47 protein-coding genes, 1 tRNA gene, 2 pseudogenes and 1 riboswitch are annotated in these 45,521 nt (G+C 70.3%); of the genes and pseudogenes, 39 read left to right on the top strand and 11 right to left on the bottom strand.

The window, feature by feature from the left end; translation table 11 throughout:
• Positions 1-216: 216 nt before the first annotated feature.
• A pseudogene (locus tag L0H79_RS02575) lies at positions 217-1,520 on the top strand (IS4 family transposase).
• 230 nt (positions 1,521-1,750) lie between these two features.
• Positions 1,751-2,233: pseudogene (locus L0H79_RS02570) on the top strand (recombinase family protein); the annotation flags it as partial.
• A gap of 14 nt (positions 2,234-2,247) precedes the next feature.
• On the opposite strand, the gene L0H79_RS02565 reads toward L0H79_RS02570, so the two are convergent.
• The 3 genes from L0H79_RS02565 to L0H79_RS02555 form a co-directional block, all read right to left on the bottom strand.
• Positions 2,248-3,528: a transposase gene (locus L0H79_RS02565; RefSeq protein ID WP_301482974.1), complete on the bottom strand. Its 1,281-nt coding sequence runs from the start codon at positions 3,526-3,528 to the stop codon at positions 2,248-2,250.
• Positions 3,529-3,851: 323 nt separating this feature from the next.
• Positions 3,852-5,375 carry a DUF349 domain-containing protein gene (locus L0H79_RS02560; protein WP_301482973.1) on the bottom strand — a complete coding sequence of 508 codons (1,524 nt, stop codon included), beginning with the start codon at positions 5,373-5,375 and terminating at the stop codon, positions 3,852-3,854.
• On the bottom strand, positions 5,372-6,199 hold the full coding sequence (locus L0H79_RS02555) for a peptidylprolyl isomerase (RefSeq protein WP_301482972.1): 828 nt from the start codon (positions 6,197-6,199) through the stop codon (positions 5,372-5,374). Before L0H79_RS02555 ends, L0H79_RS02560 begins: the two co-directional genes overlap by 4 nt.
• Positions 6,200-6,351: 152 nt before the next feature.
• Here L0H79_RS02555 and L0H79_RS02550 point away from each other — a divergent pair, with 152 nt between their 5' ends.
• From L0H79_RS02550 to L0H79_RS02480, 15 genes are all read left to right on the top strand, one after another.
• Positions 6,352-6,705 (top strand): VOC family protein, encoded by a 354-nt coding sequence (locus tag L0H79_RS02550; RefSeq protein ID WP_301482971.1) that lies wholly within the window; start codon positions 6,352-6,354, stop codon positions 6,703-6,705.
• A gap of 2 nt (positions 6,706-6,707) precedes the next feature.
• The gene (locus L0H79_RS02545; protein WP_301482970.1) at positions 6,708-7,409 is read left to right on the top strand and encodes an MBL fold metallo-hydrolase; all 702 of its coding nucleotides are present in this window, start codon (positions 6,708-6,710) and stop codon (positions 7,407-7,409) included.
• A complete protein-coding gene (gene hisS / locus L0H79_RS02540) occupies positions 7,406-8,740 on the top strand; it encodes a histidine--tRNA ligase (protein ID WP_301482969.1) in 1,335 nt (444 codons plus the stop codon). The genes L0H79_RS02545 and hisS overlap by 4 nt, the downstream gene beginning before the upstream one ends.
• Before the next feature lie 24 nt (positions 8,741-8,764).
• Positions 8,765-9,880, top strand: a complete 1,116-nt coding sequence (gene ald / locus L0H79_RS02535; RefSeq protein WP_301482968.1) for an alanine dehydrogenase — start codon at positions 8,765-8,767, stop codon at positions 9,878-9,880.
• A gap of 38 nt (positions 9,881-9,918) precedes the next feature.
• The gene (xerD, locus tag L0H79_RS02530; RefSeq protein ID WP_301482978.1) at positions 9,919-10,818 is read left to right on the top strand and encodes a site-specific tyrosine recombinase XerD; all 900 of its coding nucleotides are present in this window, start codon (positions 9,919-9,921) and stop codon (positions 10,816-10,818) included.
• A gap of 61 nt (positions 10,819-10,879) precedes the next feature.
• Complete coding sequence (locus tag L0H79_RS02525) at positions 10,880-11,818, top strand: ParA family protein (protein ID WP_367652424.1); 939 nt, start codon at positions 10,880-10,882, stop codon at positions 11,816-11,818.
• Positions 11,819-11,822: 4 nt separating this feature from the next.
• Positions 11,823-12,839, top strand: a complete 1,017-nt coding sequence (locus L0H79_RS02520) for a ScpA family protein (RefSeq protein ID WP_301482967.1) — start codon at positions 11,823-11,825, stop codon at positions 12,837-12,839.
• Positions 12,836-13,453 carry an SMC-Scp complex subunit ScpB gene (scpB, locus tag L0H79_RS02515; protein WP_301482966.1) on the top strand — a complete coding sequence of 206 codons (618 nt, stop codon included), beginning with the start codon at positions 12,836-12,838 and terminating at the stop codon, positions 13,451-13,453. Before L0H79_RS02520 ends, scpB begins: the two co-directional genes overlap by 4 nt.
• Positions 13,450-14,382, top strand: coding sequence for a pseudouridine synthase (locus tag L0H79_RS02510; protein ID WP_301482965.1), 933 nt, complete (start codon positions 13,450-13,452; stop codon positions 14,380-14,382). The genes scpB and L0H79_RS02510 overlap by 4 nt, the downstream gene beginning before the upstream one ends.
• Before the next feature lie 31 nt (positions 14,383-14,413).
• Positions 14,414-15,490: a prephenate dehydrogenase gene (locus L0H79_RS02505; protein WP_301482964.1), complete on the top strand. Its 1,077-nt coding sequence runs from the start codon at positions 14,414-14,416 to the stop codon at positions 15,488-15,490.
• A gap of 39 nt (positions 15,491-15,529) precedes the next feature.
• A complete protein-coding gene (gene cmk, locus L0H79_RS02500; protein ID WP_301482963.1) occupies positions 15,530-16,237 on the top strand; it encodes a (d)CMP kinase in 708 nt (235 codons plus the stop codon).
• Positions 16,234-16,944 (top strand): 1-acyl-sn-glycerol-3-phosphate acyltransferase, encoded by a 711-nt coding sequence (locus tag L0H79_RS02495; RefSeq protein WP_301482962.1) that lies wholly within the window; start codon positions 16,234-16,236, stop codon positions 16,942-16,944. The genes cmk and L0H79_RS02495 overlap by 4 nt, the downstream gene beginning before the upstream one ends.
• 17 nt (positions 16,945-16,961) lie before the next feature.
• Positions 16,962-18,434, top strand: coding sequence for a ribosome biogenesis GTPase Der (gene der, locus L0H79_RS02490; protein ID WP_301482976.1), 1,473 nt, complete (start codon positions 16,962-16,964; stop codon positions 18,432-18,434).
• 121 nt (positions 18,435-18,555) lie between these two features.
• Positions 18,556-18,629 (top strand) — tRNA-Pro (locus L0H79_RS02485).
• 196 nt (positions 18,630-18,825) lie between these two features.
• On the top strand, positions 18,826-19,218 hold the full coding sequence (locus tag L0H79_RS02480) for an META domain-containing protein (RefSeq protein ID WP_301482961.1): 393 nt from the start codon (positions 18,826-18,828) through the stop codon (positions 19,216-19,218).
• Positions 19,219-19,232: 14 nt separating this feature from the next.
• Here the strand turns inward: L0H79_RS02480 and L0H79_RS02475 are convergent, their stop codons facing one another.
• Positions 19,233-20,318 (bottom strand): hypothetical protein, encoded by a 1,086-nt coding sequence (locus tag L0H79_RS02475; RefSeq protein WP_301482960.1) that lies wholly within the window; start codon positions 20,316-20,318, stop codon positions 19,233-19,235.
• A 284-nt stretch (positions 20,319-20,602) separates the two neighbouring features.
• Between L0H79_RS02475 and L0H79_RS02470 the strand changes: the two genes are divergently transcribed.
• From L0H79_RS02470 to L0H79_RS02420, 11 genes are all read left to right on the top strand, one after another.
• The gene (locus L0H79_RS02470; RefSeq protein ID WP_301482959.1) at positions 20,603-21,223 is read left to right on the top strand and encodes a CDP-alcohol phosphatidyltransferase family protein; all 621 of its coding nucleotides are present in this window, start codon (positions 20,603-20,605) and stop codon (positions 21,221-21,223) included.
• A complete protein-coding gene (locus tag L0H79_RS02465) occupies positions 21,220-22,122 on the top strand; it encodes a DUF881 domain-containing protein (RefSeq protein WP_301482958.1) in 903 nt (300 codons plus the stop codon). The genes L0H79_RS02470 and L0H79_RS02465 overlap by 4 nt, the downstream gene beginning before the upstream one ends.
• A gap of 33 nt (positions 22,123-22,155) precedes the next feature.
• Positions 22,156-22,488 (top strand): small basic family protein, encoded by a 333-nt coding sequence (locus tag L0H79_RS02460; RefSeq protein ID WP_301482957.1) that lies wholly within the window; start codon positions 22,156-22,158, stop codon positions 22,486-22,488.
• Between the two features lie 2 nt (positions 22,489-22,490).
• On the top strand, positions 22,491-23,279 hold the full coding sequence (locus L0H79_RS02455; protein WP_301482956.1) for a DUF881 domain-containing protein: 789 nt from the start codon (positions 22,491-22,493) through the stop codon (positions 23,277-23,279).
• A gap of 105 nt (positions 23,280-23,384) precedes the next feature.
• Positions 23,385-23,774: a glycine cleavage system protein GcvH gene (gcvH, locus tag L0H79_RS02450; protein WP_301482955.1), complete on the top strand. Its 390-nt coding sequence runs from the start codon at positions 23,385-23,387 to the stop codon at positions 23,772-23,774.
• Between the two features lie 157 nt (positions 23,775-23,931).
• Entirely contained in the window at positions 23,932-24,327 is a 396-nt protein-coding gene (locus tag L0H79_RS02445; protein ID WP_301482975.1) for an FHA domain-containing protein, read from the top strand.
• Positions 24,328-24,333: 6 nt separating this feature from the next.
• Positions 24,334-25,014 (top strand): MerR family transcriptional regulator, encoded by a 681-nt coding sequence (locus L0H79_RS02440; protein WP_301482954.1) that lies wholly within the window; start codon positions 24,334-24,336, stop codon positions 25,012-25,014.
• Positions 25,015-25,047: 33 nt separating this feature from the next.
• Complete coding sequence (locus L0H79_RS02435) at positions 25,048-25,542, top strand: bifunctional nuclease family protein (RefSeq protein WP_301482953.1); 495 nt, start codon at positions 25,048-25,050, stop codon at positions 25,540-25,542.
• A 200-nt stretch (positions 25,543-25,742) separates the two neighbouring features.
• Positions 25,743-26,318: a MerR family transcriptional regulator gene (locus L0H79_RS02430; protein WP_301482952.1), complete on the top strand. Its 576-nt coding sequence runs from the start codon at positions 25,743-25,745 to the stop codon at positions 26,316-26,318.
• A 38-nt stretch (positions 26,319-26,356) separates the two neighbouring features.
• Positions 26,357-26,454, top strand: a riboswitch (glycine riboswitch).
• A 71-nt stretch (positions 26,455-26,525) separates the two neighbouring features.
• On the top strand, positions 26,526-29,420 hold the full coding sequence (gcvP, locus tag L0H79_RS02425; protein ID WP_301482951.1) for an aminomethyl-transferring glycine dehydrogenase: 2,895 nt from the start codon (positions 26,526-26,528) through the stop codon (positions 29,418-29,420).
• A gap of 71 nt (positions 29,421-29,491) precedes the next feature.
• Positions 29,492-30,982: a glutamate--cysteine ligase gene (locus L0H79_RS02420; RefSeq protein ID WP_301482950.1), complete on the top strand. Its 1,491-nt coding sequence runs from the start codon at positions 29,492-29,494 to the stop codon at positions 30,980-30,982.
• Between the two features lie 66 nt (positions 30,983-31,048).
• Here the strand turns inward: L0H79_RS02420 and L0H79_RS02415 are convergent, their stop codons facing one another.
• Together L0H79_RS02415 and L0H79_RS02410 are read right to left on the bottom strand one after the other, a co-directional pair.
• Positions 31,049-31,678 (bottom strand): histidine phosphatase family protein, encoded by a 630-nt coding sequence (locus tag L0H79_RS02415; protein WP_301482949.1) that lies wholly within the window; start codon positions 31,676-31,678, stop codon positions 31,049-31,051.
• A 5-nt stretch (positions 31,679-31,683) separates the two neighbouring features.
• Positions 31,684-32,460, bottom strand: a complete 777-nt coding sequence (locus L0H79_RS02410) for an RNA methyltransferase (RefSeq protein WP_301482948.1) — start codon at positions 32,458-32,460, stop codon at positions 31,684-31,686.
• Positions 32,461-32,607: 147 nt separating this feature from the next.
• On the opposite strand from L0H79_RS02410, the gene L0H79_RS02405 reads away from it, so the two are divergent.
• Both L0H79_RS02405 and L0H79_RS02400 read left to right on the top strand, forming a co-directional pair.
• On the top strand, positions 32,608-33,789 hold the full coding sequence (locus L0H79_RS02405; RefSeq protein WP_301482947.1) for a CE1758 family FMN-dependent luciferase-like monooxygenase: 1,182 nt from the start codon (positions 32,608-32,610) through the stop codon (positions 33,787-33,789).
• Positions 33,786-34,430 carry an FMN reductase gene (locus L0H79_RS02400; RefSeq protein ID WP_301482946.1) on the top strand — a complete coding sequence of 215 codons (645 nt, stop codon included), beginning with the start codon at positions 33,786-33,788 and terminating at the stop codon, positions 34,428-34,430. The genes L0H79_RS02405 and L0H79_RS02400 overlap by 4 nt, the downstream gene beginning before the upstream one ends.
• 56 nt (positions 34,431-34,486) lie before the next feature.
• Here the strand turns inward: L0H79_RS02400 and lhgO are convergent, their stop codons facing one another.
• Positions 34,487-35,689 carry an L-2-hydroxyglutarate oxidase gene (gene lhgO, locus L0H79_RS02395; protein ID WP_301482945.1) on the bottom strand — a complete coding sequence of 401 codons (1,203 nt, stop codon included), beginning with the start codon at positions 35,687-35,689 and terminating at the stop codon, positions 34,487-34,489.
• 163 nt (positions 35,690-35,852) lie between these two features.
• Here lhgO and L0H79_RS02390 point away from each other — a divergent pair, with 163 nt between their 5' ends.
• Complete coding sequence (locus L0H79_RS02390; RefSeq protein WP_301482944.1) at positions 35,853-36,236, top strand: DUF2695 domain-containing protein; 384 nt, start codon at positions 35,853-35,855, stop codon at positions 36,234-36,236.
• A 51-nt stretch (positions 36,237-36,287) separates the two neighbouring features.
• Positions 36,288-36,908: an L-threonylcarbamoyladenylate synthase gene (locus L0H79_RS02385; protein ID WP_301482943.1), complete on the top strand. Its 621-nt coding sequence runs from the start codon at positions 36,288-36,290 to the stop codon at positions 36,906-36,908.
• 12 nt (positions 36,909-36,920) lie between these two features.
• On the opposite strand, the gene L0H79_RS02380 is transcribed toward L0H79_RS02385, so the two are convergent.
• Entirely contained in the window at positions 36,921-37,760 is an 840-nt protein-coding gene (locus L0H79_RS02380; protein ID WP_301482942.1) for an aldo/keto reductase, read from the bottom strand.
• Positions 37,761-37,764: 4 nt separating this feature from the next.
• Positions 37,765-38,922 carry a DUF2332 domain-containing protein gene (locus L0H79_RS02375; RefSeq protein WP_301482941.1) on the bottom strand — a complete coding sequence of 386 codons (1,158 nt, stop codon included), beginning with the start codon at positions 38,920-38,922 and terminating at the stop codon, positions 37,765-37,767.
• A 118-nt stretch (positions 38,923-39,040) separates the two neighbouring features.
• On the opposite strand from L0H79_RS02375, the gene L0H79_RS02370 reads away from it, so the two are divergent.
• From L0H79_RS02370 to L0H79_RS02350, 5 genes are all read left to right on the top strand, one after another.
• A complete protein-coding gene (locus L0H79_RS02370; protein WP_301482940.1) occupies positions 39,041-40,330 on the top strand; it encodes an amidohydrolase family protein in 1,290 nt (429 codons plus the stop codon).
• Between the two features lie 278 nt (positions 40,331-40,608).
• On the top strand, positions 40,609-41,229 hold the full coding sequence (locus L0H79_RS02365; protein WP_301482939.1) for an acetate uptake transporter: 621 nt from the start codon (positions 40,609-40,611) through the stop codon (positions 41,227-41,229).
• A 166-nt stretch (positions 41,230-41,395) separates the two neighbouring features.
• Entirely contained in the window at positions 41,396-43,357 is a 1,962-nt protein-coding gene (gene acs / locus L0H79_RS02360; RefSeq protein ID WP_301482938.1) for an acetate--CoA ligase, read from the top strand.
• A gap of 117 nt (positions 43,358-43,474) precedes the next feature.
• Positions 43,475-43,720, top strand: a complete 246-nt coding sequence (locus L0H79_RS02355) for a YlcI/YnfO family protein (protein ID WP_301482937.1) — start codon at positions 43,475-43,477, stop codon at positions 43,718-43,720.
• On the top strand, positions 43,720-44,022 hold the full coding sequence (locus tag L0H79_RS02350; RefSeq protein WP_301482936.1) for a type II toxin-antitoxin system PemK/MazF family toxin: 303 nt from the start codon (positions 43,720-43,722) through the stop codon (positions 44,020-44,022). Before L0H79_RS02355 ends, L0H79_RS02350 begins: the two co-directional genes overlap by 1 nt.
• 34 nt (positions 44,023-44,056) lie before the next feature.
• Here L0H79_RS02350 and L0H79_RS02345 read toward each other — a convergent pair whose 3' ends face one another.
• Both L0H79_RS02345 and L0H79_RS02340 read right to left on the bottom strand, forming a co-directional pair.
• Complete coding sequence (locus L0H79_RS02345; protein ID WP_301482935.1) at positions 44,057-44,452, bottom strand: type II toxin-antitoxin system VapC family toxin; 396 nt, start codon at positions 44,450-44,452, stop codon at positions 44,057-44,059.
• Positions 44,452-44,706 (bottom strand): type II toxin-antitoxin system Phd/YefM family antitoxin, encoded by a 255-nt coding sequence (locus tag L0H79_RS02340; protein ID WP_301482934.1) that lies wholly within the window; start codon positions 44,704-44,706, stop codon positions 44,452-44,454. The genes L0H79_RS02345 and L0H79_RS02340 overlap by 1 nt, the downstream gene beginning before the upstream one ends.
• Positions 44,707-44,920: 214 nt before the next feature.
• On the opposite strand from L0H79_RS02340, the gene L0H79_RS02335 reads away from it, so the two are divergent.
• Positions 44,921-45,112: a hypothetical protein gene (locus tag L0H79_RS02335; RefSeq protein WP_301482933.1), complete on the top strand. Its 192-nt coding sequence runs from the start codon at positions 44,921-44,923 to the stop codon at positions 45,110-45,112.
• Positions 45,113-45,286: 174 nt separating this feature from the next.
• The coding region (locus tag L0H79_RS02330; RefSeq protein WP_301482932.1) for a hypothetical protein at positions 45,287-45,521 on the top strand (235 nt) is incomplete at its 3' end.

The following is a 45,521-nucleotide window of genomic DNA, read 5'->3' as shown; positions in this document are numbered from 1 at the left end:
TCACCGGCGGCCACAAATCATGCCCTCACCCGGAACCCCGGCTGAATGTTTACGGGTACATCAGGGGTGAGTAGTTTCGATCAGAACGTCGATCGGCAGCTCGACGGCGTCGTGCTGGACCGCGTGTATACCCAATGCCACGTAGCCTAATTTTGTCGGTGGGTGTGCGGCGTGTCGTGGCGGGTGTGACGGGTGGGTCTGCTGGGATGGCCGGTCATGGGTTCAGCAGCGGTAGTGGCGCGTCCGGATCAGGTGAGCTTGGGGGTGCTGGTCGAGGCGGTCGGGCGGGACGCGGTCGATGAGGCGGTCGGCGGTGTGCGGGAAGAAGGAGCGCCGCTCGGACGGCAAGCTGCCCGCGCACGTGATCACCTATCTGACGCTCGCGTTGTGCCTGTTCCCGGAGGATGACCACGAGGAGGTCGCGGCGAAGGTGACCGGGTCGCTGGACCGGTTCGGCTGCTGGGACGCGGCCTGGAGCGTACCGACCGCCGGCGCGATCACCCAGGCGCGGAAACGTTTGGGCCGGAAGGTGTTTCCCGAGTTGTTCGAGCGCACCTGCGGTCCGGTCGGCGGGGAGGCTGGGCCGGGCGCGGGCGAGGCGGCGTTGGGCACGGCGCGTGGGTCGTTCCTGCGCGGGTGGCGGCTGCTGGCGATCGACGGGTTCGAGGTGGACGTGCCCGACTCGAAGCAGAACGCGGCCGAGTTCGGGTATGCCGGGTCCGGGGCGAACCGGTCTGCGTTCCCCAAGGCGCGGGTGGTTGCCCTCGCCGAGTGCGGCACCCACGCGTTCGTCGCCGCCGAGGTCGACGCGTACTCGGTCGGGGAGAAGAGCCTCGCACAGCGGATCTACCCGCGGCTGCGCCCCGACGAGCTGCTCACCGCGGACCGGGGCTTCTACTCATGGGCCGCGTGGGACACCGCCGCGGCGACCGGTGCCGCCCTGTTGTGGCGCGCCCCGACCCAGCTGGCCCTGCCTGCCATCGAGGTCCTGACCGACGGCACCTACCTGTCCGTGGTCATGGACTCGAGCATCCGCGGTGCCCGCCGTCAGAAGATCCTGGCCGCGGCCCGCGCCGGGCACGACCTGGCCGAGCATCCCGACGCCCGCGGCAGCAACGGGCTGCCGGTGGCGCGGCTGGTGCGGGTGATCGAGTACGACGTGCCGGACCGGGCCGGGAACGGCACCGGCGAGCTGGTCGTGCTCCTCACGTCGATCATCGACCCGGCCGCAGGCCGGGCCGGACGATCTGGCCGGGGCGTATCACCAGCGATGGGAGGAAGAGACCGCCAACGACCAGCTCAAGACGCATCTGCGGGGCCCGGGCAAGGTGCTGCGTTCGCGGCTGCCGGACCTGGTGTACCAGGAGATCTGGGCCCATCTGATCGTGCACCACGCGATCTGTGCGCTGATCGCGCGGGCCTTGGCCGCCGCGGACCTGGACCCGGACCGGATCTCCTTCACCAAGGCCGTGCGCCTGATCCGCCGTACCGCTACCGGGACGGCGGACATTCCCCCCTGAGGACTGGCACGCGGCACTACCCGGCCACCTGAGGAGGATCGCGCGGGCGCGCATCCCGAAACGCCGGCAGCGCACGTGTCCGCGCGCTGTCAAACGCGCCCGGCACAACAGCTACCGCGTCAAGCGACCCGACGAGCCGGCCAGCACCCGCCACGACCGGCCGCCCACTATCAACCTGCACGCCGTCCACCCACGCGCGTCATGACCCGGATTACGCTACGTGGCATTGCGTGTATACCGACAAGGCCTCCGGCAAGGACGTTGCTCCCCCGCAGCTGGAGGTGTTGCTGGGGTTCGTCCGCGACGGGGACACCGTGGTGGTGCACAGTCTGGATCGGCTGGCCCGCAACCTGGACGACCTGCGGCGCATCGTCCACGCTCTGACCGCCCGCGGGGTACGGGTGGAGTTCGTGAAGGAGCAGCTGACCTTTACCGGTGAGGATTCGCCGATGGCGAACCTGCTGCTGTCGGTGATGGGGGCCTTCGCCGAGTTCGAACGTGCCCTGATCCGGGAGCGGCAGCGCGAAGGCATCGCGCTGGCCAAGCGACGCGGCGCCTACCGCGGCCGCAAGCCCTCCTTGACCGCTGGGCAGGTCGCGGACCTGAAGGCGCGCGCCGATGCTGGCGAGGCGAAGGCAGCGCTGGCGCGGGAGTTCGGGATCAGCCGCGAGACGGTGTACCAGTACCTGCGTGCGGCCGCTTCCACCGGCTGACGAGAGCGCAGCGGTCACTGCGGCGGGGCTGCGGGATCGGTGAGGGTGAGCCGTTTGGACATATCAAGGTTCACCTCGCCGTAGGGCAGCACGTGGTTCCAGAAGAGCGGGGTGAGTCCGCGACGATCGGCGTCGCCGAGCCGTTCGAACCAGGCTGGCTCCACGAGGACGTCTTGCAGCATCAGCGTCTTCACGTACACCAGCGCGGCTTGCAGGATGCGCAGGCAGGCGACGAACATCTCCTGTTCGTCGCGGTGGTTGCCGGCGATGGTGCCGCCGGCCCGGTGAGAGGACTCGACGACGTTGAGTCCTTCCTCGATCTCGCGCTGCAACTCCCGCAGCCGCAAGTACCGGCACACGAAGATGGTCTTCTGGGCGCGGCCGATCTCCAGCATCGCCGCGTAGGTCGGGTGCGAGGCGCTGCGGGTAAACCGGCGCAGGATCGCCTCGGTCGTGGGGGTTCCGGTGCGGATCGCGGTGGCGTAGCGCATCGTCATGTCGTACTGCTCGGCGATCAGGTCCCAGCGGATCGGCCTGGTCAGCGCAGCGGCAAGGTTCGGGTAGGCGTCGCGGCCACCTGAGGCATCGACGTAGAGCTTGATCCGGTTGATCTGCTTGATCCGGGGCAGCAGGTCGAAGCCCAGCAGTCGGGTGATGCCGAAGCCGATCTCGGACTGCCCGTGAGAGTCGACGTAGGTGCCCTCCAGGCGCATGGTGGTGCTGTGCCGCATCGCTCCTTCGACCATCGCGGCAACCTCCGATGCGGTGCAGGAGATCAGCTGCGAGTGCACCACCATCGACTTACGCTCCACATGCCAGTAGATCAACACACCGCGGCCGCCGTAGCGGGAGTGCCACTCGGTGAAGATGTTCTGGTCCCAGGCCCGCACGTGAGTGGAGTCCGAGGCGACCGCAGTCGAACCGACACCCCACAGGACGGCCCGCCGCGCCGCGAAGGTCGCGTCGGCGATGCGGATCGCGACCGCCCGCGCGGCGTCCAGGCTCAAGTAGCGGCGGCGGACGTAACGGATCTCGTCTTCGCTGTGCCCGTGCCCGCCCGCGGCGACGGCGCGGATGCCGGTATTGGTGCCGTAGGCGTAGATCGCCAGCAGCAGTCGCTCGGCCAGCACCGACGCGGGAATGCTGCCGCCGCCGCTGACCGAGGTGACCACCTCCAGACAGCCGGTGCGCAGCACCCTCTCCTTGAGGATGTCCACCAGCGCCACGGTGCCCCAGCGGCGGCGCACCTCGGCCTTGAGCTGGCGCAGGTTACGCGGCTCGTGCTGCGCCGGCACCGGCGTCAGCTTGATCGCTCCGGCTCGCCGCTCGCTGATCGCGAGCCACGGCAGCTGTGGCAGTGCTTCGTTCAACCTGCCCAGCTCGTCGGTCAGCTCCCCGCGCAGCCCCGCGATGAACTCGGCCGGGTCCAGCGGTTTCCGCAGCTCGCGGTAGTGCTCGGCCCGGTGTTCCTCGAAGTCGGCCGGCAGGTCCGCGTCCGGGTTGCGCCACCGATCGGCCCCCACGACCTTGGCTCAGCCGCCGAACCTTCTGGGCGGCCGAGCCGAACCGGCGCTCCGGGCCTCCCTCGCTGGCGCTCGGTCGATCCTCACACCTTGGCTCAGCCGCCATACTCATTGGCTGCGCTCTTTGCCTGCTCGAGCCACGCACGCCGGGCATCGAGCGACTCCTGGGCCTTGCGGATCCTGGCCTCGTTGCCCGAGGACTGGGCCTTGGCGAGGTCGGACTCGAGGTCGGAGACCGCCCGCTCGAGCTGGTCGACCATGCCCTGCGCCCGCGCCGCGACCTCCGGGTTCGACGACTTCCAGCGTTTCTCGTCGGCGTCGCGGACCGCCTGCTCGACCCGGCGCAGGGCCTTCTCGATGCGGTCCATGTCGGCGCGGGGCACCTTGCCCGCGGCGTCCCACCGGTCCTGGATCGAGCGCAACGCCACCTTGGACTGCTCGAGGTCGGTCACCGGCACGAGCCCCTCGGCCTCGCTGAGCAGGCCCTCCTTCACGCCGAGGTTCCCCCGGAACTGCTCCTCCTCGGCCGCCACGACCGCGTCCTTGGCCCCGAAGAACGCGTCCTGGGCCGCCTTGAAGCGGGCCCACAGCTTGTCGTCGTCGGACCTGCTCGCCCGTCCCGCGTGACGCCACTCGTCCATGAGCCGCTTGAAGGCGCCGGCCGTCGCCGACCAGTCGGTGCTCGTCGAGAGGCGCTCGGCCTCCTCGATGAGCCGCTCTTTGGCCGCCTTCGCCTCCCCGTGCACCGCGTCGAGGCCGGCGAAGTGCGTGCGCCGGGCCTTGTCGAAGCGGTTGCGGGCGGTGCTGAAGCGCTGCCACAGCGCCGTCTCGGCGTCGCGGTCGAGACGGGTCGAGGCGCGCTGGTGCTGCTTCCACTCGTCGAGCAGCTCGCGCATCCGCGCGCCGCTCTGCTTCCACTGGATCTTGTTCTCCGGCTGGTCGGCGATGGTCTCGGCCGCCGCGACGATCGCCTCCCGCTCGGTCGTCGCCTGCACCTTGGCCGCAGCACGGGCCTCCTGCTCGAGGTTGCGCTTCTGGGCGACGCCGGACTGGATCTCGTCGAGCTTGGCGTGCAGCGCATCGAGGTCACCGACGACGGCGGCGGCCTCGACCTGCTCGATGAGCTTCTTGAGGGCGTCGTTGACATCCTTGGACGGCACCTCGGGCTGGGCGAGCCGCTGCTCGAGCAGGACCGCGGACGCGTACAGCTCGTCGTACTTGCGCGCGAAGTACGTCAGCGCCTCCTCGGGGCTTGCGCCCGGGAAGCTGCCGACCTCGCGCTCGCCCTCCTTCGTCCGTACGTGCACGATCCCGTTCTCGTCGACGCGGCCGAAGGCAGCTGCCGCCGAGTGGTCCTCGTTCGCGGCCGGGGGCACCGGCCGGGGGCCTGGGCGCGCCATCGACGCGGGCGTCGGGATGGCGCTCGGCTTCGGTATGCCGCTGGGCTTGGGGACCGGGGGAACGCTGGCCTGCGGTTCAGGCGCGGACTGCGTGGTGTCGACGTCCGTGGCCTGCGGTTCAGGCGCGGACTGCGTGGTGTCGACGTCCGTGGTCACCGGCTCAGGCGCGGACTCCGTCTCCTGCTCGGGCTGCTCGGACTGGTTCGTCGTGTCAGTCATGCCTTCTTCTCCGTCACCTTGACGCTGAGGATGCTGATGGGGGAGACCGGGGTGCCGTCGTTCTGGTTGGGGGGCAGGGCCTTGTGCGAGGCGATCTTCTTGACGATGTCGAGCCCGTCGGTCACCGTGCCGAAGATCGTGTAACCGCCGCCCTTGGTCGGCAGCGTCGTCTTCTTGTACGTGATGAAGAACTGGCCGCCGTTGCTGTTCGGGTCGGAGGTGCGGGCCATCGCCAGCGTACCGGCCGGGTAGACGCCGTCCTTCGGGGCGTTCTCGACGCCGAAGCCGTAGCCGGGATCCCCTGAGCCAGTGCCGGTGGGGTCGCCGCACTGCAGGACGAAGATGCCCGCGCTCGTCACGCGGTGGCAGGGACTCGGAGCCCAGTAGCCCCGCTCGGCCAGGAAGACGAACGACGCGACGGTCTGCGGCGCCTTGGTCCCGTCCAGCTCGAACGTGAGGTCGCCGCAGGTCGTCGTGACGGTCGCGACGAACGTCCGGCCTGCCGCGGTCTTCTTGTCCGGCACCGTCGCGAAGGTCTTCGGGGTCGTCTGCAGGGTCGGTGGCTGCTCACACCCGGCGGCGAGCCGCTGCCCCTCCTCGAGGGCGGCAGTCGTCGCCGCGGCCGGTGTCGGTGCCGCCGCGGGAGCCGCATCCGAGTCGGGCAGGAAGTGCGGGATGGCGATGGCCGCGGCCACGACGAGGATCACCGCGAGGATGGCGCCGAAGAGCCGCTTGTCCTTGGCGCTCTCGCTGATTACCTGCTGGGTGCCACGCCGTGCCTCCTTGCGGCGCCGCGCGCGGGCGTGCTCCTGCTGTTTCGTCACGTTCCTCTCCTTGGCGGGACCACCGACGTGCCGGGCTTCGGACATTTTAGAGACACAGCCCTGCCCGGTGCGGGCCGCAGGGTCACGACTGGACGACACAACCCCCGGGCCGCGGGGGAACTAGCATGGCCGCTGGCGAAAGGAAGTCAGCTGTGGCCGAGCATGATGTGCGGATGATCGTCCTGTCGACGGACGACCTGGACGAGTCGATCAAGTTCTACTCCGAGACTCTCGGGATGCCCCTGAAGTTCCGCGACGGCTCACATTTCGCGGCCCTCGACGGCGGGTCGGTGACCCTGGCCCTCGCGACCAGGGTGGACCACCCGATCCATGGCCGGGTCGTGGTCGGCATCAAGACCAGCGACGTCGACGCGGCAGCGCAGCGCATCGAGGAGAGCGGCGGCGCGGTCATCAAGGGCCCGTACGACGATGCCCACGAGCGACGCGCCGTGTGCTACGACAACATGGGCAACGGTCTGGTGTTCTACAGCCCGCTGGCCCGCTGACCGTGCTGACCGTCGCGTTCCCCGCCCAGGCGTTCGACACCAACTGCTACGTCCTGGCGCCCGGCCCCGGTCAGGAGTGCGTCGTCGTCGACCCGGGCGTCGGGGTCGAGCAGGCGCTTCAAGAGGTGCTCACGACCCACCGGCTGCGGCCGGCCGCCGTCCTGCTGACGCACGGCCATGTCGACCACGTCTGGGCGGTCACACCGGTGTGCGGCGCCGACACGGCGGCATACATCCACTCGGAGGACCGCTACCGGTTGCGCGACCCGCTCGCGGGCACCCATCCGGCCCTCATCGCCATGCTCGAGCAGCAGTTCGGCCGCAAGGCCACCTGGGCCGAGCCCTCCAGCGTCGTCGAGATCCAGGACCGGACGCGGCTGACGCTGGCCGGGCTGGAGTTCGAGGTCCGGCACGCTCCCGGGCACACCGAGGGCTCGGTGCTCTTCGGGACGAGGCAGGTCCCCGACGGGGTTCGCGCAGACGTGGACCTCGACTGCACCATGCTGTCCGGTGACGTCCTGTTCGCCGGGTCCATCGGACGGACCGACCTGCCGGGAGGCGACCACGCGGCGATGCAGCGCAGCCTCCGCGAGGTCGTCCTGCCGCTGGCGGACACGACCCTCGTCCTGCCGGGGCACGGGCCCGCCACGACGATGGCCCACGAGCGGGAGAACAACCCCTACCTGCAACACTTGCCCGCGTGAGCACGTCAGCCAAGATCACCCCGATCAGCGGGTTCCCGGAGTACCTGCCCGCCGAGCGGATCGTCGAGCAGCGCTTCCTCGACGTCATCCGGGAGACCTTCGAGCTGCACGGCTTCGCCTCGATCGAGACCCGCTCCATCGAGCCGATCGAGCGACTGACCGGCAAGGGCGGCGACACCGACAAGGAGATCTACGGCGTCTCCCGGCTCGCCGGTGACGACGAGGAGGCGAGGTGGGGGCTGCACTTCGACCTGACCGTGCCGTTCGCGCGGTACGTCCTCGAGAACGCCGGCAAGTTGCACTTCCCCTTCCGGCGCTACCAGATCCAGAAGGCATGGCGCGGTGAGCGGCCCCAGGAGGGGCGCTACCGCGAGTTCACCCAGGCCGACATCGACGTCGTCGACCTCGGCGAGCTGTCCCCGCACTTCGAGGCGGAGATGCCCCTGGTCATCGCCGACGTCTTCGACAGGTTCCCGGTCGGCGAGTTCGTGATCCAGGTCAACAACCGCAAGATCCCGGGCGGCTTCTACCAGGGCATCGGCCTGACCGACGTCGTCGGGACCCTCCGGATCGTCGACAAGCTCGACAAGCTCGGGCACGCACAGGTGAGCGAGCTGCTGATCGAGTCGGGCGCCACACCCGAACAGGCGGCGCAGTGCCTCGCGCTGGCGCAGATCCGCACCCCCGACCTGTCCTTCGTCGAGCGCGTCCACGAGCTGGGGGTGAGCCACCCGCTGCTCGACGAGGGCCTCGAGTCGCTCGCCCGCGTCGTCCGGACCGGTCAGGCGCACGCACCGGGACGCGTCGTCGCCGACCTGCGGATCGCCCGCGGGCTCGACTACTACACGGGCACGGTCTACGAGACGCAGTTCGTCGGGCACGAGCAGTGGGGCTCGTTCTGCTCCGGCGGCCGGTATGACGCCCTCGCCTCCGACGGCCGGCACACCTACCCCGGAGTGGGTATCTCGATCGGCGTGACCCGGATCCTCGGGCTGCTCGTCGGCCGCGGGCTCGTCACCGCCGACCGGTCCACCCCGGCCGCGGTCCTCGTCGCCCTGAAGGACGACGGGTCTCGTGACGAGTCGGTGGCGGTGGCCACGGCGCTGCGGGCTCGCGGGATCGCCTGCGAGGTCGCCCCGTCGGCCGCGAGGTTCGGCAAGCAGATCCGCTACGCCGAGCGCCGGGGCATCCCGTACGTGTGGTTCCCGGGAGCCGGGCAGGCCGGCGACGAGGTCAAGGACATCCGCTCCGGCGCGCAGCTCCCCGCCGACTCGCGGGCCTGGGCCCCGCCCGCCGAAGACCTGCACCCCGCCGTCTCGAGGCGCGACTGACCCGGCGACACTACTGTGGGAGGTATGAAGGTCGGCATACCGCGTGAGGTCAAGGACAGCGAGTTCAGGGTTGCGATCACGCCGGCCGGGGTCACCGAGCTGGTCGCCCACGGCCACGAGGTCGTCATCGAGGAGGGAGCCGGGGTCGGCTCGGCGATCACCGACGACGACTACCGGGCCGCCGGAGCCGTGCTCGTCGCCAAGGCCGAGCAGGTCTGGGAGTCGGCCGAGCTGCTCCTCAAGGTCAAGGAGCCCGTCCCCGACGAGTACGACTACCTGCACGAGGGCCAGACCGTCTTCACCTACCTGCATCTGGCCGCCGACCGACCCCTCACCGAGCAGCTCACCCGCCGGCGGGTCACTGCGATCGGCTACGAGACCGTCGAGCTGCACGACGGGTCGCTGCCGCTGCTCGCCCCGATGTCGGAGGTAGCGGGACGGCTGGCTCCCCAGGTCGGCGCCCAGGCGCTGCTGCGCGCGCACGGTGGCCGTGGCATCCTGCTCGGCGGGGTGTCCGGTGTCTACGCGGCCAAGGTCGTGGTCATCGGTGCCGGCGTCGCCGGGATGAACGCCGCAGCCATCGCCCTCGGCATGCAGGCCGAGGTGCTCCTGCTCGACAAGGACATCAGCAAGCTGCGACACGCCGACTTCGTCTACCAGGGCCACTGCCAGACCGTCGCATCCAATGCCTACGAGATCGGCAACGCCATCGCCGACGCCGACCTCGTCATCGGGGCCGTCCTCGTTCACGGTGCCCGCACCCCGAGGCTCGTCACCAACGAGCAGGTCGCCCGGATGCGTCCGGGCTCGGTACTCGTCGACATCGCGATCGACCAGGGCGGCTGCTTCGAGGACTCCCACCCGACGACGCACACCGACCCCACCTACCCGGTGCACAACTCGATCTTCTACTGCGTGGCCAACATGCCCGGCGCCGTGCCGCACACGAGCACCTACGCGCTCACCAACGTCACGCTGCCCTACGCCGTCGCACTCGCCGACCACGGCTGGCGCGATGCCCTGCGGTCCGATCCCTCCCTCGCGCTCGGCCTGAACACCCACGGCGGCGCGGTCGTGTTCGAGCCCGTCGCCCAAGGACACGGCCTCTCCTTCACCTCGCTCGCCGAGGTGCTCTCCTGACCGCCGGCACCCAGCGCACCACCCCCCTGGAACGTGACATCAGCGCGTGGCTCGACCATGTCCGCGTGGAACGCGGGGCGGCGGCCAACACCCTCGCCGCGTACCGTCGCGACCTCGGCCGCTACCGCGACTTCCTCACCGAACGGGGCATCACCAACGCGGCAGCGGTGCATGAGGCCGACGTCACCGGCTTCCTCGCCCACCTGCGCCTCGGAGACTCCGGCCACCCGGGCCTGGCCGTCTCCTCCACGGCGCGGACCCTCGCCGCGGTCCGCGGCTTGCACCGGTTCCTCGCCCTCGAGGGGATCACGGACACCGATCCCGCCGCGCACGTCGCGCCCCCGCGCCCACCCTCCCGCCTCCCGAAGGCGATCCCCGTGGACATGGTCGAGCGGCTCCTCGAGGCGGCCTCCGTCGGCGACCCACCCCTGTCGCTGCGCGATCGTGCGCTGCTCGAGCTGCTCTACGGCGCGGGAGCCCGCATCAGCGAGGCCGTCGGCCTCGACGTGGACGACCTCGACCTCGAGGTGCGCGCCGTGCGCCTCGTCGGAAAGGGCGCCAAGGAGCGCGTGGTCCCCATCGGCCGGTATGCCGCCGAGTCCCTTGGCGCCTATCTGACCCGAGCTCGACCTGCCCTCTCGGCCGCCGGACGGGCCGGCCCAGCGCTCTTCCTCGGCCGGCGCGGAGCCCGGCTCTCGCGCCAGTCGGCCTGGCTGGTGCTCCAGGCGGTGGCCGGCCGCGCGGGCCTGCGCGAGCACGTGTCGCCGCATACGCTGCGGCACTCGTTTGCCACGCACCTGCTCGACGGAGGCGCAGATGTGCGCGTCGTGCAGGAGCTGCTCGGGCACGCCTCGGTCACGACGACCCAGATCTACACGATGGTCTCCGTGCATCGGCTCCGGGAGGTCTACGCCGAGGCTCATCCCCGGGCGCGCTGATAAGGTCGGGCCTGATCAGCGCGACGCTGACCGGGCACGACGGAGCGGAGTGGACACCAGGGTGAACGAGGAGACCCAGGAGGCGGCGCAGGTGGCGGCGCAGGCCGGCCAGGTCGGTGACCTCCCCAGCCCGCACGAGAGCAACGCCGCATCGCAGCCGGCGCTCGGCCCGACCGGCCGGCCGGTGCCCCACTACCCCGAGCCTGCCCTGCTGAGCACCCATGGCCCGGCGCGCATCATCGCGATGTGCAACCAGAAGGGCGGGGTCGGCAAGACGACGACGACCATCAACCTCGGTGCCGCACTGGCCGAGCTGGGCAGGCGCGTGCTGCTCGTCGACTTCGACCCGCAGGGCGCCCTGTCGGTCGGGCTCGGCCTGCGCACCCACGAGCTCGACCGGACCATCTACAACCTGCTCGTCGGCGGCGGGCACGACATCCGCGAGATCATCCAGCGCACCGCGACCGACAACCTCGACATCGTCCCGGCCAACATCGACCTGTCCGCGGCCGAGGTCCAACTCGTCGGCGAGGTGGCCCGCGAGCAGGTGCTCACCCGGGTGCTCCGACCGGTCGCCGACGACTACGACGTCATCCTCATCGACTGCCAGCCGTCCCTCGGCCTGCTGACCGTCAACGCCCTCACCGCCTCGCACGGCGTCATCATCCCGCTCGAGTGCGAGTTCTTCGCGATGCGCGGCGTCGCCCTGCTCGTCGAGACGATCGAGAAGATCACCGACCGGCTCAACCCCCGCCTGCAGGTCGACGGCATCCTCGCGACCATGTACGACGGACGCACCCTGCACTGCCGCGAGGTGGTCCGCTCGGTCGTCGACCACTTCGGCGACCGGGTCTTCCACACCGTGATCAGTCGCACGGTCAAGTTCCCCGACGCGACGCTGGCCGCCGAGCCGATCACGGCCTACGCGCCGAACCACTCGGGCGCCGACGCCTACCGGCAGCTGGCGCGCGAGCTCATCGCACGTGGCGACGCGGCCTGATCCGATGAGCGAGCCCGACCTCGTCGACCGGGGGCCGGCCGACGCCGTACACCTGCCGAGCCTGCCCGGGGACCGGTCGTCGGCCATGACTCCCGGTGGTGTCCTCACCCGGCGTACCGGCGCGCCCTTCGAGGTCCACCTCGACGTCTTCCAGGGGCCGTTCGACCTGCTGCTCGGGCTCATCGCCAAGCACAAGCTCGACATCACCGAGGTCGCCCTGTCCAAGGTCACCGACGAGTTCGTGGCCCACCTCAAGGCGGCCCAGGCAACCGACGACTCGGGCCCGTCATGGGACCTCAGCCAGGCGTCGGAGTTCGTCGTTGTCGCCGCAACCCTGCTCGACCTCAAGGCGGCCCGGCTGCTGCCTCAGCCCGGCCCTCAGGACGAGGAGGACCTGGCCCTCATCGAGGCCCGTGACCTGCTCTTCGCCCGGCTCCTGCAGTACCGCGCCTACAAGCAGATCGCGGACGCCTTCGCCGACCGGATGGCCACGGTCGGCCGTATCGCGCCCAGGCAGGCCGGGCTCGAGCCGCGGTTCGCCGCGCTGCTTCCAGAGCTGGTCATCTCGGTCACACCCGAGCAGTTCGCCATGATCGCGGCTCGCGCCCTGACCCCGAAGGCCCCCCCGAGCGTCGGGCTCGAGCACCTGCACTCGCCGCGGGTCAGCGTCCGCGAGCAGGCGACGATCCTGATCGAGCGGCTCCGGGTGCGGGGGCAGGTCTCCTTCCGGGCCCTCGTCGCCGATGCCGACAGCACCCTGGTCATCGTCGCCCGCTTCCTCGCCTTGCTCGAGCTGTTCAAGGAGTCGGCCATCGCCTTCGAGCAGGCCCAGGCGCTCGGCGAGCTCGATATCCGGTGGACCGGCGCCGCCTCCGGCGATGTCGCCATCACCGACGAGTTCGACGAGACCGGCGAGTTCGACGACCGGGATGCCGGCACCGACGCGGACGGGGACGATACGGACGGGAACGATACGGACGGGCCGAGCCCGGGGGAGCAGCCCGCAGAAGGGACATCATGAGTGACGAGCAGATCGGCCCGCAGGCCGAGGCGGATCCGGCCGGCCTCGACGTGCACGCCATGCCGGGCGGGCCGCGCGCGGCCCTCGAGGCCGTCCTCATGGTCGTCGACGAGCCGGTGACCGAGCTCGCGCTCGCGTCGGCCCTCGAGCTGCCCGTCGGCCAGGTCCACGACCACCTCCTCGCCCTCGAGCAGGACTATGCGGCGAGCTGGCGCGGGTTCACGCTGCGCAACGTCGCCGGCGGGTGGCGGGTGTACAGCAGGGCCGACTTCGCCCCGGTAGTCGAGCGGTTCCTCCTGGACGGCCAGCAGGCCAGGCTGACCCAGGCATCCCTCGAGACGCTGGCGGTCATCGCCTACCGCCAGCCGGTCTCGCGGGGCAGGGTCAGCGCGGTACGTGGGGTCAATGTCGACGGCGTCGTGCGAACCCTGCTGGCCCGTGGCCTCGTCGAGGAGACCGAGGACCCCGGGGAGGGCGGTGCGACGCTCTACCGGACGACCCCGTACTTCCTGCAGCGGATGGGCCTGCGCACGCTCGACGAGCTGCCCGCCCTGGCACCCTTCCTGCCCGATGCCGACGTGATCGACGAGCTCGTCGAGGAGGGCCACGCATGAACGAGGACCACTCACGCTCGCCCCGCACGCCTCGGGGGAAGGGACCGCACAAGGGGCAACAACCGCGTGGTCAGCGCGCCCGGTCCCTGCCGAGAGACGCCCGCCAGGGCGGCAAGGCACCCCGCTTCGCCGGCTCTACGAAGCCGGGCCAGCCGACCCGCCTGCCGGCCCGACCCGCCATCCCCACCGTCGACGTCCACGACCCCGCAGGGGTGCGCCTGCAGAAGCTGCTCGCCGCGGCGGGGGTCGGCTCCCGTCGCGTGTGCGAGAACCTCATCGCCGACGGGCGCGTCGAGGTCGACGGACAGGTCGTCACCGAGCTCGGCGTCCGGATCGACCCGAAGCGTCAGGTCGTGCGGGTGGACGGTGAGCGGGTCAACCTCGACGAGGAGCGGGTCTACCTCGCGTTCAACAAGCCCAAGGGCGTCATCACCACCATGAACGACGAGCTCGGCCGTCTCTCGATCACCGACTATCTCGGCAACCGGGACGACCGGCTCTTCCACGTGGGGCGACTCGACGCCGACACGGAGGGTCTGCTCCTGCTGACGAACGACGGCGACCTCGCGCACCGGCTGCAGCACCCGGCCTACGGGGTCCTCAAGACCTACCTCGCCCAGATCCAGGGCCCGGTCCCGCGCGACCTCGGCAAACGCCTGCGGGACGGCATCGACCTCGAGGACGGACCGGTCCGGGTCGACGCGTTCCGGGTGGTCGACTCCCGGCCCGGCAAGGCCCTCGTCGAGGTGATCCTGCACGAGGGGCGCAAGCATGTCGTGCGGCGGATGCTCGCCGAGGCCGGACACCCGGTCCTCTCGCTGGTGCGCACCGAGGTCGGGCCGATCCGGCTGGCCGACCTGCGCCCGGGACGGACCCGCCGGCTCGGGCGTGCAGAGGTCGCGGCGCTGTACAAGGCTGCTGGTCTCTGAGCCGGCCACGGGCGTCGCTACGCTTCGAGACGTGAGAGCGCGCGTACGGATCATCGGCACCGGGCTCATCGGGACGAGCCTGGGCATCGCCCTGACCGGCGCGGGCTACGACGTCGCGCTCGACGACCCGTCGCCGACGGCGCGGTGGCTCGCGCGGGACCTGCGAGCCGGCCGGATCGAGGTCGACGAGACACCGGAGGTCGTCGTGGTGGCCGCCCCGCCGGATGTCTGCGGCGAGGTGATCGTCGCGGCGCTGCGGCGCTGGCCGGAGGCGGTCGTCACCGACGTGGCGTCGGTCAAGGAGATCATCCTGCGCGAGGTCCTTGCTGCCGGGGTCGACGTGACCCGGTATGTCGGCTCCCATCCCATGGCGGGCCGGGAACGCCCGGGGACCGCGGCCGCCCGCGGCGACCTCTTCGACGGGCGTGCCTGGGTGATCGTCCCGCACGACGCCACCGACCCTCGAGCCGTCGAGGCGGTCCGGGCCATGGCGACCGCGGTGGGCGCGGCGGTCCGGGTCATGCCGGCCACCGAGCACGACGCGGCCGTGGCCACGGTCTCGCACCTGCCGCAGCTCGCCGCGAGTCTTGTGGCCGGCTGCCTGCGGGAGCTGCCCGAGCACGCGGTCGGGCTGGCCGGGCAGGGCCTGCGTGACGTGACCCGGATCGCGGCCAGCGACCCTCGACTCTGGACCCAGATCCTCTACGGCAACGCACCAGCGGTGCTGCAGGTCCTACACGAGGTGCAGGACCGGGTGACGGAGGTCATCGATGCCCTGGAGGGGATCGTCGCCGGTCGGAGCGAGGGGGCCCTCGGCACGATCAGCCGGGTCCTCGAGGCAGGCAACCTCGGCCATGCCCGGATCCCCGGCAAGCACGGCGCCGCCCCGGCGGCATACGAGATCGTCTCGGTCGTCGTGCCGGACGAGCCGGGGTCCCTCGGCAGGCTGTTCGCCGACGTCGGCGACGCCGGCGTCAACCTCGAGGACCTCCAGCTCGAGCACGGGATCGGACAGGCCGTGGGCATCGCCTACCTGTCCGTCGTGCCGGCCTCGCTCGAGCCCCTGCTCGAGGCGCTCGAGCGGCAGGGGTGGCGGGTGCACCAGTGATGCCGGATGCGCCCGTGACGGGCCAGTAGGCTGCAGGCCATGGCTGCTGGCGTCGACACCCCGCTGACCGGATTCGTCATCGCGATCGACGGCCCGTCCGGGTCGGGCAAGTCGAGCGTCTCCAAACAGGTCGCGCGCACCCTGGACCTGGGCTTCCTCGATACCGGCGCGATGTACCGGTCCGCCACGTGGTGGTGCCTCGAGCAGGGCGTCGACCTCGAGGACGAGGCCGCCGTCATCGCCGCGACCCGCGAGCTGCCCCTGACGATCGGGACCGACCCGGACGCACCGACCGTCCACGTCGGTGGCCACGACGTCTCGGCCGCGATCCGCGAGACACGGATCTCCGAGCAGGTCTCGAAGGTCGCCAGGATCATCCCGGTCCGCGAGATCCTCCGGCAGCTGCAGCGCCGGCTGGTCTCCGAGGCCGGCGCGGCCCTCGGCGGGGTCGTCGCCGAGGGCCGCGACATCACGACCGTCGTCGTGCCGGATGCCCCGGTCCGTATCCTGCTCACGGCCTCCGAGGAGGCCAGGCTCGCCCGACGGTCGCGGGAGCTGCACGGCGCGGCCGACCCCGCGTCCGTCGCGGCGACTCGCACCCAGATCGTCGAGCGTGACCTCGCCGACTCCACGGTCTCCCAGTTCACGGTCGCGGCAGACGGCGTCACGACCCTCGACACCACCGACCTCGACTTCGAGCAGTCGGTGGCCGCGGTGCTGCAGATCGTCGCAGCAGCCCGACCATGACCGCCCTCGAAGCGCCGGCGCCCTGGCGGGCGAGGCTCGGGCGCTGGGTCGGCGTCGCGGTGTTCCACACGGCATACCGGGGGCGCACCCGGGATCCGGACCGCGTGCCTCGGACCGGACCCGTCATCCTCGTGGCCAACCACGCGGCCTTCCTCGACGGCCCGGTCGTCTTCTCGCTCGCCCCGCGGCCGGTGAGCTTCCTGGTCAAGCAGGAGGCCTTCACCGGGCCCTTCGGGCGGGTGCTGCGGACGGTGGGGCAGATCCCGATCGACCGCACCGTCGGGGACCGAACGGCTCTCGCGACCGCGGTCGCCGTGCTGGCAGGTGGTGGCGCGGTGGGCATCTTCCCGGAGGGCAACCGCAGCGGGGGGGAGGTCGAGCAGGTCAACCAGGGTGCCGCGTGGATCGCGCTGCGCACCGGCGCCCGTGTCGTGCCCGTGGCCGTTCTCGGCACCCGAGTGCCGGGCGGGTCCAAGGACACCTGGCCGCGCCCGTTCTCACGCCTCACCGTCGCCTATGGCGAGCCCTTCAGCCTCGATGTCGACCCGTCGCTGTCCGGTCGTGAACGGCTGCGGGCGGCCACCGAGCAGGTGCGGGCGGTGCTCGCCGAGCACGTACGTCGAGCGCGGGGGGACAATGCCCCGATGGACAATGGGACGCCGGACGCCGATGTGCCCGCGCCGCCGAACGATGAGGGGACACCGTGACCGACGAGACCGCACGGATGCCAGTGCGAGCCGCGCCCGGCGATCCGGTCTCCCCCGACGACACCTCGGTCGAGCGCGCGTTGCGCGCCGGCCTCGCCGAGTTCGACCTCAGCCCGGAGGACCGGGCCCTCGTCGAGGACCAGGGCGGCGCCGGGGGCACCACGCCGACCGGGCCCCCGCTGCCCGTGGTCGCCGTCGTGGGGCGGCCCAACGTGGGCAAGTCGAGCCTGGTCAACCGGGTCCTGCGGCGCCGCGAGGCGGTCGTCGAGGACGTGCCGGGAGTGACCCGCGACCGGGTCTCCTACGAGACGGAGTGGGCCGGGCGGCGTTTCATGCTGGTCGACACGGGGGGCTGGGTGGCCGACGCGACCGGCCTCCACCTGCGGGTCGCCGAACAGGCCGAGATCGCCATCGAGCTGGCCGACGTCGTCGTGTTCGTCGTCGACGCGACGGTCGGCGCGACCGACGACGACGAGGCCGTCGTCAAGCTGCTGCGCCGTTCCGGCAAGCCCGTCGTCCTGGTGGCCAACAAGGTCGACGACGAGCGCGGCGAGTCGGACGCGACGATGCTGTGGAACCTGGGGCTCGGCCAGCCGTGGCCGGTCTCGGCCCTGCACGGCCGGGGGAGCGGCGACGCTCTCGACGCCGTCCTCGAGGTCCTGCCCGAGGTCTCCGCGCACGGAGCCTACGCACCGGGTGGTCCGCGCCGGGTCGCGTTGCTCGGCCGGCCCAACGTCGGCAAGTCGAGCCTGCTCAACAAGCTCGCCGGCACGGACCGGGTCGTCGTCGACGATGTCGCCGGCACCACGCGCGACCCGGTCGACGAGCTCATCGAGCTCGGCGGGCGCACCTGGCGCTTCGTCGACACCGCCGGGATCCGCCGACGCGCCCACCAGGCTCGAGGAGTCGACTTCTACGCCTCCCTGCGCACCCAGGCCGCACTCGAGAAGGCCGAGGTGGCCATCGTCCTGATCGACGCCGAGCAGCCGATCGCCGAGCAGGACGTCCGCGTCATCCAGCAGGTCATCGACGCCGGCCGGGCGCTGGTGATCGCCTACAACAAGTGGGACACCCTCGACGAGGAGCGCCGCTACTACCTCGAACGCGAGATCGAGCAGGAGCTCGTCCAGGTCCCGTGGGCGCCTCGCGTCAACGTCTCCGCGCGCACCGGGCGGCACGTCGACCGGCTCGTGCCCGGGCTCGAGACCGCCCTCGACTCGTGGGACCGGCGCGTCCCGACGTCCCGGCTCAACGCGTTCCTCGGCGCCGTCGTCGCCGCCCACCCGCACCCGGTCCGCGGCGGAAAGCAGCCCCGAATCCTCTTCGCGACCCAGGCCTCGACCCGGCCACCGCGGTTCGTTCTCTTCGCGTCCGGGTTCATCGAGGCCGGCTACCGCCGCTTCCTCGAGCGGCGCCTGCGTGAGGAGTTCGGCTTCGAGGGCACCCCGATCGAGCTGTCGGTGCGGGTGCGCGAGAGGCGCCGCCGCTAGGCCGCCAGGCCCGTATGCTGCTCACCCCCGCGCCGGGCGAGGGGGACCCGGGCAGCCGGGACTCGATTGCGACGGGTGGGCGGCCGTGCGCTAAGGTGCAGACGCCCCGCTAGCGGGGCAACGGGCTGTGGCGCAGTTTGGTAGCGCACTTGACTGGGGGTCAAGGGGTCGCAGGTTCAAATCCTGTCAGCCCGACGCGGCGGGTCACCGGCAGATGGTCCCATCGACGGCATGTGCACGCTCTTGGATGTCGGTCTTCCGCATCGACCTCGAACACGCGGCGCGCTTGCGCGGGTTTGCCGCCGTGCCGCCGTGAATGCGCGCCGTCGCGCGCGTCCGGCGTGACAGAGTGTGCCCCACCGGGTAGCTGACCTAACCGAGATGAGTACCCATGCGAACACGAAACGCCCTCGTCCCCATGCTCGCCCTTGCTGCCACGCTGGCGCTCACCGGATGCTCCTCTGACGCGAGCCCTACCAACTCGCCGACCACCGCGGCCGGAAGTCCGGTCGCCGGGTCGTGGGGTAAGGAGGCGACCGGCCAGCCGTCGATCACGATCGCCGAGGACGGGGCCTTCAACGGCACCGACGGATGCAACTCGATGGCCGGTCACGGCACGCTCGCCGACGGCAAGTTCGATCTCGGTGCCTTCCGGACGACCCTCATGGCCTGCGAGGGCATCGACACGTGGCTCTCCAAGGCGGCGTCGGCGACCCGCTCAGGGGACACGCTGACACTGTTCGACAAAGACGGGACCCAGATCGGCACCCTGGACAAGCGGTGATCTCGGCCACTTGATCACCCTCGCGAGCCCGGCGCCTCTCGCCACAGCCGCATCGCTGCGAGGGAAGAGCCGAGCAACGTGGCTCCCGCGACCAGGAGCATGCCGGCGGCACCGATGGAGTCCGCGAACCAGTCCACCGCAGCCTGCGTGACCGACACCGTCAGGGCAGCCACGCCGAGGGCGAGGTAGGCCCAGGCCTGGCGGGACAGGTACAAGCCGAACCCGGCCACCGCGAGCAGGAAGCACAAGGCGTACCCGAGCGCCGAGGAAGGGCCGCTCAGTGCGATCGTCTGGGTGCCGACGAACGCCGTCCCGCAGCCGAGCAAGCGTCCCACTGTCACCTCGCGCCACCACCCCGCCTCGACCCCGCCCGCCCAGATGACACCGATCCCGAGGAGCGTCAGGCCGTAACCGACCGCGCCGTCAGCGGGCAACCACCACTCCAGCGCCAGCTGCAGGGCGAACACCGTGCCGAACCAGACACCGAGCTGGCCGGCCAGGCTGGGGGACAGGACATAGCCCACGACGCACACGAGGGCGAGGGTGAGGTAGGGCAGCGCCCAGGCACCCGACGAGGTGGAAAGCTGCACGTGGTCGATGACAAGGGCGACGATCAACGCGACGGCGACGGCCGCGCCGGTCAGCAGGACGGACGCGAGACGGCGACGGATGTCATGGCTCGGCTGCCGGACACCGTCCTTGCGGACGGACCGTGGGATCGCGGCCAGCCCCGCCGCGGCCAGGAGCCCCGTCGTGACCGCGAGCACTGCAAGCTGCGCCGCGAAGTCCATGACGTACCAGCGGACGCCCATGAAGAGCATGACGGCAGTGACGACGAGAACCGCGCCCACGTAGGCGAGCACCTCGACGAGGACACGGCGGAAGGCATCTCCAGGCGCTGTGACCCGGTCGTCGGCAGCCGCACTGGCCAGGCCCGCGCCGGGGGGCACGGTGGACGACGGGCGGGTGAGCGCCTGGGAGACGATGCTCACCGCACGGGTGCGGGCATCGGTCGGGATCAGGGACTCGTGGACCAGCGCCTCGACGACGCGGTCTGCAGTCGTGTCCGAGGATCGCTCGAGAGGAGGTGGCGACGTCATGATTGGCGACCTTGGGTATACCGGATTGGGCGAGTGCATGGTACGCGGCGAGCGCGCGGGAGGGAGGTGAGCTGTTGCGTTGCCACCCATTCTGACGCACCGGCCGACGCCATGTCGGTCCGGTCGGTCGGCCTGTGGATTGTGCTGCTTGCATCACTGCGGTGGCACCGGTGCCGAACGACAGCCGGGCATCGCAGATGGTGAACCGCCCTGCTGTGACCGACCGCCCGACAGCCGACGCAGCGGCATCCGAGACGGCGTGCGGCGACGGTTAGGCTCAGCGTGTGACCGAGGACCTGGGAGCATCCGGGCGCACGGGCAGGGTGTCCGGGCGGCTCTTCACGCTCCCCAACGTCCTGTCCATGCTCCGGCTCGTCGGTGTGCCGCTCTTCCTGTGGGCCATCGTGACCCGCCGCGACGGGCTTGCCCTCCTCGTGCTGGCCGTGTCCGGTATCACCGACTACGCCGACGGCAAGATCGCGCGCACGTTCCGGATGGAGTCACGGCTCGGGCAGTTCCTCGACCCGGTCGCCGACCGCCTCTACATCCTCTCGACACTCGTCGGCCTGGCGTGGCGCGAGATCATCCCACTCTGGTTCGTCATCGTGCTCCTGGCCCGCGAGGCGGTGATGTTCGTCATGCTGCTGCACCTGCGCAGTCGTGGGCAGATCGGGCTTCCAGTTCACTTCGTCGGCAAGGCTGCGACCTTCAGCCTGCTCTACGCCTTCCCCCTCCTGCTGCTCGCCCACGGCGACGACCTCATCGCCAACCTCGCGCGACCGATCGGCTGGGCCTTCGCATGGTGGGGCCTGGTCCTTTACTGGCTGGCTGCGGTCCTCTATGCGATCCAGGCCAAGTTCGTCCTGTCCCGGGCCAGCCACCGACGTGCGCCGAGGGCTCGATGAGCACCTCCCCTCCGAGAGCACCGGACGCCTCGATGTCCCTGATCACCTCGATGATCAGGCGACCACTCGACCCCGGCTACGCGGAGGCGGCCAAGCGCAGAAGACGGGCCGGGCTGCCCCAGGCGACGCCGACCCGGACGGTTCTGGTCGTCGTGATGGCGCTGCTCATCGGCTTCATGTTCGCCGTGAGCGCGAAGGCGCTGCGGCCCAAACCGAGCGTCGCTGCGCAGGCCAGGGCCGAGCTGATCGAGCGGATCGAGACGCTACAGTCCGGAGCCGCCCAGAGCGAGGCACAGATCCGGGCCCTGACCAAGGAGGTCCGCGGCTACGAGGAGATGGCGCTCGCCCAGTCCGGCGCACCCGACCTGACGACCCAGATCGAGCAGTACGCGCTTCAGGCCGGGCTCACCCCGTTGGCGGGTCCCGGCCTGACCCTGACCCTCGACGACGCGACGAGCGCCGGGACCGATGCCCAGGCGGGCACGAGACCCAGCGGGGGCTTCGACTCGGGTCGTGTCGCCGCCGGCGACCTGCAGATCGTCGTCAACGGCCTCTGGGGCGCAGGTGCCGAGGCGATCTCCATCAACGGACAGCGGCTCACCTCGACCGCAGCGATCCGGTTCGCGGGCCAAGCCGTCATCGTCGACTTCCGGCCGCTGTCGCGGCCATACGTGATCACTGCCCTCGGCGACCCCGAGCAGATGCAGCGGGTGTTCGGACCATCCTTCGCCGGGGTCTACCTCGACCAGCTCACCCGGCAGTATGGCATCCGCGCCGCCTTCGCCGCCTCGAAGGCCCTCACGGTCCCGGGCGACTCGTCGATGCATGTCGAGTTCGCGAAGCCCATCCCTTCCGACGTACCATCTGCCCGACCACCCACGACGGGATCTGGCTCCTGAGCACCACCTGAGGGACTCGAGGAAGGGGACACGGTGATCCCAGCCATCGGACTACTCGTCGGGCTGCTCGTCGGGCTGCTCCTTGACCCCGCGGTGCCGCTGTGGCTCCAGCCCTATCTGCCCATCGCCATCATCGCGGCACTCGATGCCGTCTTCGGGGCCGTCCGGGCGGTGCTCGACGGGATCTTCAACGACAAGGTCTTCGTCGTCTCGTTCCTGTCCAACGTCGTCGTCGCGGCCCTCATCGTCTTCCTCGGCGACCAGCTGGGCGTCGGCACCCAGCTGTCCACCGGTGTCGTCGTCGTGCTCGGCGTCCGGATCTTCTCCAACGTGGCCTCGATCAGGCGCCACCTCTTCCGGGCCTGACCGTGACCGAGCCGAGCGGAGGTGAGCAGACCGGGGGTGCGCGCCCGCGGATGGGCTCGGCCGACGGCGTCGCCGCGTGGCGGCGCCTCGTCCGGATGGGTCGCCCGCGGCTGACCAAGGCCAATGTCCTGGCCGCGCTGCTCGCCACCCTCCTCGGCGTCAGCATCGCCACCCAGGTCCAGCTGACCAACGCCCGCGGGCTGGAGGATCTCAGCCAGAGCGAGCTGGTCAACGTACTCGACGACGTCTCGCTGCGTGCCTCCCGACTGGACCAGCAGGTCCGCGAGCTCGAGACAACCCGCGACCGGCTCAAGAACGGCACCGACGACGCGACCGAGGCGATCGCGCAGGCGCAGAAACGGGTCGACACGCTCGGCATCCTCGCCGGCAGCCTGCCCGCCCACGGCCCGGGGATCCAGGTGATGATCAGCGACCCGGAGCGGCAGGTGACCGGTCCGGTGGTCATCGACCTCATCCAGGAGCTGCGCGACGCAGGTGCCGAGGTGATCGACATCGGCGGGGTGAGGGTCGTCGCGTCGAGCTTCGTCGAGACCCGGGACGACGCGATCCTCGTCGACGGCCACCAGGTACAACGGCCGATCCAGGTCAAGGCGATCGGCGACTCCAAGACACTCGCCTCTGCGATGACCATCCCCGGTGGCGTCGTCGAGACGATGCGACAGAAGGGGGGAACAGCGGTCGTGACGGAGGTCGACGACATCAGGGTCACCTCGATCCATCACCGCACGCCGCTGGTCCACGCCACGCCGACAGAACAGCCACCGGGATGACCCGCCGAGCGTTCATCCTGCGCCCGAGGCGTCCCGCATGGCATTCTCTCAACGTGCCGACTCCACCACTTGGTGGCGGGCCTTCACGACAATCACAGGAGCGACATGACCGAGCTCAGCTACCCCGACGACCTGCGCTACACGACCGACCACGAGTGGGTGCGCAGCGAGGGGGACACCGTCCGGATCGGCATCACGGCCTTCGCGCAGGACGCCCTCGGCGACGTGGTCTATGTCTCCCTTCCCGCGGTCGGGGACAGCCTCGCGGTCGGCGACTCGTGCGGCGAGGTCGAGTCGACCAAGTCCGTGAGCGACATCTACGCCCCGCTCGCGGGCGAGGTGACCGCCGTCAACGAGGCGCTGGACGGCGCGCCCGAGCTCATCAACACCGACCCCTACGGTGAAGGCTGGATGTTCGAGATGCGCCTGGAGAATGCCACGGCCGCCGACGATCTCATGGGTGCCGCGGAGTACCAGGCGTCGCTGACATCCTGACGCATTCCGGGCATATACCCGGGTGGCTTCGGGTGAACTATCGTGAGACCGAAGCAAGCCCAGCGACACCGATGAGGAGGACCCCCGCGTGAGCGACGAGCACGACGACGCCACGACCCCGCCGGCAGGGGACGACGACGCCAACGAACCGCGCACCATGCGGTTCCAAGGCGTGCCCGCCGGCGACACGGAGCACGCGGAAGCGCATCCGAGCGGGCTGAGCACCCAGGACCGAGCCACGATCGGGGCTCTGCGACCGGGCACCGCACTGCTGATCGTCCAGCGTGGCCCGAACACCGGTGCCAGGTTCCTGCTCGACGACGAGGCGGTGACCACCGGGCGGCATCCCGACTCCGACATCTTCCTCGATGACGTGACCGTGTCACGCAAGCACGCCGTCTTCACCCGTCAGGGTGCGGATGGGTACCTCGTGCGTGACGCGGGCTCGCTCAACGGGACCTATGTCAACCGGGAGCGCATCGACGAAGCCGTCCTCACGACGGGCGACGAGGTCCAGATCGGCAAGTTCCGTCTCGTCTACTACTCCGACTGACCTACGGTGGCGGCCCGGCTGACCATCGGTCGGCTCATCGCCGCGCTCACCGGCGAGTTCCCCGACCTGACCCCATCCAAGATCCGCTTCCTGGAGACCGAGGGCCTGCTCACTCCCGAGCGGACACCGTCCGGCTACCGGACCTACTCCGAGGCTGATGTCGAGCGGATGCGCTACATCCTCACCGCGCAGCGCGAGCGGTACTGGCCCCTGCGGGTCATCAAGGAGGCGCTCGACGCCCTGGACCGTGGCTTGGCCGAGTCCGAGCAGCCTGGTGGGCTGCCCACAGCGCCGGCGCCGTCCCCGGACCCCGACCTGCCGCGGCCGGCGCACCTGCGGACCCGGCGGGTCCTGTCCCTGACCGGCCCCGAGCTGCGCTCGGCGGCGGGTCTCGACCGCGAGACCTTCCACGCACTCGAGAGCTTCGGGCTGCTCGAGCCGGACCCGGCCGGGCACTTCGACGCCAACGACCTCGACGTGGCCATCGCGGCGGGTCGTCTGGCCGCCCACGGGCTCGAGGCCCGCCACCTGCGTCCCTTCCGCACGGCCGCCGACCGCGAGATCGGGCTGGTCCACCAGGTCTTGTCCACGAGCCGTGGGGAGGCCCGCGACGACGCCGCCGCGGAGATGCTGACGTCGTGCATCGCCCTGCACGTGGCGCTCGTCAAGGCCCGAATCGACCGCTGACGCAACCGGACTGCCGCGGGGTACGGTGGACGCGTGAGAGAGGTCGATGTGCTCGGGGTCCGGGTCGAGATGCCGACGAACCACCCGATCGTGCTGCTGCGCGAGCGGGATGGTGGGCGGTACCTGCCGATCTGGATCGGCGCACCCGAAGCCGCGGCGATCACGTACGCGCAGCAGGGCGTCGTCCCGCCGCGCCCGCTGACCCACGACCTGATGCGCGACCTGCTCGCGGTCCTGGGGCACACGTTGACCGAGGTGCGCATCGTTGCGCTCAAGGACTCGGTGTTCCACGCTGCCCTCATCATCGACGGCAAGACCGAGGTCGGTGCCCGGGCGTCCGACGCGATCGCCCTGGCCCTGCGCACCGATGCGAAGGTCTTCGTCGACCCGGCGGTCCTCGACGAGGCGGCCATCGTCGTCTCCTCCGAGGAGGACGACGAGGTGGAGCGGTTCAAGGAGTTCCTCGACCACGTCTCGGCCGAGGACTTCGACAAGCCCGAGGGGCCGGAGTCGCCGCCCAAGTCTTGACCCTCTACTTCATCCTGAAGGTTTTCGACACGCCCGAGCAATGGGCCCGGATGATTGACGGGTCGGTGCGTCGGAACTACCGTCGGTGTGAACCACGATGTTGTAGTTATCACGGTGTCTACAGTCGTCAGGCTCTGCAGTTGTCACGCTCTGCAGTTGTCAACTGTCCGCTGTTGTCACGGTGTCGTCCAGGAGGTCGCATGGCTGCTACGCAGGACTCCCATCGGCGCCCCACGCCACCTGCCGCCCAAGGACTTCTGTTCGACGACGACCTGCCCGATCTCGACGAGGACACCGGCTACCGGGGCACAACCGCGTGCAAGGCCGCCGGCATCACGTACCGTCAGCTCGACTACTGGGCGCGCACCGGCCTCGTCGAGCCAGCGGTGCGCAGCGCCACCGGCTCGGGCACCCAGCGCCTGTACGGCTTCCGCGACATCCTGGTCCTCAAGGTCGTCAAGCGCCTCCTCGACACCGGGGTGTCCCTCCAGCAGATCCGCGTCGCCATCACGCACCTGCGTGACCGGGGTGTCGACGACCTCGCCCAGATCACACTGATGAGCGACGGAGCCTCCGTGTACGAGTGCACGTCGGCCGACGAGGTCATCGACCTCGTGCAGGGCGGCCAAGGCGTCTTCGGCATCGCGGTCGGGCGCGTGTGGCGCGAGGTCGAGGGCGAGCTCGCGGACCTGCCGAGCGAGCGTGCCGACGACCCGACCCCCACCGAGCATCCCGACGACGAGCTGTCTGCCCGCCGAGCCAAGCGCATGGCGTGAACCGACCGGCGCACACTGGTAGATTCGATGCTGCTGACCGACCCTGCGCGGGAGAGTCCTCGAGGCGGCGTCACCTCGAGGCGCCGAAGGGGCAACATCCCCGGAACCTCTCAGGCACCCGAACCGCGCAGGTAAGGCACATCTGGAGACCCCGTCATCGGTCGACAGGCGGGGAGCGGTAACCGCTCGACCCGTCAGGAGCAGCACATGCAGTTCGACCAGCCGACCGACCAGTCCCCAAGCGACCTGCCCGACTTCGTCGCGCGGCATGTCGGCCCCGGGCCCCAGGACATCGCGCGCATGCTCGAGGTCGTGGGCCAGCCTTCGCTCGAGGCGCTCAGCGACCGTGCGATGCCCGGCGCCATCCGCCAGGCCGAGCCACTCGACCTCACCGCCGCCCGGAGCGAGAGCGACGTCATCGAGGAGCTGCGGGGCCTCGCGTCGCGCAACACGCTCGTCCAGTCGCTGATCGGGCTCGGCTACTACGGCACCGTGACGCCACCCGTGGTGCGGCGCAACGTCCTCGAGAACCCGGCTTGGTACACGGCGTACACGCCCTACCAGCCGGAGATCTCGCAGGGGAGGCTGGAGGCGCTGCTCAACTTCCAGACCGTGATCAGCGACCTCACCGGCCTGCCCATCGCCGGGTCGTCGCTGCTCGACGAGGCGACGGCAGCGGCCGAGGCGATGTCGCTCATGCACCGCGCGACCCGCTCCGGGCCCGATGCCGTCGTCCTGGTCGACCAGCAGGTCTTCCCCCAGACGATCGCCGTCATGCAGACCCGGGCCGCCGCCGGCGGCCTGCCACTGGCCGTCGTCGACCTCCGGTCCGTCACGGACGCCGAGCAGCTCGCCGAAGCGGCGCAGGGGCGTCGCGTCGCCGGCGTCGTCGTGCAGTACCCGACGGCCACCGGTGAGATCGTCGACTGGCGCACCCTCGCCGAGCTCGTCCACGCGACCAAGGGGCTGCTCACCGCATGCACCGACCTGCTCGCCCTGACCCTGCTGACCCCTCCGGGGGAGTGGGGCGCCGACATCGCGGTCGGCAGCGCCCAGCGCCTGGGGGTGCCGATGGGCTTCGGTGGCCCGCACGCCGGCTACATGTCGGTCCACCAGGGTCTCGAGAGACAGCTGCCCGGCCGGCTCGTGGGCGTCTCGGTCGACGCGACCGGCGCACCGGCCTACCGGCTCGCGCTGCAGACCCGCGAACAGCACATCCGTCGTGAGAAGGCGACCTCCAACATCTGCACCGCCCAGGTGCTGCTCGCGGTCATGGCGAGCATGTACGCCGTGTGGCACGGCCCGAACGGCCTGACCGCGATCGCCCGCCGGGTCGCCGGGCACACCACGCGGGTCCGCAGCTCCCTCGTCGCGACCGGAGTCGAGGTCGTCGGAGACACCTGGTTCGACACGATCACGCTGGCCGTGCCCGGGCGCGCCACGCAGCTCGTGGGCCGCTTCCTCGAGCGGGGCCTCAACGTGCGGCGCGTGGACGAGCACCACATCGGGCTCAGCTTCGACGAGACGACGACGCACGACACTGTCGGGGCCGTCTGCGAGGTGCTCGTCGCGGACGTCGCGGACGAGGCCGGCGAGCCGAGCGGCATACCGGAGTCGCTTTCTCGCACCAGCGAGTTCCTCACCCACCCCGTCTTCCACGCGCACCGCTCCGAGACGGCGATGCTGCGCTATCTGCGCACGCTCTCGGATCGTGACTTCGCGCTCGACCGGGGTATGATCCCGCTCGGGTCGTGCACGATGAAGCTCAACGCGACGACCGAGATGGAACCGATCTCCTGGCCCGAGTTCGCGGGCCTGCACCCGTTCGCGCCGGCCGAGCAGACGGTGGGCATCCGTGAGCTCATCGGGCAGCTCGCCGACTGGCTCAGCGAGATCACCGGGTATGACGCCGTCTCCCTCCAGCCGAACGCCGGCTCACAGGGCGAGTTCGCCGGGCTCCTCGCCATCCACGCGTACCACGAGGCCAACGGGCAGGGTCACCGCCGCGTGTGCCTCATCCCGGCGAGCGCGCACGGGACCAACGCCGCGTCCGCCGTGATGGCGGGCCTGAAGGTCGTCGTCGTCAAGACCGCACCCGACGGGAGCGTCGACCTGGACGACCTGAAGGCCAAGATCGTGGCCAACCACGACGAGCTCGCCGCCATCATGGTGACCTATCCCTCGACCCACGGCGTCTACGAGGACACCATCACCGAGCTGTGCGCGCTCGTGCACGACGCGGGCGGGCAGGTGTACGTCGACGGGGCCAACCTCAACGCTCTGGTCGGGCTGGCCCAGCCCGGCCGCTTCGGCGCCGACGTGTCGCACCTGAACCTGCACAAGACGTTCTGCATCCCGCATGGCGGCGGGGGCCCGGGGGTCGGGCCGGTCGCGGTCCGTGCGCACCTCGCCCCCCACCTGCCCAACCACCCGTTGGCCCCGGAGGCCGGGCCGGCCGGCGGCGTCGGCCCGGTGTCGGCGGCCCCCTACGGGTCGGCGCTCATCCTGCCGATCTCATGGGCCTACATCCGGCTCATGGGTGGGGCTGGGCTGCGGCATGCCAGCCAGGTCGCGGTGCTCAACGCCAACTACGTGGCCGCGCGGCTGCGTGACCACTTCCCGGTGCTCTACTCCGGTGTCGACGGGCTGGTCGCGCACGAGTGCATCCTCGACCTGCGGGGCCTGACCGCCGAGACCGGCGTCACTGTCGACGACGTCGCCAAGCGCCTGATCGACTACGGCTTCCACGCGCCCACGATGTCCTTCCCGGTCGCCGGGACGCTCATGGTCGAGCCGACCGAGTCGGAGGACCTGCACGAGCTCGACCGGTTCTGCGACGCCATGATCGCGATCCGCCAGGAGATCGCGGCGGTTGCCCGTGGCGAGGCCGCGGCTGCCGACAGCGTGCTGCGCCACGCGCCCCACACCGCCCGTGACGTCGCGGGGGAGTGGGACCATCCGTACGACCGTGCCAGTGCCGTCTTCCCGGCAGGGGTCGTGCCGGGTGACAAGTACTGGCCCCCGGTCAGCCGTGTCGACCAGGCCTACGGCGATCGCAACCTGATCTGCTCCTGCCCCGCGCCGGAGGCGTTCGAGGACTGATCCGGCTCGACTCCGACACGCCGGGCCGGACCCCTCTCGCGCGACGGCCCGGTTTGTGGTTTCCTCTGGTCGTGGGCGCCGACGTCGAGCAGGCCAGATACACCCGAGAGCAGCGACAGCTCTACCGCGAGAAGGTACGTCGCGATCTCGACGTGTTCGAACGCATGCTGAGCCATAGCAAGTTCGAGTTCGACCGGCCGATGACCGGCCTCGAGATCGAGCTCAACCTCGTGGCCGACGACCTCGGACCGAAGCTCGACAACAAGACCGTCCTCGAGCAGATCGCCGACCCCGATTACCAGACCGAGCTCGCCCGGTACAACATCGAGCTCAACGTGCCCCCGGGACCGCTGCCGGGGAATGCCGCCCTCGAGCTCGAGGAGCACCTGCGCACCTCGCTCAACCGGGCCGACGCCCGGGCCGCCGAGCTCGGCGTCGGCATCGTCTCGATCGGCATCCTGCCGACCGTCATGCCGGAACACTTCGAGGGCGACTGGATCAGCGAGAACATCCGCTACGAGGCCCTGAACAACGCGGTGCTCGACGCCCGAGGCGAGGACGTGTGGCTCGAGATCGAGGGACCGACGGGAGAGCGCATCGCGCGCTACTCCGACTCGCTGGCTCCCGAGTCCGCGTGCACCTCGATCCAGCTGCACCTGCAGGTCCAGCCGGACCGCTTCGCCGATCACTGGAACGCCGCGCAGGTGCTCTCGGGCCCGCAGCTCGCACTCGGCGCGAACTCGCCGTTCTTCCTCGGGCAGCGGCTCTGGGCCGAGACACGGATCCCGCTGTTCACCCAGTCGACCGACACCCGGCCGGCCGAGCTGAAGGCTCAGGGCGTGCGGCCCCGGGTCTGGTTCGGCGAGCGGTGGATCACCTCGATCTTCGACCTCTTCGAGGAGAACGTCCGCTACTTCCCCTCGCTGCTGCCAGAGATCACCGACGAGCAGCCGGAGCTCGTCTTCGAGCAGGGCCAGATCCCGGAGCTGAAAGAGCTGCGCCTGCACAACGGGACCGTCTACCGATGGAACCGCCCGATCTACGACATCGTCGGCGGGCGACCGCACCTGCGGGTGGAGAACCGGGTGCTGCCGGCCGGCCCGAGCATCGTCGACGTCCTCGCCAACGCGGCGTTCTACTACGGCGCGATCCGGGTCCTGGCCGAGGACGACCGTCCGGTGTGGACGCAGATGAGCTTCTCCGCGGCCGAGTCCAACTTCGAGGAGTGCGCCCGGCTCGGCATCGACGCCCGGGCCTACTGGCCGGGCTACGGCGACGTGCCGGCGGCCGAGCTCGTCCTGCGTCGGCTCCTGCCGATGGCCTACGACGGCCTGAGCCGATGGGGCGTCTCCCAGGCGGTGCGGGACCGGTTCCTCGGCGTCATCGAGCAACGGTGCATCCTGGGGGTCAACGGAGCCTCGTGGCAGAGCGAGTGCGTCGCGCGGCTCGAGGCCCGGGGACTGCCCCGCGACAAGGCGCTGCGCGAGATGCTGCGGGCCTACATCGACGGGATGAACGCCAACGAACCGGTGCACACGTGGGAGCTGCCCCGGCAGCCGTGAGCGGCGTGCATCGGGGGTGAGCCGGCTGGCTAGCGCGGCTCGGTCGTGTGGCGGGGGCGCGACGGGTCAGCGCTGGCGGAAGATGCGCCAGGGCGAGATGTTGAAGGCGCCGAGGCACCGCGTGGTGCGGTGGTGGGTCAGCACGCTCATCGAGCCGGCGTCCATGACGAGGTGGGCCGCGAACCGGGGATCGACCTGCAGGTAGGTGGCGGCCAGCACCCGCAGCGCATGGCCATGCCCGAATAGGGCGACGTCGCCGTGCTCGAGGGAGGCCCAGACCTTGTCGATGACCTGCTGGCATCGCTCGGACACCTGCTCGACGGTCTCGCCCGGTGTGGCCCCCGGGGTGACCCCGTCCTCGAAGAGCTCCCACCGGTGCCCGAGCCGACTGCTGATCTGGGGGGTGGTGATGCCCTCGTAGGCGCCGTAGTCCCACTCGCGCAGCAGCGGCTCCACCTCGAAGGCGCCGACCCCGGCGAGCTCTGCCGTGCGCCTGGCCCGCTGCAGCGGCGAGACGAGGACCCGTTCGAACGGGTGGCCGTCCAGGATGTCGGCCAGCTCCCGGGCGGCCTGTTCGCCCTCCGGCAGCAGCGGCAGGTCGGTCGTGCCCGTGTGCTGGCCGGTCAGGGACCATTCGGTCTCACCGTGCCGGAACAGGTAGATGTTCCCGGGGACGACACCGTCGGGCTCGCGCATGTGCCTCAATCTAGACCGGTGCCGGAACCGACCCGGGCCCGGCGCACCAACTCGAAGCAGACGACGGCTGCGGCCGCGGCGACGTTGAGGGACTCGACGCCAGAGGCCATCGGGATCGAGACCCATTCGTCGACGAGGGTGCGCACCTGCTCACCGAGCCCTGCGGTCTCACTGCCGAGGACGAACGCGACCCGGCGCGGCAGCCGCGCGGTGAACAGGTCCGCTTCCCCGGCGGCGTCGAGCCCGACGACATGGAACCCGTGCTCCCGTAGCAGGCCCACGGCTTCGGTGGCCGTCGCGCACTTGAGGATCGGCGCCCGGAAGGCGACCCCGGCTGAGGCCTTGACGACGAGCGGGTCGAGGGATGCGACGCCGCGCCGCGGAACGACGATGCCGTCGAGCCCCGCCGCGGTCGCCGAGCGGATGATCATCCCGACATTGGCGGGTGTCGTGATCCCGTCGAGGACGAGGACGACCGCGAGCGGACCGGCGTCCAGCGCCAGGTCGAGCGGGCGCATCCGGGGCGCGAGCACATCGGCGAAGACGCCCTGGTCCTGCCGGCCGTTGCCGGCCAGCTTCTTGACCCGCTCGGCGGAGGCCCGTTGCACCGGCACCCCGCGCCGTCGGGCGGCCTGCTCGATCTGACGGATCGAGCCGCCACGGGCCCCCTCGGCGATGACGACCTTGTCCACGCCGAGGTTCGCGTCGAGGAGCACCTCGTGCACGGGGTTGCGTCCGTAGACCGTGATGAAGCGGTCCTTGGGGGAGATCTCGGCGCTCACCGCGTCAGGATGGCACAGCGGGAGGAGACGGTATGCCGCTCAGGGGGGCGAGCGGCATACGGCAGGTTCGCGGTGGCCCGGGAATGTAGCGGAAGGGTGCCGTGTTGCCATGTTGAAATCTCAACTACCGACCATCTGGGGCGTGACATGCAGTTCGGAATCTTCACCGTCGGCGACGTGACGGCGGACCCCACGACGGGTCGCACGCCGACCGAGCACGAGCGGATCATGGCGACGATCGAGATCGCCAAGAAGGCCGAGGAGGTCGGGCTCGACGCCATCGCGACGGGGGAGCACCACAACCCGCCGTTCGCCGCGCCCGCGAACCCGGCCGTGCTGCTCGCGCACCTCGCGGCCATCACGGAGCGGATCATCCTCACGACGTCGACGACGCTCATCACGACGAACGACCCGGTCCGGCTCGCCGAGGACTACGCCTACCTGCAGCACCTCGCGGGGGGCCGGATCGACCTGATGATGGGCCGCGGCAACACCGGCCCGGTCTACCCGTGGTTCGGCAAGGACATCCGGGACGGCATCCCGCTCGCCATCGAGAACTACGCGCTGCTGCACCGGTTGTGGCGCGAGGACGGCATCGACTGGGAGGGCCGCTACCGATCGCCGCTGCAGGCCTTCACGTCCACCCCCCGGCCGCTCGACGGGGTGCCGCCGTTCGTCTGGCACGGCTCGATCCGCAGCCCCGAGGTCGCCGAACAGGCCGCCTACTACGGCGACGGCTTCTTCTCGAACCACATCTTCTGGCCGGCGAGCCACACCCGGCAGATGGTCGCGCTCTACCGACGCCGCTTCGAGCACTACGGGCACGGCAGTGCCGAGCAGGCCATCGTCGGGCTGGGCGGCCAGGTCTTCATGCGCCCGAACAGCCAGGACGCGATCCGCGAGTTCCGGCCCTACTTCGACAAGGCGCCCGTCTACGGGCACGGCCCCTCGATGGAGGAGTTCATGGCCCAGACGCCACTGCTCGTCGGCAGTCCCCAGCAGGTCATCGAGGCCACCCTGGGCTACCGCGACTACGTCGGGGACTACCAGCGCCAGTTGTGGCTGCTCGACCACGCCGGTCTGCCGCTGAAGACCGTCCTCGAGCAGCTCGACATCCTCGGCGAGCAGGTCGTGCCGGTGCTGCGCACGGAGTTCGCGGCGCGCAAGCCGGCGAGCGTCCCCGACGCGCCGACGCACGCCGCTCTCGTGGCCGCTGCCGGGGGCGGCGGACGCGACGCGACCGTCTATGCGGCCGCCGATGCGGGCGCCGATGTCGTCACCGAGGCGTCACCGGACCCATCCCGCACCCCCGAGAAGGACCTCCGATGACCACCCGCATCGCCGTCATCACCGCCGGGATCACCGAACCCTCCTCGACGCGGTTGCTCGCCGACCGGCTCGCGGAGGCCACCGTGGCCGTGCTCGGCGGGCGGCGGGCCGTCTCCGTCGAGGTGGTCGACGTGCGCCGCCTCGCACACGAGGTGACCAACACCGTCCTGACCGGCTTCGCCTCGCCCGCACTGCAGGAGCGCCTCGACACGATCGCGGCAGCCGACGCGGTCATCGTCTCGACACCGATCTACAGCGCGTCCTACAGCGGGTTGTTCAAGATGCTCGTCGACGTCCTGCCGAGGGATGCGCTGCGCGACAAGCCGGTCCTGCTCGGTGCGACCGGTGGCACCGCCCGGCACTCGCTCGCCATCGACCATGCGTTGCGCCCGCTCTTCGCCCACCTCGGTGCGCTCGTCGTCCCGGTCGCCGTCTTCGCCGCGTCCGAGGACTGGGGGAGCACCGACGCCGGACGGCTCTCCGAGCGGATCGAGCGGGCCGGGGCGGCCCTGGCCCGGCTGGTGACCGGCGCACCCGCCCCGGCGCTGGTGGACCCGTTCGAGGACGTCACGCCGTTCGAGGCCCTGCTGGCCGACGTCGCGGGCGTGTCCGGCGTGTCTGGTGTCGCGGGCGTGGCCTGACGCTTGCCTCTGCCGCCTCGAACGGAGCGGGCGGGGCGGCGGGTGGCCGCGGCGCTTTACGTCTCGTCCAGGCCCAGCTGGTCGAGCACCAGGTCGGCGATCGCGAGGGAGGCCGTGGCGGCCGGCGATGGCGCGTTGCGGATCGCGAAGATGTTGCCGACCCGACTGAAGCGGAAGTCGTCGACGAGACTGCCGTCCTCGTCCATCGCCTGGGCCCGCACTCCGGCCGGCCCACGGATGACGTCGGCCGGGGTGATCTCGGGGACGTAGCGACGGGCGGCGGCGATGAAGGCGCGCCGGTTCAGCGACCCCCACATCTCGCGGACGCCGGTCGCGGCGTTGGCCCGGGCGAAGGTCCGGAACCCCTTGAACGACAGCAGCTCTCGCAGCTCCTGAGCCTCGACGTCATGGCGCCGGTAGCCTTCTCGAGCCAGGGCGAGGACGGCGTTGGGGCCGAGCAGGACGTTGCCGTCGACGCGCTTGGTCAGATGAACCCCGAGGAAGGGGTAGCGCGGGTCCGGGACAGGATAGACGAGGCCCTTGACGAGATGCCGGGCGCTCGGCACGAGCTCGTGGAACTCGCCCCGGAACGGGACGATCCGCGGGAACGGGGAGTCGCCTGCGAGGGCGGCCACGCGGTCGGTGTGCAGGCCGGCCGCGATGACGAGCAGGTCGGCCTCGAGGGTCTCTCCCGAAGCCGCCGTCAACCGGGTCGTCGGGCCGACCGAGATCGAGCTGACCTCGAATCCGGTGCGCAGGTGGACGCCGTGGTTGCGGGCATCCTCGAGGAACGCCGCCGCGATCTGGCCGAAGTCGACGATGGCGGTGGTCGGGGAGTGCAGCCCTGCCTGGCCGCGCACGTGCGGCTCGATCTCGCGCAGCTCCGATGCGTCGAGCCATCGCAAGCCCGGGACGCCGTTGGCGGCGGCGCGCTCATGGATCCGCGCGAGCCGACTCTCGTCACCCTCGTCGAGGGCGACGAGGACCTTGCCCACCTCCTCGTAGGGCAGGGCCCGGGCGTGACAGTAGTCGCGTAGTCGGCGCACCCCCTCACGGGACAGTCTGGCCTTGTCGGAGCCAGGCTGGTAGTAGACCCCGGCGTGGACCACGCCGCTGTTGCGTGCGGTCTGGTGTCGGCCAGGCTCGCTCTCCTTCTCCAGCACGGTGACCGAGGTGGCGTGCCGCCCCATGGCCAGCGCGCGGCCGATCGCCGCGCCCACGATCCCGGCACCGACCACCACGACCCGCTCCACTGCCACGCGCCCACGGTAACCCTCATGCACCGGGTGGGGCCGGGCCGGGGTGCCTGCGTCGGCCGTCCACAGCCGCCTCCCTCGGCTCACCTCGTCCACAGCCGGCAGGCAGGACGGGTGCCGCGGACTCGACCGGCGGGGAGAGTGGGGGCCGTCGAAGGGAGCCCCGATGTCCAACGTCATCCACTTGTTGACGCGCCGCCCGATCCAGTCGCCGCAGGAGGTGCTGCCGCGTCCGGAGGAGTGCCTCGCCTGCTTCGTCCACCGGATGGTGGGGCTGCAGGGCTGCTCGGACGCGCTGCGGTGGGTCGAGCAGTTCCGCGTACACCGGGCGCGGCGAGCAACGGCGTTGACCCGCCGGCTCACGGCGCAGGGCGCCCGCTGTGACTGCAGCGTCACCGACGTCGTGTGGCGGGTCGGGCCGGAGCTGTGGGAGTGGGCCTGGGACGGGCGGCTCGTGCCCCCAGAGGTGGTGCCCCCCTGCCGAGGGGTCCGGCCCAACTCGACCCAGCCGTGCAGGCACTGGGTCGCAGCGGACGAGCTGGCCATGTGAGCGCAGCGCGGGTCGCTGCGGCAGCGCCGGAGGCATGGCAGGGTGTGCCCCATGGCGAGGTACTTCGATGTCCATCCTGTCGATCCCCAGCCTCACGCGATCCGGCAGGTGGCCGAGATCCTGCGCGACGGCGGTCTGATCGCGTATCCCACGGACTCGTGCTTCGCTCTGGGATGCTCGCTCGACAACGCGGCGGGCAAGGAGCGGATCACCCGCATCCGGCACCTCGACGACAAGCACCACTTCACGATCGTCTGTGCCGATTTCGCCCAGCTGGGACAGTTCGTCCACCTCGACAACTCCGTGTTCCGTGCGGTCAAGGCGGCCACGCCCGGTCCCTACACGTTCATCCTGCCGGCCACGAGGGAGGTACCGCGGCGGTTGCTGCAGCCGAAGAAGAGGACGGTCGGAGTCCGCATCCCGCACCATCCCGTGGTGCGCGAGCTCCTCAGGGAGATGGGCGAGCCGATCCTGTCGAGCACCCTCCTGCTGCCCGGCATGGACGACCCGCTCACCGACGGCTGGACGATCAAGGAGGAGCTCGACCACAGCGTCGATGCCGTCATCGACTCGGGTGAGTGCGGGCTCGAGCCGACCACCGTCGTCGACTACAGCAACGGCTACGCCGAGGTCGTGCGGGTCGGCGCCGGAGACCCGAGGCCCTTCCAGTGACCCGCGAGAGGGTCACATCTCCTCGTGGGTGTTCGAGTCGCGGTCGGGGAACCCACCATCGGGTCTGCTCAGCGCGCCGATGGCTGCCATCTGCGCCTGGGTGAGCTCGAAGCCCAGCACGTCGAGGTTGGCGCGCTGCCGAGCCGGTGTCGCGGACTTGGGCAGCGGTACCGAGCCGAGCTGCAGATGCCAGCGCAGGACCACCTGGGCCGGCGTCACGTCGTGCGCCCGCGCTGCGGCAGTGACGGCGGGCGCGTCGAGAGGCTTCTTGCGTCGGCCGAGTGGGCTCCACGCCTGGGTGCGGATCCCGAGCCGCCCGTCCACCTGCCGCTGGTCCTCCTGGGAGAACCACGGGTGCAGCTCGACCTGGTTGACGGCCGGCACGACGCCGGTCGCGTCGATGATGGCGGCGAGGTGCTCCTGCTTGAAGTTGCTCACGCCGATCGTCCGCACGAGCCCGTCCCGCTGGGCGTCGACGAGAGCGCGCCAAGCCTCGACGTAGAGCCCCCGGCTCGGGTTGGGCCAGTGGATCAGGGCGATGTCGATCTGCTCGACGCCGAGCAGCCGGGACGACCCCCGCAGCGACTCGAGGGCGAGGTCATAGGCGTGGTGGCGCCCGGGAATCTTCGTCTGGAGCAAGATCTGGTCGCGTGGCACGTCGCTGCGTCGCACGGCCTCGCCGACCTCGCGCTCATTGCCGTAGTTGACCGCCGTGTCTATCAGTCGATACCCGAGGTCGAGGGCCGAGCCGATCGCCTCGACGGCATCGTCGTCCCGCATCGGGTAGGTGCCGAAGCCGAGGACCGGCATCCGCGTCGCGTCGTTGAGCTCCATGGTGGGCAATGTCATCACGGGTTCACCGTATGCCGCCCAGTGCGCTCTCGCTGAGCGCGATCCACTCGCCGTGGGGGTGGCAAGTACCCCAGGCCTCGGCCGGCATCTCCAGTCCGTGCCGCCACCGGCGGCCCCCGAGCACGGTGCTGTCCATCCCGTCGGCCATCCTGTTCGGCACGGGTATGCCAGGGGCGCACCCGACGGGTTCGGCGGTGACCCAGCTGACCGCGCCCAGGGTCTGGGCGACATCGGCCAGCACCTCGGCGATGTCGGTGCGCCGCCGCCGCTCCACGTAGGTCAGGGCCCATGAGCTGAATACGATCAGGTGGATGCCGCTGCGGCCTGCCTGACCGGCCTGTGCCAGCGTGATGTCAATCGTGCCGTCGAGGTCACCGGCCATGTCACCGGCGTGGAGCGCGGGCCGGTTCTCGCGTAGCAGCGTGATCGCGGCCCGGAACCGTTCGACCCGGCCGGGGACATCCGGCCACAGGCAGGCCTCGAGCCAGCGCACCGACGCCTCGTCGTCGAGGTCGACCGGGGCCAGGTCGAGACCGGCTCGTCCACGGATGGGTGGCAGGACGAGGTCCGGCAGGGGAGTGGGGGAGCGGTCCTCGCCGCGGCACCGGACCGGTGACGCGGGATCCCCGACGACGAGCGCGACCCCGCGCCGGTGCAGCTCGATCCGGTATCGGTCGACCGCCAGGAGCAGGCCGGCGCTCGCGCCGAGCTCGACCAGGATGGTGGGCCGCGCGGGCACGTCAGCCGAGGCGAGGGCCAACACGGTCGCGACGTAGACGGCCCGGTTGACCTCGTTGGTCTGCGTGCGCCGCGTCGCGATGGTCTCGCGCAACTCCTCGCGATGTGCCTGGATCGTCGCGAGGACATCGGGCCACGGGTCACCGCCCGGCACTGCGTCGGGGCCGACGACGCTGGGATACCACCGGGCCGCCGGCAGGTCGGGGCGACGAAGCACGAGATCGTGCAGGGCGGCCAGGAAGAGCACGGGCCGGGCCTGGCCGGGCTGGGCGTGCAGGAGCAGCGCCGCCGGCTCCGGGTCGTCAGCCATGCCGAGGCAGATCGCCCGGTAGAGGGGCAGGTTCGCGTACTCCTCGGCGAAGCGGGCGAAGCTCCGCCGAACCTCTGCGAGGTCCTCGGCGGACCAGGATGACCGACTGCGCACGGAACTCAGCGTAGGTCGGCTCGTCGGAGCCAGGAGCCGCGATGCGACTACCGCCTAGTGCGCTCACTACGCCGGCCCCGATAGCCTCGGGCCAGCGAGCAAGGGTCCGGTCTGCTGGATGAGGTGGCTGTCGATGGTCGAGTCGGGTGTTGGTGCTGGTGCTGGTGCGACGGTCATCCGTGGGGCGAGGGTCTTCGACGGGAGGCGCTTCCTCGAGGGAACCCCGGATGTCGTGATCGAGGCAGGCGAGATCACCGCGGTCGGCGCGGGGGCCGGCGCCAACATCGCCGGCGTCGGGCACGCCCCGGGTGGACAGGCCGAGGAGATCGACGGGGCGGGCCGCACGCTCACGCCCGGCTTCATCGACGCACACGTGCACATGCTGGCCGAGAACATCGGGGACCTGGCCGCGATCCTCGTCCCGTTCTCGATGCAGTTCTACCAGTCTGTCGGGTTCATGCGACGTACTCTCGACATCGGGATCACCACGGTCCGTGACGCCGGGGGTGCGGACCTGGGGCTCAAGACCGCGCAGGCCACCGGGGTGGTGGCTGGGCCCCGACTGCGGATCTGTGTGAACCTCATCGGCCAGACCGGAGGGCACAGCGACCACCTCCTGCCGTCCGGCGTCGAGATGCCGCTGCTCGCCCCTCACCCCGGGCGGCCCGCAGGGGTCGGCGACGGGCCGGACGAGATGCGCCGGCTCACCCGCCAGATGTTCCGGGCCGGCGCCGACCAGATCAAGATCTGTACGACCGGCGGCGTGCTCAGCCCGGCCGACGACCCGCGGCACTCCCAGTTGACCGTCGACGAGATCCGGGCCGTGGTGCAGGAGGCCGAGGCGCACGAGTCCTACGTCCTGGCCCACGCCCAGGGCACCGCCGGCATCCGGAACGCCATCGTCGGCGGGGTCCGTTCGATCGAGCACGGCATCTACCTCGACGACGAGACGATCCAGCTCATGCTCGACCGTGGCGTGTTCCTCGTCCCTACGCTCGTAGCGCCCATCGCGGTGTTGCGCACCGCGGAGTCGGCTCGCGGCATGAACGAGCGTGTGGTCGCGAAGGCCGGGGCCGTCATCGAGGCCCATCGTGCCGCCGTGTCGAGAGCGATCGAGGCGGGGGTCAAGGTGGCCTTCGGCACCGACACCGGCGTCGGCCCACATGGGACGAACCTCGAGGAGCTCACTCTGATGGCCGAGTGCGGAATGTCCGTGGACGGCGTCCTCGCCTCGGCGACGTCGGTCTCCGCGGACCTGGTGGCACCCGATGCGCGGATCGGCCGGGTAGCCGCAGGGCACCGGGCGGACCTCGTCCTGCTGGACCGTCTGCTGGACTCCACCACCGATCTGGCCGGCCTCGACCAGGCTGTGGTCGCCGTCTTCCAGGCCGGCGCCCGCGTGCGCTGACCTCTGGCAAACGAGATCCGGGGCTTTTGTCCCCCGAATGCACGACTATTCTCGTCGGTGCCTTGAGGCCACATCAACCTCTGAGGTACAAATCCACGAGCCTGTCGGCTTCGGCACACTACCTGTCATTCTCTCACTCATCTGGGCTCAGCCTGAAGGAAATGTGGCTCAATATGACTTGTCGCCGCAATGTGACATTGTAGACGAAAACTGGTGGGTCGAATGGTAGGGGTACCTACTATCGAAAGATCAACCGTCTCAAAGAGCAGGTGACTTGCATGCCTCACGGCACACCGCAACCCGAGGCGAGCGCCCTTCCCAAGACAACGCCGGGCTCGCACATCGCAGACCCGGCCCCGCTCGGGCTCGGCGCCTTCGCCCTGACCACATTCGTGCTCAGCTTCGTCAACACGGGTCTGTTCCACGTCGAACCGGTGGTCTTCGGGCTGGCTCTCGCCTACGGCGGTCTCGCCCAGCTCTGCGCCGGCATGTGGGAGTTCGCGAAGGGCAACACCTTCGGCGCGACCGCGTTCTCCTCCTACGGTGCCTTCTGGATCTCGTTCTGGTGGCTCACCGGTCACTCCGGACTGGACAAGGTGACCGACGCCAATGCGCTGGGCGACAGCATCGGGCTCTACCTGATCGCCTGGGCCATCTTCACTGGCTACATGACGATCGCGGCCACCCGGACCACGGGGGCGGTGCTCGCCGTCTTCGTCCTGCTGACGATCACCTACGTGCTGCTCGCGATCGGCGCCTTCAGCGCCAGCGAGGTCATCACCAAGATCGGCGGCTGGGTCGGCGTCGCGACCGCCCTCGCCGCGTGGTACGCGTCGTTCGCGGGGGTCGTCAAGTTCACCTTCGGCCGCGACGTGGTGCCGGTCGGCCCGCGCGAGTAGCCATCCAGGGTGAGGTCTGGGTCAGGTCTGGGTGAGGTCCGACAGCACCACAGCGCCGTGGCCCCTTGGCGTCAGAGCGGTGGTGCTGTAGACGTGGTGGTGGCCCGTCACCGTACGGCGACCGGAGCGCACAACGACAAGCACGGAACATCAGGAGATGCGAACTATGGCCGAAGAGAATCAGAACATCGCTGCACTCATGGTCGAGGAGCGACAGTATCCTCCCGACCCCGAGTTCACGGCGCAGGCGAACGCGAAACCCGGCTTCTACGAACAGGACCCCGACGCGTTCTGGGAGAAGGAGGGCCGTGACCGGCTCAGCTGGTTCACGGACTTCACCACGCTGAAGGAATGGGACCGGCCGTACGCCAGGTGGTACCTCGGCGGCAAGCTGAATGCCTGCTACAACTGTGTCGACCGACACGTGGAGAACGGGCTCGGCGACAAGGTCGCCTACCACTGGGAGGGCGAGCCCGTCGGGGACAAGCTGACGATCACGTACGCGGACCTGCAGAGCCGGGTCGTCAGGGCGGCCAACGGGTTCAAGAGCCTGGGTATCGGCAAGGGCACCAAGGTCGCCGTCTACATGGGGATGATCCCGGAGGCACCAGTCACCCTGCTGGCGCTGGCACGCATCGGCGCACCGTTCACCTTTGTCTTCGGAGGGTTCAGCGCGAACGCCCTGGGCAGTCGTATGGCCGAGATGGAGTGCGAGTACCTGGTCACCCAGGACGCCGCCAACCGTCGCGGCAAGGCGGGACCCCTCAAGCCCGTGGCCGACCAGGCCATGGACATGGCGCCCACGGTCAAGACGTGCGTCACGGTGCGCCGGACCGGCACCGAAGTCGAGCTGAAAGAGGGCCGCGACCGCTGGTGGCACGACGTGGTGGACGGTCAGGACGACGATCCGGCCTCGTGCCCGTGCGAGCCGATGGACTCCGAGGACATGTTCTTCCTCATGTTCTCCAGCGGCACCACCGGCAAACCGAAGGGCATCGTGCACTCCACCGCCGGCTACCTCGCCGGTGTGTCCACGACGCACTACTACGTCTTCGACATCAAGCCCGACACGGTCTACTGGTGCGCTGCGGACATCGGCTGGATCACCGGCCACAGCTACATCGTGTTCGGCCCGCTGGTCAACGCGACCACGAGCGTGATGTACGAGGGCACGCCGGACTTCCCGGACAAGGACCGCTGGTGGGACATCATCGAGCGCTACCAGGTCAATGTCCTGTACACCGCCCCGACCTCGATCCGCACTCACATGAAGTGGGGCGACCAGTACGCGGCGCGGCACGACCTGTCTTCGCTGAAGGTGCTCGGATCGGTCGGTGAGCCGATCAACCCGGAGGCGTGGGTCTGGTACCGCGAGCACATCGGCGGCGGCAAGGCACCGGTGGTCGACACCTGGTGGCAGACCGAGAACGGCATGATCCTCGTGACGCCGCTGCCCGGCATCACGACCCTGAAGCCGGGATCGGCGACCAGGGCGTTCCCGGGGGTGCAGGCGGCCGTCTACGACGAGAGTGGCAGGGAGATCCCACCGGGCGAGGGCGCCGGTTACATGGTCGTGAAGGAGCCGTGGCCGGCGATGTTCCGCGGTCTCTACAACGATGACCAGCGGTTCAAGGACACCTACTGGAGCACGTTCCCCGACGCTTACCTCGCTGGCGATGGAGCCCGAGTCGACGAGGACGGGGACTTCTGGCTGATGGGCCGCATCGACGACGTGATGAACGTCTCGGGCCACCGGCTGTCCACCATCGAGATCGAGTCCGCGCTGGTGAACCACCCGGATGTCGCTCAGGCGGCGGTCGTCAGCCGCTCCGACGCCACCACCGGTCAGGCGATCGTGGCCTACGTGACGCTGAAGGACGGCGCGCGGGGCACGACGGAGAAGCTGGCCGAGCTGCGTGAGCACGTCGGCACGATGATCGGGCCCATCGCCAAGCCTGCGAACGTGGTCTTCGCTGCCGAGCTGCCGATGACCCGGTCCGGCAAGATCATGCGGCGTCTGCTCAAGGACGTTGCCGAGAACCGCGCCCTCGGCGACACCACGACGCTGGCCGACCCGACCGTCGTCGAGGAGATCAAGGCGCGCGCCGAAGCCGGCAAGGAGGACTGAGCCCACCGAGTCCGAGCACCGCTGCTCGAGACCCGGGGGCCTCGCTCCGAGCGACGCCGTCGGAGCGGGGCCCAGCCAGTCGCGATCGCCCTCATACCGTAGTGGTATTGTGCCGGTATGAGCGTACAGATGACGATCCGCGTGGACGAAGACCTGGCCGCCTTCATCGATCAGGCGGTGACAGCGGGGGAGGGCAGCCGCGCCGATGTGATCAACCGCGCCATCAGGCGGGAGATTCGGCGGCGCGGCGCCGAGCGGGACGCCCAGATCTACGCCCGGAGCACCGACCCCGACCTCGAGTCCGATGCCTACGCGGCCTGGGCGGCCGGCAACGCCGTCCGGCTGGCATCGGAGCTTGACTGATGCACCCGATCTGGCTCGCCCGGCTCGACAAGGTCAGGCCGGTGCTGGTCCTCACTCGCGAGGAGGTTCGCGCTGTGCGCCGCCTGGTCACCGTCGCACCCGTCACCGGCGCGGTGCGTGGCCTGCGCAGCGAGGTGGCTGTCGGCCGGCGCAACGGTCTCGAGCATGACTCAGCCATCAATGTCGACTCGATCGTGACTGTCCCCCGAGAGGACTTGCTCCGTCCGGTGGGAGCCCTGTTGGCTGACCAAGAGCACGACCTGACACGAGCGTTCCACGAGGCGTTCGACCTCGAGGATTGAAACCCGCGCGGTCCTGAGCTGGGCCGCCCAGCCGTCAGACTGTGACCACCGTGATCAGGGGCTCGAGTCCGGCGAAGTCTGTCGGATTACGGGTGTAAAGCGGCAACTGGTTCGCTGCGGCGATCGAGGCAATCATGAGGTCGGCGAGACGACCGCGAGGCCGACGTCGGGCGGCTCGGATGTGGGCGTAGACACGTCCGTAGCTACGCGCGGCGGCGATGTCGAATGGGAGAGCGTCGAACGTTGCTTCGGCCCACTGCAATCGCTCCTGGCGAATCGACCGCTGGATGACGTCGGTAACCGCGTGCGGCCCGGCCGCGAGCTCAGCCAGCGTGACAGCCGTTATCGCAGATTCCGCCGGCAACCGATCACCGTCGATTCCGGGCAGGTCAATCACGACCGAGGTGTCCAGGATGCCGGCTTCCGGCATCAGAGGTCGCGCTCGAGGTTCTGGTCAACGACCTCGTCGACGTCGGCGCGAAAGGCGGCCGCATCAATCGCCGCCAAGTGCCGTACGGTCGATAGGAGCTCGGCCCTGGAAACGAAGCGACGGCGTCGCAGCGGCCGCAGCTCGGCGAGCGCGGTTCCGTTGCGCGTCACAACGAAGTCCTCGCCGGACTCCACCGCGCGAAGGATGGCGCCGCTGTCGTTACGCAGCTCGCGCTGGCTGATCTCTCGTCTCATGTCTGTCAGCGTACGTCGCGTCGCTACGAACCGCTACGTGTGGCTACGGTGCCGCTCCGGACGGATGATCAAGGACGCACGGGCTCAGCCGGCCAGACCAGCGCCTTCAGCCCACGTCCTGGGCCCCCGCGCAGGCGAACGGCCTTCGCTGACTCCCACACACTCGCGGGGTGCTCGGCCCGGAGCACCCGGACATCCTGACCACCCTGAACGGGTGGGCCCGTGGGCCCATCTCGCCTCCCGGCGCCGTGAGGCCGGGGACGCGGCCGGCGCGGCCGCCGCGTTCGAGCAGCTGCTCGCCGACAAGTTGCGGGTGCTCGGGCCGCACAACCCGGACACCCTGACCACGCGAGTCCACCTCGCCTATTGGCGCGCCCTGCAGGACTCCACCACACCGGCTGGCTGATCTTAGTTTGTTTGTGCTGCGCGGTCAGCACGGCACGTGCACGGCACGTGCTGTCCTGTCAGGCCCGGTTGTCTTGGGATGCCACGGGGAGGAATCTGGCACGGTGACCGCATGTTCGGGCGCGGGATGTCGACGCGGTGTCGATGTTCACCAGCGAAGAGCGAGGAGAGTCTCATGGGATCTGTGGTTCGAGCTGCTGCGTTGGCCGGGTCGGCAACGATGGCTGCGTTGCTGCTTCAGGGGTCAGCCCCGAGCGCGTCCGCCGATGCGCACGGCAGCGGGGCGAGGAGCACCCGAACGTTTCATGTGCTGTTCAGCCCGCCGAGCTACACCGACCTCGGGCCGGCTGGGTTCTCGGCCGCGGACGTGATCGTCTTTCACGACCAGCTGCAGCGGGGCTCGCGAACCG

The sequence above is a fragment of the Intrasporangium sp. genome (genome assembly GCF_030452765.1).
Lineage (GTDB): Bacteria > Actinomycetota > Actinomycetes > Actinomycetales > Dermatophilaceae > Intrasporangium_A.
This window is presented reverse-complemented; position numbering and strand designations above follow the sequence as displayed.

Bases quoted from the DNA above. Each gene is read 5' to 3' on its own strand.
- L0H79_RS02350 (WP_301482936.1), top strand. From the start codon at position 43,720: ATGCACCCGATCTGGCTCGCCCGGCTCGACAAGGTCAGGCCGGTGCTG.
- L0H79_RS02405 (WP_301482947.1), top strand. From the start codon at position 32,608: ATGCAGTTCGGAATCTTCACCGTCGGCGACGTGACGGCGGACCCCACG.
- gcvH (WP_301482955.1), top strand. From the start codon at position 23,385: ATGACCGAGCTCAGCTACCCCGACGACCTGCGCTACACGACCGACCAC.
- L0H79_RS02370 (WP_301482940.1), top strand. From the start codon at position 39,041: ATGAGGTGGCTGTCGATGGTCGAGTCGGGTGTTGGTGCTGGTGCTGGT.
- acs (WP_301482938.1), top strand. From the start codon at position 41,396: ATGGCCGAAGAGAATCAGAACATCGCTGCACTCATGGTCGAGGAGCGA.
- L0H79_RS02385 (WP_301482943.1), top strand. From the start codon at position 36,288: ATGGCGAGGTACTTCGATGTCCATCCTGTCGATCCCCAGCCTCACGCG.
- L0H79_RS02430 (WP_301482952.1), top strand. From the start codon at position 25,743: ATGGCTGCTACGCAGGACTCCCATCGGCGCCCCACGCCACCTGCCGCC.
- L0H79_RS02445 (WP_301482975.1), top strand. From the start codon at position 23,932: ATGCGGTTCCAAGGCGTGCCCGCCGGCGACACGGAGCACGCGGAAGCG.
- L0H79_RS02560 (WP_301482973.1), bottom strand. From the start codon at position 5,375: ATGACTGACACGACGAACCAGTCCGAGCAGCCCGAGCAGGAGACGGAG.
- L0H79_RS02480 (WP_301482961.1), top strand. From the start codon at position 18,826: ATGCGAACACGAAACGCCCTCGTCCCCATGCTCGCCCTTGCTGCCACG.
- scpB (WP_301482966.1), top strand. From the start codon at position 12,836: ATGAGTGACGAGCAGATCGGCCCGCAGGCCGAGGCGGATCCGGCCGGC.
- L0H79_RS02415 (WP_301482949.1), bottom strand. From the start codon at position 31,678: ATGCGCGAGCCCGACGGTGTCGTCCCCGGGAACATCTACCTGTTCCGG.
- L0H79_RS02465 (WP_301482958.1), top strand. From the start codon at position 21,220: ATGAGCACCTCCCCTCCGAGAGCACCGGACGCCTCGATGTCCCTGATC.
- L0H79_RS02400 (WP_301482946.1), top strand. From the start codon at position 33,786: ATGACCACCCGCATCGCCGTCATCACCGCCGGGATCACCGAACCCTCC.
- L0H79_RS02495 (WP_301482962.1), top strand. From the start codon at position 16,234: ATGACCGCCCTCGAAGCGCCGGCGCCCTGGCGGGCGAGGCTCGGGCGC.
- L0H79_RS02365 (WP_301482939.1), top strand. From the start codon at position 40,609: ATGCCTCACGGCACACCGCAACCCGAGGCGAGCGCCCTTCCCAAGACA.
- L0H79_RS02520 (WP_301482967.1), top strand. From the start codon at position 11,823: ATGAGCGAGCCCGACCTCGTCGACCGGGGGCCGGCCGACGCCGTACAC.
- gcvP (WP_301482951.1), top strand. From the start codon at position 26,526: ATGCAGTTCGACCAGCCGACCGACCAGTCCCCAAGCGACCTGCCCGAC.
- ald (WP_301482968.1), top strand. From the start codon at position 8,765: ATGAAGGTCGGCATACCGCGTGAGGTCAAGGACAGCGAGTTCAGGGTT.
- L0H79_RS02355 (WP_301482937.1), top strand. From the start codon at position 43,475: ATGAGCGTACAGATGACGATCCGCGTGGACGAAGACCTGGCCGCCTTC.
- cmk (WP_301482963.1), top strand. From the start codon at position 15,530: ATGGCTGCTGGCGTCGACACCCCGCTGACCGGATTCGTCATCGCGATC.
- der (WP_301482976.1), top strand. From the start codon at position 16,962: ATGCCAGTGCGAGCCGCGCCCGGCGATCCGGTCTCCCCCGACGACACC.
- L0H79_RS02345 (WP_301482935.1), bottom strand. From the start codon at position 44,452: ATGCCGGAAGCCGGCATCCTGGACACCTCGGTCGTGATTGACCTGCCC.
- L0H79_RS02475 (WP_301482960.1), bottom strand. From the start codon at position 20,318: ATGACGTCGCCACCTCCTCTCGAGCGATCCTCGGACACGACTGCAGAC.
- L0H79_RS02390 (WP_301482944.1), top strand. From the start codon at position 35,853: ATGTCCAACGTCATCCACTTGTTGACGCGCCGCCCGATCCAGTCGCCG.
- L0H79_RS02510 (WP_301482965.1), top strand. From the start codon at position 13,450: ATGAACGAGGACCACTCACGCTCGCCCCGCACGCCTCGGGGGAAGGGA.
- L0H79_RS02340 (WP_301482934.1), bottom strand. From the start codon at position 44,706: ATGAGACGAGAGATCAGCCAGCGCGAGCTGCGTAACGACAGCGGCGCC.